We start from the raw sequence: 56,637 nt of genomic DNA, 5'->3' as shown, positions 1-56,637 counted from the left end.
CTCTGCTGATGCTGCAGTATCATTGCTTAGCGACACAATTGCTGTTTGTTGCTCAGTAAAATCGAGCTGCTCATTAGGATGCGGCGCCCCTTGATCAGCATTCACAGCGCTAGACAGGCCGTAAATAACCGCTGCAGAGGTCATAATCACCAACATAGAAATACTCACAATCCGACGCCAATGCCACTCATAGCTCACGCTGGGTTCGCTAACCTGTGGTTCACGTTTTACATTTGCTGTTATTACTATTTTTTGACTCATTTTGACCCTCAGCGGCTCCTAAACTAACTTAAGCGAGAAATTAACCATTGGCGCACAGCTTGTAACTCTTGTGTACAAACCTGATGCCCCATAGGGTATTCTTGCCAACTCACATCCATGTTATGCGTTGATAATACTTCAAACGCACTTCTACCCGCGCTATGCGGTACAACGTCATCTTGGCTCCCATGAGCCATAAATATATTTAGCTGTGTTTGCTTTGCTTCATCAGCCAATTTATGTGGCACACACATATAGGTTGATAGTGCCATAACGCCAGCAAGCTTTTGCTCTAAACGCGGGGCTAAATGTAGCGATATGACGCCACCTTGTGAAAATCCCGCTAAAATAATTTTGTTCGCCGGTATGCCGTTAGCAATTTCTTGCGTTATTAATTGCTCAACTTTTTCTGCAGACTTCCTAACCCCTTGCTCATCTGCACGTTTGTCTAAATCCATCGATTTAATGTCATACCATGAGCGCATCTGCATACCGCCGTTAATAGTAACAGCCTGCATAGGCGCATGCGGAAAGATAAAACGCACACCTAGTTCACTGGGTAAATCGAGCTGTGGCGCTACTGGGGCAAAACCATCACCTGAATCACCCAAACCATGTAGCCAAATAACCGTGGCTTTATGCGTTCCCTGAGCTGGGTATTGAACAAACTCTAAACTCATAGCGATGATTGCCACTTAATTTCTTGACCCGCTTGACGTGTTGACGCTTCATTGATGAAACTCCAAAACTCTGCGCCTGAGCGGTTATCAATCCATTGACCATCACGCATTTCAAAATGGTGACCGTTAAATTTTGTTGCCACCCACACTTGATGCAACGGTGCTTGCTTATTAATCACAATTTTACTGCGATCTGGAAAAATAATTTCTAAAATACCTTGAGCCGATTCATAATCTAAATCTGCTTCACAATCATCAACTTGTTCTTCAATTGTGAACATAAGAGCTTCTGCTAACTGGTGATATTCGTGATCAGTCATCGTTAATTTCCTTTGCAGGCAAGACGCCTAAATAATGGGTGCATGTTTGTACAGCTAGTGTAACAGGAATAAAATCATCCGCGAATAGCTGCATTTTTTAGATATTCTGTTACTCTGCGATTATAAAGCCAGCAACCGTATTAATCTAATGAAAGCGACATATACCTTACAATTAAAACAACTATTAATCAGCACCGTTTTGTTGTGTGCGTTAGCTGGCTGTGGTCAAAGCGGCCCGCTGTACTTACCAGAGCAGCCTACTGAACAAAATCAGCCAACAGACACCCCCAACAAGCAAACACCTATTGAGCAAAAACAGGAGCAGTAAATGGATTTTTTTAATTATAAAAACAACCAACTATTTGCTGAAGATGTCAGCGTAGCAACGATTGCACAGCACTATGGTACACCGTGTTATGTGTATTCAAGAGCGACGTTTGAACGCCATTATTTAGCGTTTGCCAATGCAGCTCAAGATCATAAAAGCCTAGTGTGCTACGCCGTTAAAGCAAATTCAAATATTGCAGTATTAAATATACTGGCGCGACTTGGTGCGGGTTTTGACATTGTTTCAAAAGGCGAGCTCGCGCGGGTCATCAAAGCGGGAGGCGCAGCCAATAAAGTGGTGTTTTCTGGGGTTGCTAAAACCGCTGACGAAATTGCTTATGCGTTAGAATTAGGTATTAAATGTTTTAACGTTGAATCAATCTCAGAGCTTGAGCGCATTTCAGAAGTAGCGTGTGAGCTTAATCTAGACGCGCCAATTTCTATTCGTGTTAATCCTGATATTGATGCTAAAACACACCCGTATATTTCTACTGGCCTAAAAGAAAACAAATTTGGCATTGGTATCGAAACCGCGTTAAGTGTGTACCAACATGCTGCGTCGTTACCTGGCTTAAATATAGTTGGGGTTGATTGTCACATTGGCTCACAGCTGACACAAACCAAACCGTTTTTAGAGGCGCTTGATAAACTACTGGCATTAATTGATGAGTTAAAAAATGCAGGTATTGAGTTAAGCCATTTAGATATTGGTGGAGGCCTTGGCGTAACCTACGACGACGAACAGCCTCCCCACCCGAGTGAGTATGCAGCACAAGTAACACAGCGCCTTACTAATTATCGCCACCTTGAACTGATTTTTGAACCAGGGCGAGCTATTGCCGCCAACGCTGGGATTTTAGTGACTCAGGTTGAGTTTATTAAGCAAAATCAAGACAAGTACTTTGCGATTGTTGATGCGGGTATGAATGACATGTTGCGCCCATCACTTTATCAAGCGTGGCAAAAAATTATTCCTGTCTCGGTGCGTGATGACGAAACACCTACCCACAACTATGATGTGGTTGGGCCGGTGTGTGAAACCGGTGACTTTTTAGGTAAAGACCGCCCTCTAGCACTCAAACAAGGTGACTTATTAGTGCAGCGAAGCGCTGGAGCATACGGCTTTACAATGAGTTCAAATTATAACTCACGCCCACGGGTTGCCGAAATAATGGTAGATGGTGAGCAACATCATCTTATTCGCGAACGCGAAACCATCGAGAGCCTGTACCAAGGTGAGAAAATTTTACCATAAACGTTTTTGTTACCTAGCTGCTCTGTGGCATGATTAGCGCAGAGCAAAACCGAATTAGAGCGCTATGTTAGTTAATTTTTCCAAAATGCACGGCTTAGGTAACGACTTTGTTGTGATTGATAATATTACACAAAACGTTTTTTTATCCCGTGATCAAATCAAAAAGCTGGCCGATCGCCATTTCGGCATTGGGTTTGACCAATTACTGATGGTTGAAGCCCCTTACTCACCCGATCTCGATTTTCACTATCGGATTTTTAATGCCGACGGCCACGAAGTAGAACAATGTGGTAACGGCGCCCGTTGCTTTGCCCGCTTTGTGCGCATGAAAGGCTTAACCAATAAACATAAAATTAGCGTTTCAACTAAATCTGGTAACCTCACCCTGTATATTGAAAAAGACGGCCAAGTAACGGTTAACATGGGACACCCTAATTTTGAGCCGAGTAAAATCCCGCTTAAAGCAACCAAACGTGAGCTGACTTATATTATTCGTGCAGAAGAACATACCGTTTTTAGTGGTGCTGTTTCTATGGGTAACCCGCATTGCGTCATGGAAGTAGACGACATTGAAACGGCACAAGTGAGTACCCTTGGCCCGTTGCTTGAAAATCATGAACGTTTTCCACAGCGCGCAAATATTGGCTTTATGCAGGTTATTTCTCAAGAACACATTAAACTCAGAGTGTGGGAACGTGGTGTAAGCGAAACACTTGCTTGTGGTACCGGTGCGTGTGCCGCTATGGTGATTGGCTTTATTCAAAACAAGCTCACCAGCACAGTGCAAGTTGATTTACCAGGCGGTAGCTTACAAGTTCGCTGGAGTGGCGAAGGCCACCCAGTGCGTATGACAGGCCCCGCTGAACATGTATTTGATGGGCAAGTTGCACTATGAGTGAATTAACTAAACAGCAAGTAATAGATTACTTACAACAGCACCCTGATTTTTTAATAAATCAACCTGCGCTATTAGCGCAACTTGAGTTACAACAGCAAGTTCAGGGTGCGACTTCGTTAGTACATATTCAGCAACGTCAACTACGTGAACATAATACTCAGTTAAAACATCAAATCGAGACGATGACCAAGTATGCCACGCAAAATGAACTCGTGTACCGCTTGTTCAGTCAATGCCATCGTCAGCTTTGGAGTAATTACGACTTTAATACTTTGGCAAGTAACTTACGCAACATTATTTGCATGAGCCCGACTATTAATGAGTGCAAACTCGTAAGATACGACAGCGCGTTTGAGGGCTTAGTAAAGCATAGATTGTCAGATAGTAATCATTATTTAGGGCGGGTAAATCAGCAAGAGCGCGACTTACTCTTTAACGAGGATACCCAATCGACCGCCCTGTATTTAATTGGCGAACCCACTAACCCCTACGCAATTTTGGCTTTTGGCAGCCACGATGAGAACCACTTTGAGCCCTCACAAGATAACTTATTTGTGTTAGATTTTGTACGCTCATTACAAATACGGTTACTGGAACTGGCATGAGCGACGACACGCCAAATATTAGCGACTTAAGCGATAGCTGGCGTACACCTATTACATTATTTAGTGACTACTTAAAATTTGAACGTCAGTATTCAGCGCACACCGTCAATCAATATGTTAGCCAATTAGGTTTTGCCGCCTTGTATTTTAATAAGCTATGCGACAATTGGTTTGCCGTACAAAGTGAGCACATTCGCCGTTACAGCATGGCGCTGCGTGCTAAGCAACTGAGCGGCAGAACAATCAGCTTAAAGCTAAGCTGCATTCGAAGTTTATATAAGTTTTTAAAAGCAAAAAATATTACTGAGCAACCGCATTACCATAACCCCGCGCAAGGGATAAAAGGCCCTAAATTTGCCAAGCCTTTACCTAAAAATCTTGATGTTGACCAAATGGCACGTTTACTCGAAATACCCGATGACGATCCACTTGCCATTCGAGATAAAGCCATGATGGAACTCATGTATTCATCAGGTCTGCGCATTAGCGAGTTAGTTGGTGCTAACATGCAGGATATAAACGCCCGTAATGGTGAAATACTGGTACGTGGTAAAGGTGCAAAAGAACGGCTAATACCGGTTGGCTCTAAGGCCCTTGAGGCATTAAAGAAATGGCTCGCGGTTCGGCCGCTATTTATGGGCGCAGACGAACACGCGGTATTTTTAAGTAGTAAAAAAAACCGTATCTCTGTGCGCCAAGTCCGTTTGCGAATGCAAGAATGGGGCATTAAACAAGGTATAAGCTCACAAGTGCATCCGCATAAATTACGCCACTCATTTGCGTCGCATATTTTAGAATCGTCTGGCGATTTACGAGCAGTACAGGAGCTATTAGGCCACAGTAGTTTATCTGCAACCCAAGTTTATACTCATTTAGATTTTCAGCACTTGGCTAAGGTGTACGACAACACCCATCCACGTGCTAAAAAACGAACCGATTAGGGTAATAACCATGATCCGATTTAATCGCGCAATTTCTCCTTTTTCTGTACTAAGCTTTGACTTAGACGACACCTTATACGACAACCGCCCAATCATAACCGCAGCCGTTCAGGCGCAAATTGATTATTTAAATGCGCTGCCAGGCTATAAAAAACAGGGGCCACAGTTTTGGCAACAATGCCGTGAGCGAGTTGTTCAACACCAACCTGAACTCATTGATAACGTCACTCAGTGGCGTAAACATACCCTACGCTTAGTTTTGTCTGAGCTTGGTTTTAAAGACGATGAAGTAGAGCATCATGCACACAGTGCTTATCAAGCATTTGCTGATGCGCGCAGTAATATTGAAGTGAGCGAAGACGTACTAACATTGCTCGATAAACTAAGCCAGCACTACAAATTAATTGCCATTACTAACGGTAATGTAGAGGTTGAGCGTTTTAATTTAAAAGATAAGTTTGAACTGGTGCTGCAAGCTGGCTTGCACGGTAAAGCTAAACCACATACGACCTTATTTGATCAAGCTGCAACACATTTGCGTATTAACAACAGTGAAATTTTACACATAGGTGACAGCCTTGATAGCGATGTGCAAGGTGCTAATAACGCTGGCTGCCAGTCTGTGTGGTTAAATAATCAAGTACAAGCCTATGCCTACAAAGGACTTGCTGATATTGAAATAACCAACATTCATGCTTTAACCCACTTAATTGGTAAATAAACTATGCTTGTTTTATTGGCTCAATTGAATATAAATCGATCATAAGATAGGTTAGGGGTAATTACTTAACAATATCTTATAATAACAAGGACAGCGTATGACGCTTACAAACTACTTAACAACGCTCGCGAATGAGCCTAAGAGCATTGGTTTTGCTGATACTATGGCCGTTATTGATGAGCATTATACTTTTACAGCGTGCAGTTTTAGTAACCATGGGTTATTGAGCTCTGCGAGTGAAAATAACGGTTCATGCAAAATTTTTGCGTTTGCAAAGCTCAATGGTCTTAGTAAGCAAAATACATTAGATTGTTTTGGGGCATTTTATCGCGAAGACGTACTAAACAACCCAGATGCAGACGATCACATGAATATTCGCACCTTTATGTTAGCGCCTGAAGCCACCCCATTTTTAGGTATTACCTTTGATGGTACGCCATTAACAGCAAAAAAATAACGCTCCAATCAGCGTTATTTAGCCACTATTAGCGGTTTTTCCATAAAGTAACGAGTGCCATTAAGTGGGTAATTATCAAGTTGATATTTAACTTGGTAACCCCGTTTTTCATAAAAAGGCTTGGCTTGAAAATCTAAGGTGTCAAGCTGAGCCTGAACGGCACCCATTTCAATTGCTGCATTTTCAAGTGATATTAATAACGAATCAGCCAAGCCATTGCCTCGTACCGATTCATCGCACCATAACCAGCTTATTAGCAACCAGTTACCAAACACATGACCGCTTATGCCTGCAACTAACTCACCTTGTTTATCGAGATATTTAAAGCCAAGAGGTTGACGCTGTGCGTCGAAGTGCTGAGCATTAAACTCAAGCATGTGCGCGCGCAGTGCTTGATTTAATTGCTCAGAATTATCGGGATGTAATAGGTACATTGGATGATTCCAAATAGACCTATATTAGCAAATACCTGATATTAAAACAGGTTGTTTTGCCCAAAGGGCACTTCGAGCATATTACTGGAAATTTTTTCCGGTTGACCACACATTTCATCATAAGCACTGGTGTGCCTTAGCATCATTTGTGCATAGGCGATATCTTCAAAGCGTTTTTGAATATGTAATGGGCTTAGTGCCTTCACAAATTCACCATTACTTTCTTGTACATAGTATTCAACATTATTAATGACAACAGACACTTGGTACAAGGCCATTTCCAGTGAATGAACAACCACTTTTTGTAATGGCTGATGCTTTTTTAGTTCTGAAAATTGAATACCCATAGTAACCTACCTACTGTTAAATTAACTGTCCAAGTAATCAATACGCAGCTTTGCTATAATCGCGATCAATATTTTTTAATTACACGGCATTATGGATACAAAAATTCGACTTGCTAAATACATTGCTCATGCCGGTATTTGCTCACGAAAACAAGCGTCGCGCTTGATTGATGAAGGCGTTGTCATCGTTAATAATCGCCCCGCTAATCATATTGATCATGTGGACGAAAACGACCGTGTTATCGTTAATGGCCACGCCATTAAAGGCCCAGCCGATTTAGTGTACTTTGCCTATCACAAACCGGTAGGGATTGACTGTAAACTCAATCATCACGACCCCAGCAGCCTTATCCATCACCTGCCTCAACTTACCCGTGTTTACCCTATTGGCCGCCTTGATAAAGATTCTCGTGGTTTAATTATCTTGACCAATGACGGAGACTTTTGTAATCAACTGATTCATCCAGACTTTCATCAACCCAAACGCTACTTAGTCACTGTGAATAAACCATTAGACGCGCATTTTTGTGAAAAAATGGCAGCAGGCGTCCCTGTTGATAAGCAAATAACACGACCTTGTGAAGTAGTTAAAATAGCGAGTAATCAATTTAGTATTGTTTTAAAACAAGGGCTCAACAGGCAAATACGTAAAATGGCGCATTACTGTGGCTACACAGTCATTGATTTATACCGCGTACAGATCAGTGAATTACTATTAGATAATTTAAACCTCCCAGAAAACCACTTTATAAAAATTAACAAAAACGATATTTTAAGCCAATAAGCTCACACTAATCCCCTTCCTTTAGCGTGATTAAAAAACAAAAAATAAACTTGCAAAAATAGATTACAGGTGTAGTCTTAAATAAAAGATTACACTTGTAGGCAATAAAATGATCGAATTATCAAAAGCAGAATTTGAAGTGCTGGATGCACTCTGGATTAACTACCCCGCCACAGCCAGCCAAATTATTGAGCGTTTAAGTGACGATAAACAGTGGCACGAAAAAACCATTAAAACCTTATTGGGTCGTTTAGTAAAAAAAGGCGCGCTTAGCTTTGAAAAAGACGGCCGCCAATATATTTACACCCCCTGTATAAAGCGTGCTGATTATACTTTAAAAGAGAGTAAGAACTTCATAGAGCGCTTTTTTAGTGGTCGTATTGCCCCTTTGGTAAGTGGCTTCGCTAAATCGGAGCAACTCTCTCAGCAAGATATAAACGAGCTTAAAAAAGTCATTGATGACTGGGAAAAGAATCAAAAGTAAGGAGTTAGCATGGCGATTCAAATAGGATTTAATTGGCTCGTTGAGCAGCAGCTATTATTAAGTCTGTTGTTTGCAGGGTTTGTTTTACTGGAGCGCTTTGGCTTAAAAACCCTTGGTTCACGCTTTGTGTATAAATTAGCTTGGTTAATACCTGTATCAGTTCTGTTGGCTAATTTACCTAGTGCAATTAAGCCACTGCAAAATAGCGGCATTAGTTACCATTTAATCACGCCTAATCAATCACTTACAAACAGCTTGAGTGTTAGTTGGGCGCTACTGTATGTCATTATTACCACGGTCTTATTAATTGCCGCTGTTGTTACCCATACCCGATTTGTTAAAGGCCTACAGCTCACTGAATTAGCGAACTTTAAGCAGGTAATAACCGGAGTAAAAACTTATACCAGTGCTCAGGTGGCTACGCCCATGGTCATTGGTGTTTTTAATAGCAAACTGGTATTGCCGCACAATTATAATACTCAGTTTGATAATACTACTCTGGCGCTTATTCTAGAGCACGAAAACGTGCATATAAAGCGCAAAGACAACCTTATAAATGTGCTGCTATTACTGGCTACAATTTTATTGTGGTTTAACCCTCTGGCTTGGATGGCTTACGCAAGCTGTAGACGTTTGCAGGAGCTAACTTGTGATGAACGGGTACTAAGCAATAAAACCACACAGCAACAAATTTTATACAGCAAAGCCTTAATAAACTGCGCTGCCAATGCGCCAGCGGGTCTGATGGCTTATTCACACTACGGAGATAAAAAAACCATGTTACAACGACTTACTAATATCAAACATAACGGCGCACATTCGCGCCTAGCAAAAGGAAGCGTGTTACTTATCGCTGCGAGCTTGCTCAGTGGCTTAGCTGTAGCAAAGCAACCTGAAGCATCAGCTAAAAAAGAAACATCTATTGCTCCCGTAATGCGAATCGAACCGCTTTACCCAAAACAAGCGGCGGAACAAGGCATTAGCGGTTCAGTGGTATTAAAATACGACATAACCCCAGCAGGCAAAACAGCTAACATTACTGTTGTAAAAGCTGAACCAGAAGCAGTCTTTAACAAAGAAGCAAAAAGAGCACTGATGCAATGGCAATATACACCTTCATCAATGGGACAACAAAACGTACTAATACAACTTGATTTTGCACTCAACAGTACAGTTACAAAAAGTGATTTAATAGAGCGAGTTAACATATCGCATTAATGGGAATAAGTGTTTAAGACTATAAAGCAAGCACCCTTTTAGGCTGCTTGCTTTGTGGTTTTTGCTTATTCTCGTTATAAACTGACTGCGATCATGCCAATAGCGGTGCCTATTCCCACCAGCCAAGTGATCGAGCGAATAATATCGAGGTTTAAATAATAAAAAGTACAAAATAAAATACGCGCTACAATATGCGTCATCGCTAAAGTTTCGGTTACGGCATTAACATTGTTTGTGCCTAATACAGCAGCCAAAGCAACGGCAAAAACCGCTAACGATTCAAAACAGTTTTGATGAGCAGCCAGCGCCCGTGCTCCGAGTCCTGTAAGTTGTGTTTGTTGTTGCCGCGGATGTTTATTATCGTAACCACCGAGCTTATTCATTTCTATAATAGCTGGGATTCTCGCAACATAAGGCATGATCACTGCAATTAAGGCGCAAACCAATAAAGTCGTCATTATAATTCTCAAGTTATTATTTATGACCCAAAATAACACAGCAAATAGAAAAAAGCCGCCAAATATAAATAACCTGAGCTCTGGCGGCTAGCAGTAACATCCCTCACACTATAGCCGATTTAAGCAGTGCGTCACTGTGGCAAATTGTCGCAGGTGATGAATATTCATTATGCCTTTTTGATGGTCGCTTTAATGCCAGAGTACTGCTAAATTAGCTCTCCACTTTTTTGTATGTTATTTAAGATGATTTGGATTTTACTCACTATTTTTGCCGCATTTATGCAGTCATGGCGTAATGCGCTGCAAAGCAAATTAAGCGCTCATGTCAGCGTTGCTGGCGTTACTCTAGCCCGCTTTATTGTCGCAAGCCCTATTGCAGGGCTGTATTTATATGCGCTTTATTATTACCAAGATGCGCCTCTCCCTTCATTTAATCCTTTATTTATTAGCTATATTATTGGAGCCAGCATAGTGCAAATTATTGCCACAGGGCTCATGGTGAAGTTGTTTAAAATGAACAATTTTGCAGTAGGCGCCGGCCTTGCTAAAAGCGAAGCGCTAATGGCGGCGATATTAGGGTTACTATTTTTTGGTTCGGCGCTTTCATTTTTAGGTTGGATTGGTGTATTTATTGGCGCACTCGCTGTATTGCTATTAAGCGGCATTGCGAATGTGAAACATTTTAGCTTAAAAACCGCCTTAACAGGGCTTGCTTGCGGTACTTCGTTTGCGTTGTCATCGTCATGGATCCGCGAAGCAAGTTTAAGCTCGGGTATAGCTTTTCCTTATGCACCCGCGTGGGTTTTGTTACTGATTATTAGCTTGCAAACACTGATGTTATGTATATACATTGCTTTAAAAGAGCGCCATACCTTTAAAATGATGTATCAATATAAGAAAATGACAAGTGCAGTGAGTGTATTTAGCTGCTTAGGTTCCGTCGGCTGGTTTAGTGCCATGAGCTTACAGCATGTCGCCTATGTAAAAACGCTCGGTCAAATAGAAGTATTTTTTACCATGTTAATCTCTATTTTATGGCTAAAGCAGCCGCTAAAGCGCCAAGACAGTGCGGGGCTAGTGCTGATTGCAGTGGCTGCCATATTGGTTATGCTGCCAAGTAGTTAAAAAAAGCGCAGGTATAAACCTGCGCTTGTTTTTTAATCTAACAATTAATGACTAATTTTTAAGGTGATGACACCACAAATAATCATTAATACACCAGCAATACGGCCAAAAGTGGCTGCATCACCATAAAATAATATGCCAACTAAAAACGTACCTGCTGCGCCAATCCCCGTCCATACCGCATAAGAAGTCCCCATAGAGATTTGCTTTTGCGCTAACCAAAGCATAAAGCCACTTGCGACCATAAACGCGATTGCAATTGCAATGCCTTGCCAACGGGTATCTGGGTTTTGTGAAATTTTTAGGCCTATTGGCCAACCAATTTCAAGTAACCCTGCAATTATTAAGTACATCCACGCCATTAAACATCTCTCTTTTTCAATATCACTTCATATAAATCACTGCGGCGGTCTTTTAAGTTACGCACGGTACCTTCACTGTGAAGTATTTTTAACTTGTCCATATCTAAGTCGCTAAATAATAGCATTTCGGTATTGGTGGTGGCCTCATTTAGTGTGGCATCGTGCGGAAATGAAAAGTCCGATGGGGTTAGTACCGCCGACTGCGAAAACTGCACATCTAAGCTTTCTACTTCAGGTAAGTTACCCACAGAGCCTGCAATAACCACATAACATTCGTTTTCAATGGCACGTGCTTGGGCACAATGGCGTACACGCAAGTAACTGTTTTTAGTGTCAGTCCAAAATGGCACAAATAAAATATCCAAACCTTGGGTTGCTAAAATACGTGACAACTCAGGAAATTCGACATCGTAACAAATTTGAATACCTACACGGCCTGCATCTGTATCGAATACAGCAATTTTATCACCGCCTTGGATCACCCAATCATTTTGTTCATGCGGGGTAATATGAATTTTACGTTGCTCGTCTATTTTACCGCTGCGATGGCATAAATAACTAACGTTATATATTTTATCGTCTTCGGCAAGCGGCATTGAGCCGGTAATAATGTTGGCGTTGTATTCTATCGCCATACGCGACATGGCGTTTTTAAAGGTCTCTGTGTATTCGGCTAAATACCGAATTGCCTCGGTTTGGTTACTTTGTTCGGTTAATCCCATCAGTGGCGCATTAAAAAACTCAGGGAATAAAATAAAATCGCTTTTGTAATCAGATACCGTATCAACAAAGTATTCAACTTGCTTAAGCATTTCTTCAACCGACTCAACACAGCGCATTTGCCATTGCACAGCTCCTACGCGCACGATTGATTTAGTTGACTCAATAACGGTGTCGGTTGGCTCATACATAATGTTATTCCACTCAAGTAATGTGGCATAACCGACCGACTCCTGATCTTCAGGTAAGTATTTTTTTAATAATCGTTTAACCTGAAAGTCATTGGCTAATTGAAAACTGAGTATAGGGTCATACAGCTCTTTTTGATCGACCTTAGCAATGTATTCCATCGGGGTCATTTCACTGCTGTGATTGTAATAACGCGGAATGCGGCCACCCGCTAAAATAGCGCGTAAGTTATATTGGCGACATAATTCTTTACGGGCATCATAAAGACGACGCCCTAAACGCATGCCTCGGTACTGCTCACTAATAGCAACATCTAAACCATATAGCGCGTCACCTGTGGTATCACTAAATACACGGTCATGGCCATCAGCAATATCTTCATAGGTGTGCGGGTTTGAAAAACGTGCATAATCCACTTGTACACTCAGCGCTAAACCCACCAGCACGCCATCATCAACAATACCAATTTGCCCTTCAGGGAACTGATCTATAAGTCTAAAAATTGTATGGCTTGGCCATGCGCCGCCTAAATCAGGGTACGCTTCGTCCATCAAGGTTTTAATTTGTGGGTATTGTTCTCGGGTTAAGTTACAAATTTCAAGATGGGTTTTTTCTGCCGACATACGCAACTCCTTGGGGCATGTAAGAATCAAAAAAGCTGAACACATGCTCAGCTTTATTAGGTTTATGCGTTTTTATTCGCGCTTTGCGCTACTTTAAACTGCGATAAAAAAGTGTGGTTACCCGCTCTTTAGGTAACCAATTAGCATATTCAAGGCCAAGTTCTGATAATGGATCGGCTTTGAGGACTTGCTCTAAACTGGCATCGTTTTGCATAGCATTAAGCATAACATCTTTCGCTTTTTGTACCAGCTTACGATACGTCATTAGCCCTGAACGGTCGCTTATCGGGCCATGCCCTGGAATAACGGTTGTTTTTTCATCAGTTTATTTGATCACATCATCAACCGCTGCTAAAACACCATCAACACTACCGCCACTATCTACATCAACAAAAGGTAAGCTTCCAAAGTTAAAATATATATCGCCCATGTGCACTATGTTGTCGTTACTAAAAAAGATAACCGAGTCGCCATCTGTGTGTGTATTTGAGTAGTGCACAACATGCGCATGCTCATTGTTAAAGTGCAGTTTTAAATCATGGCCAAAACTAATACGCGGTAAGTAATCAGAACCCTCACCATGCTTTTCTTTTAAGCGTTTGTGTACATTGTCGTGAGCAATCACATGTGCGCCCGCTTTGGCAAAGTTCTCGTTACCCCCAGTATGGTCGCCATGATGATGGGTATTAATTACAAACTCGGCACTGCCTGGCTTTAAGTCGCTAATGGTTTTTTTTATATCGTCGGAAAGCTTGGCAAACTGATCGTCAATAATATAAATGCCATCATCCCCCACGCTTGCGGCAATGTTACCGTCTTGACCAAATAACACGTAAACATGTTCACTTAATTGTGTAGCCGTAACAGGGTTTTCATCCGCAAATGCATAATTGCTTAACAGTAAACTGGTGATTAATGCCGGTAGTAATTTTTTCATTTTTGTTTTCCTATAATTGCTTTATCTGGGTTATAAAACGTTATTACTACTTATTTAGCTCACTTTGCATCCAAGGCTAGTCGTTCATTGGTGCAATTTCAATTTGATGCATTAATGCTTGCGGTAATAATGGCGTGTGCTTACCTTTTACATATTCATCAAAGCCAGCTCGATAAAACTCAGAAAGTGGGTGCCCTGATTGCCCACCCGGAATCGTTAAAATAGCATTCTTCAAGTGCCCAGGCTGAACAATAAAACGCTGTGATGCGCCAAAACTACGTTTTTGCACCGCTGGCATATAACTGTCACCAAATCCGGGGGCTGTTGGCATGTTAAGTAACTTACTCAGTATGGGCATTTGTTTAGCAAACGGGTGTTCTATCACTAATTGGTTCACTTTACCCCATTGCCAGTTTTGTATGTTATTACCAAACCTTGATGTTAACTGCGTGAGTGTTTGCTCAAAGGCACCCTGTAATTGCTGCTCCCAATTAGTAAACTGCGGATTAACCCAACTTGTTGGCTGAGCCTTTATTAACTGCCAAACAGCAGGCTCTAAATCACGTTTCACATATTTTAATGTGCCATCTCGCTGGTTGAGTGTTGTCTCAATACTGCTAAATAAAATATTAATCAGTTCATCACGATACGTCTTTACTAAGGTATACCCTATTGATTGCGGGCAAGCGCATTGCTGCCAGTTTTCGAGGGCATTTATATGATCTTTATAGCGCGCGGGCTGCTTTTTTAACTGCTCAAGCAATAAGGCATGCCAAGGCATTAAAAACCGTGCTTGGTTATCTAACTGCAACTGATAAAAATCACTTTCATTAAAGCGTTGTTTTTCAAATAACCTATCGCGAATTTGCGTTGCACGGGCTCCAAGCGCATAGCCGCCATTACCAAAACGGACGTTATCATCAGCAGATACCACTCGAGAATTACCTGTCCATAATCGCCCGTTTTCAGGATTTTTAATAAAAGGTCGATCGATTTCGTTTTGCTGCCAAAGCGCAGAGTAATCTTCTTCTTTTACGGCTAATTCACTGGGTACTTTTCGCGCAGGTATACCGCCCATGTGTTTCCAAGCTGCATTTCCTTGGTCATCGACCACCAGCAGGTTTTGCACAGGAATGCCTACGTCACTTGCAATATCAAGCGCATCATCAACAGTCTGTGCTTGCTCAAGCTGTAATAGCTGCATATTAACGGCGTATGGTTGATGTGCAGCCCAGCTCAATGCGTAAGGCTTTTCATTAATGTATTTTACCGGACCATATTCACTGAGCGTAAGAGAGTAACTTTCTACCTTGCCACTGGGTAATGCAATAGGCTCATCTACTTGCCACATTTTGCTATCGCTATTAAGCGCAATCCAATCGGCGGTATCTAAATACCCGTTGGTAAACCCCCATGCAACGTTGTTATTTGTGCCTACTACAATCGCTGGCGCTCCCGGAAGCGAGACACCTGTTACCTGCATGGGTTTATTATTTAATGAATAGTTTAATTGGGCTCGATACCAAATAACCGGCACAGCCATTGATAAATGCATATCATCAGAGAGCATCGCAGCCTGAGTGTTGGTTAAATTTGAGGTCACAGCCCAATTATTACTTCCCACTTCTAAATTAGTGGTAATGGGTTTAATCGCGGTGATTGGTTGCGATAAAAGTTCGGGGATTGGGTTATTCAAAAGAGCGAGCTGACTGCCATCCAATGCGGCTTGATATTGGCTAGGCTGAGTTAAAAAACTTACCATTTCAGCCCCGTATTGCTGCTCTATTTGAATTAAAGCTTGGTCACGCTCAAATGTAGATGACTGTAAATCAAGGTACATGCTAAAAATAACTAATAAACTGTCTTCACTTTGCCAAGGCTTTTGCTCAGCCCCTGTGAGTAAATATTCAAAACTTGGGTACCCTACTTGTGCAAGGCCTTCATTTACACCTTGGGCATAACTGCGTAGCAGCTGTTTGTCGGTCTTCGGGAGGGTTTTTAAAATAGCTTGGCTGCGTTTACGTAATTGGTGAAAACGCATTTTTTTATCAAGCCCAAGCGCTGCTTCACCAAATAGTTCGCTTAGCTCACCGGCCGCATTACGACGTAATAAATCCATTTGAAAAAAGCGGTCTTGCCCATGAGCATACCCTAAGCCATAGGCAGCGTCATGACGAGTAGTTGCAGTAATAACGGCTTGGCCAAGCGTATCACGAGCGACTTTAACGGGCTGTGTTACCGCATCGCTTCGGCCTTTACCATCAAGGGCTGGCAAACTTAAGGTCAAAACGCCGTAAACAATTGCAGTACTGGCGAGTGCTAAAACCACAACAACCAATAGCAACCGTTTGATTACTTTAAACATAAACATACCCTTTAACTATTTCAATAAACTATTATTAGCATATATTCATAATCGTTCTATTAAAAACGCTACGAAAAGCGGGTAAAGGGTGAAATAAACATCAAAATCCACGATAATACACAGTTCATGTATTGTGCAGACCTAGTTGAGATCAAAATGACTGAAAAAACATTTATTAAAGGTAAAGACCGCGATTTAGAATCGTCTATCTCTACCATGCAAAACAAGCTAAAAGCGCTAAATATTAATATTGAAGAAGCGCTGTGGCTTAACCCTGTAGCAAACTGTTATTCAGTTCATATAAAAGATAGCGACTGCGGTGTGATGTTTACTAATGGTAAAGGTGCCACTGATAAAGCCTCTATTGCCTCTGCGCTAGGTGAATATTTTGAGCGTTTAAGCTGTAACTACTTTTTTGCTGATTTTTACTTAGGCGAAGAGTTCGCCAATGATGACTTTACTCATTATCCAAACGAGAAATGGTTTAAAGTTGAAAACGATGAAATACCACAGGGTATTATGGATGAAAGCTTATGGGATTATTTTGACCCAGAGCGTGAATTAACCGCATCACACCTTTATGACTTTAACTCTGGCAATTTCGAACGTGGTATTTGTTCTGTACCGTACACTCGTCAGCGCGACAACCAAGACATTTATATTCCGGTGAATGTGATTGGTAATATTTTCGTTTCTAATGGCATGAGTGCCGGTAATACTAAATTTGAAGCCCGTGTTCAGGGGTTATCTGAAGTATTTGAGCGCGCTATTAAAAACCGCATTATTGCCGAAGGTATCAGCTTACCAATCGTGCCTGAAGAGGTGGTAAAACAATACCCTAAAATTCATGAAGCTTGTGAAGAGCTACGAAGCCATGGCTTCCATTTACGCATTGCGGATGCATCACTAGGCGGTAAATACCCAGTAATGAGTGTCACGCTTATAAACCCTGTTGATGGGTCAGTATTTGCTTCTTTTGGTGCTCACCCTTCATTTGAAGTAGCGCTAGAGCGTACCGTTACCGAATTACTACAAGGTCGTCGCCTAGATCAACTAGACGTATTCCAACCTGCTACATTTGATAACGACGAAGTCGCTACTCCTGAGAACATTGAACTGCACTTTATTGATTCAAGCGGTTTAATTTCACATGACTTTTTCCGCTCTGAAGCAGATTTTGAATTTGTACATTGGGACTTTAGTGGTTCAACTGAGCAAGAATACAACTTCTGTACTGATTTAATTCATAGCATGGGTCACGATATCTACATTATGGATTACACCCATTTAAACGTGTATGCATGTCGTATTTTAGTTCCTGGTATGTCAGACATTTATCCAGTAGATGAGTTAATTTGGCGCAACAATAATGAAGGCGCTAAATTCCGCGAAGACTTCTTATCGCTTGATCAGTACGATAGCGAACAATGGATGGAAATTTACGACAACCTCGAAGAAGCAGGCCATAGCGATATTATTCGCGCAGCTGAATTCATTGGCTTAGCAACCGACGCCGATACACCTTGGCACACACTACGCATTGGTGAGCTTAAAGCACATTTATGCTTAGCGGCGGGTAATGAAGAAGCTATTGACTGGGTTGATTGGATTTTGCATACCGGCCAAGTAAACGACGAAGCAATGCGTCACTTTCGTTGCTTAAAAGCAATCCTTGAAATTAAATATGATGACGAGCGCGAATATGCAAGTTATCAAGATGCATTAGGTTTAATGTTTGGTAGCGACAATGTCACGCTTGCTATTGAAATTGCTGAAGGTCGTAAATTATTTAACGGCTTAACGTTCCCAGGCTTATCGCTTGAGGGCTTTAAAAAGCATGCAGCACTTCTTGATGGTTACCGCAAATTACACGTTGCAAAGCAACAGCATTGGGCGCGCGAAGTTAGCGACTCATAACCACACCTAAACTACTAATTATAAAAATAAAATGGCGCATTTTTAACTGCGCCATTTTTATTTTCTCGATAAATTGACTATAGTTAGCCCATCTTGACTTACAACTTAATTACATTCTATGTCGCTGCAGCGCAAAAACAAATGCACCCGAATTAATAACGCTAAGCTGACTTTTTTATTATCGCTGGTGTTGATAATCACTATTAGCTTGGTGCTTGATCGCGTCAATTATAACCGTGAGAAAGATGCTTATCGCTTACGCGCATTGTCACAGGTAAGTACCTACAGAGCACAACTTGAAGCTGTATTAGTGTCTAATATTCAACTCATTCGTGGCTTAGCTATTGCTGTTGCCGCTGAGCCAAACTTAGATCAAACTCGCTTTGAACAAATTGCAGCCCCGCTTTTTGAAACCTCAAATGAGCTACGTAACATTGGCGCGGCGCCAGACATGGTAATAAAAATGACCCATCCGCTTAAAGGTAACGAAAAAGCGATAGGTCTTAATTTTTTGGAAAATAAAGCACAGCGCGAAGATGCCATTAAAGCAAGAGACACGAATACGATCGTGATGGCAGGTCCACTTCAGCTTGTCCAAGGCAGCGAAGCCTTGATTGCGCGCGTACCAGCATACTTGCCAGAAAATAACGCCTTTTGGGGATTGCTCTCAGTGGTACTCGATATAGAAAAAGTTTATGAAAACTCGGGGATTATTGAACTACAGCAAAATTATAATATAGCAATACAAGGACGTAATGGATTAGGTAAGCAAGGTGAGTTTTTTTTCGGTGACCCCTCTATTACTGTTCAAGACCCTCTAGAATTTACTTTAAACTTTCAAGGAGGTGTTTGGCAGCTTTATGTTATACCCAAGCAAGGCTGGCAACCAGTGAGTTCTTCGATCTGGCCTTTACGGTTCATTATTTTAACCGTGTTAGGCTTGCTCATTTCTGCCTTTTTGTTTTATCTAAAAATACTCAACCGTGAACAAGAAAGCGAAAGAATGCTTGAGGTGATGAGTAATTTAGCACAAGTCGGTGCATGGTCGTTTAACTTAGAAAAAAAACACGTGTTTTGGTCAGATATGACTAAAAAAATATTTGAATACCCATTAGATGAGCAACCAAAATGGTCAGAAAATTTAAACTATTTTAAAGAAGGTGAAAGTAGAGAAAAAATCGCTAAACTGGTTGAAAGAGCAATTAAGCATGGTGAAAGTTACGAAACTGAGCTTGAAGTGATCAATGCAAATGGTCAGTCTGTATGGGCACTTGTTCACGGTGAAGCTGAACATAAAAATGGCCGTTGTGTAAGAATATTTGGTTCATTACAAAATATTGATGCCCGTAAAAAAGTAGAATTAGAAAATCGTAAAATTGCTCGTTTTAACGAAACCTTGGCCTCCTTAACGGTGAGTGATGAAATATTAAATGGCAAACTAAGCCAATCTAAAGAATTAATCACGCAGTCTATTTGCCAAGCCCTTGAGGTAAACAGCGCCAGTATAAAATTGTTTAACCAACAAAGAACCCAGCTAATTCAATTTGCGAGTTTTAATCGTTCAGGTAGCGAAAATAATATTCCGTGGCTGCAAGAAACTATTCCTGACTTTTTTACCGCAATAGAACGAAAAGCGATATTTTGTGTTGATGATGCTCAACAACATCCCTACTTAGCCCCTATCAAAGAAAGCTACCTTCAACCGTTTTCAGTCAAGGCGATGCTGTGTGTTCTTATTCCTGCAAGCAATGGCTCTATTGGAATAGTTTGTGCTGAGCAAGATATAGTTAGAACATGGAGCCATAATGAAGAAAGCTTTTTAATTGCTGTAGGGGCTTTAATTGGCAGCCTTTACTCTAGCCAACAACGTATAGAAACAGAGGCACAACTAGTCAGGGCAAAAGAAGCCGCAGAACAAGCTGTGATTGCAAAAAGTGAGTTTTTAGCCAGTATGAGCCATGAAATTCGCACACCCATGAATGGGGTGTTGGGAATGCTTAATATTGTTAAAGCAACCCAATTAGATCAACAACAAAAGCATCATATTAAACTTGCGCAATCATCTGCAGAGTCATTGTTAGGAATTATTAATGATATTTTAGACTTTTCTAAAATAGAGGCTGGCAAGTTAGACATTGAAAATATTCAATTTAATTTACCTCGCTTTCTGGGTGAAGTGGTTGAGTCATTTGCATTAAAAGCCGAGCAAAATAACACCACGTTAATTTTGGATGCAACACATATCACCAGCAGTGAATTTATTAGCGATCCGAATAGATTACGTCAAATTTTAAGTAACTTAATTGGCAATGCCGTTAAATTCACCCAAAACGGTGAAATATTGATATCCGCTAAAATTGCCCATACACTTGACGCCACAGTTTTAGAATGTGCAATCGCTGACTCAGGTATAGGAATCAGCGCAGAGAAACAGCCCCATTTATTTGACTCATTTACTCAAGCAGACACATCAACCACACGCCAATATGGTGGCACAGGCCTGGGTCTTGCTATTGTAAAGCAGCTGTGTGAGCTCATGGGTGGCAAAGTGAGTGTGAGTAGTACACCAAATAAAGGCAGTACATTTTCCTTTTTTATAAAGATAACCCCTCAATTAGTTCAAGAGCACGAAGCATATCAAGCAATTAAAAATAAGCGTATTTGGGTTATTGATGATTGCTTACTCAATACCACTATTGCCAAAAAACAATTAACTCGCTGGGGGGCTAAGGTCAGCACGATCTGCGATTACCTGTCTATAAGTGCCTACATTAATAGCCATGAAGATACCCCACCAAACATTGTGCTCGTTGACAGTGCTTTATTTGAACCATTATACGAAGCTCAAGCACTCGCACTTAAGCAGTTTTTAACAAGAAGTAGCGGCCATTTAATTATTATGGCTCCCATGAGTTATACAAATAAAAACGCGACCTTACCATTAACCGAAGAAACCCTCGTATTTAAACCACTCACCCCTTTTGATTTACAAAATGCGCTGACTGCAAAAAGCACTATCGAGCAAACACACGTTGATACACAACTAAAGTTGCTTGCTGCCACTGAGGTTATGACAGATACACTCGCGGCGCATGTTTTATTAGTAGAAGATAATAAAATTAACCAAGTTGTTACCGCTGCTTTTTTAAAACAGTTGAACGTGACATTTGAGATTGCTGAAAATGGTGCTGAGGCAGTTGAAAAGTTGAATCAAAACCCAGCTAACACTTATCAATTAATATTAATGGATTGCCAAATGCCTACGATGGATGGCTACCAAGCAACTATTGCCATCAGAGAAGGCAAAGCAGGCAAGGTAAATAAAAACATAACAATAATAGCGCTTACCGCAAATGCAATGCAGGGTGATAAAGACAAATGTTTGGCCACTGGTATGGATGACTATTTAACTAAACCCCTCAATGCCACAACTCTTCATTCTAAGCTCCAGCAATGGCTTACAAGCAAATAACAGTGTAAGCTAAAAATAGAATTTATTAGGTGAGATAAGGTATGCAATTGCAATTATCAATGGAGCAACAACGCGTTATTGGTTGTTTATTAGAAAAACAAAGCACAACACCTGAGCACTACCCTTTATCGTTAAATGCATTAACAAATGCCTGTAATCAAAAATCGAATCGCGCGCCAGTTGTTAATTATACAGAAGAGCAAGTTCAAACAACCGTTGATGAATTAATCAGTCTGCGATTAGTCACTGTAAATGAAGGGCTGTCTGGGCGAGTTAATAAATACGATCATCGTTTTTGTAATACTGAGTTTAGTCACCTGCAATTTGATCAACAGCAAAGGGCGATTATTTGTTTATTATTATTGCGAGGCGCACAAACACCTGGCGAATTAAAAACACGCAGTAGCCGCCTTGCCGACTTTGCTCGTATTGATGATGTTGAAAAGTCACTTGAACAACTAATTCAAAGCAATCATGTTAAAAAGCTGCCGCGCGAATCAGGTAAACGGGATTGTCGATATATTCATTTATTTGCAGATCAATCATCTGTGAACGAGGCTTCACTTGAGGCACAAACACACACTGATGATATAAAAAACACTGAACTAAATGACTTACTTGCAGAAATTGATGAGCTAAAAGTCCAGCTTAAACAAATAAAAGCTCACTTAGGGCTTTAATTCATAAATATGAAATCACATAATAGTTGCTCTATGTAGAGCGTAAAAATTATTTAACTAAAGGAGCGGGCCATGCGCGCCGAGATTATGGCTGAAATGAAAGTTCAGCCTTCGATTGATGTAAACGCTGAAATTAAACGCCGAGTGGATTTTATTAAAGCACGTTTAAAAGCGGCATATTCAACCTCACTTGTACTAGGGATCAGTGGTGGTGTAGATTCATCGACCTGTGGCCGTTTGTGTCAACTTGCTATTGATGAGCTAAACCAAGAACACCCTGACACTCATTATCAATTTATTGCTGTACGCCTACCTTATGGCGTTCAAGCTGATGAAAGTGAAGCGCAAATGGCGGTTGATTTCATTAAGCCGAGCACCCGCATGACGGTAAACATTAAACCCGCAACCGATGCACTGCATGAGCAGACAATGGCAACTCTCGCGGGTACCGAACAAACACTCCCTTCGCAAGATAAAATCGATTTTATTAAAGGTAATGTCAAAGCACGTCAACGCATGATTGCGCAATATGAAATAGCCGGCTTTTGCCAAGGCTTAGTGGTCGGTACCGATCATAGTGCTGAAAATATTACTGGTTTTTACACTAAATTTGGTGATGGTGCATGCGATTTGGCTCCTTTATTTGGCCTATCAAAACGCCAAGTTCGCGCATTAGCAACCACATTGGGTGCGCCTGCGCTTTTAGTTGAGAAAGCACCAACAGCGGATTTAGAAAGTGATAGACCAGGACTAACAGACGAAGAAGCACTTGGCTTAAGTTATGAAGAAATTGATGACTTTTTAGAAGGTAAAGCAGTTTCAAGTCATGTAGAAGAAACGCTAATTGCAATTTACCAGCGCACGCAACATAAGCGCCAGCCTATTCCAACAATATACGATGCTTTTTAAATCAATATTATAAGCGTGATTTAACTGATCGAGCCGCTTGTATTTTACGTAAACATGACGTGAAAATAAGTGGCTTAAATTTTTAAAAGTTAACCTTAACGCTTGCCAACAGAGAGTTTTATATTTTATGACACCCCCTATTTTGATTACTGGTGCAGCACAACGTATAGGGCTTGCGCTGGCAAAGCACTTTATAGCCCAAGGGCAAGCGGTCATTATTACTTATCGGACCCGTCATGAGGCAGTTGATTCGTTGGAACAACAAGGGGTTACCTGTCTTTATGCTGACTTTAGTACTGATGAGGGCATTAATACTTTTATTACGTTGCTTAAATCACACACTGACTCACTAAGGGCAGTTATTCATAATGCATCAAGCTGGGACTGTGAAGCTAACAACCCTCACTTTGAGCAGCTGTTTGACAATATGATGCGCATTCATGCAAAAACACCGTACTTGGTAAACTTACATTGCGCAGATTTACTATTAAATTATCAGGCGTCGCATGCTAAACCCGCTGACATTATTCATTTGACTGATTATGTAGTGGAAACAGGCAGCCCAAAACATCTTGCTTATGCGGCCAGTAAAGCCGCACTGGATAACTTAACTAAATCATTTAGTGCTAAATATGCACCTAACATAAAAGTAAATTCAGTCGCACCATCATTAATTATTTTTAACCAACATGATGATGAGCAGTACCGCGCTAAAACTTTAAAAAAATCATTAATGGGTATCGAACCTGGATGCCAAGAAATTATCAATAGTATAGACCTACTACTGAACAGCCATTACATCACAGGGCGTGCTTTACCTGTTGATGGTGGTCGCCATCTTAAGTAAGTCCTAATAAAACTGAGAAACTTATGCATAACGAATTAAAAGAAAGCTATCAAAAAATTATAACTGCTGTAGGTGAAGACGCTGAACGTGAAGGGTTACTTGATACCCCAAAACGCGCTGCAAAAGCGATGGAGTACCTTACTCAAGGATATCGTCAAACGCTTAACGAAATCACTAACAATGCGGTATTCACCTCTGACGCTGACGACATGGTATTGATACAAGACATCGAGCTTTACTCTATGTGTGAACATCATTTACTCCCTTTTATTGGCCGCTGTCATATTGCTTATATTCCTGATGGCAAAGTATTAGGCTTATCTAAGTTTGCGCGTATTGTTGATATGTTTTCGCGTCGTTTTCAAATTCAAGAACAGCTTACCCATCAAATTGCAAAAGCGGTTGAGGAAGTAACCGGTGCAAAAGGTGTGGGGGTAATTGTTGAAGCAAAACACATGTGTATGATGATGCGTGGTGTAGAAAAGCAAAACTCAAGCATGCGTACCTCGGTAATGCTAGGAAACTTTAGAGCCGATCCGAAAACACGTAATGAGTTTTTACAGCTGATCAAAGGATAATGTATGGCAAACGCAATTATTAATGTAACTAATTTACGACTACGCACATTTATTGGTTTTAATCCTGATGAGCGTGAAAAAAAACAAGATGTGGTCATTAACCTTGAAATTCACTACCCTGCTGATCAAGCTTGTGAAACAGATGAAGTAGACCAAGCACTTAACTACAAAGTGATTACTAAAGAGGTGATTAGCTTAGTGGAGCAAGGACACTTTTTATTGTTAGAAAAACTAGTTGCTGAAATTCTTGCTGTTTGCCACTCACACCCAAGTGTTAATTATGCTAAGGCTCGAGTAGATAAACCTCATGCGTTGCGCTTTGCCGATTCGGTTTCTTTAACCCTCGACTGGCACAAATAATCCAACGGCAAGGGCTATTACCGCTAAATAACGTAACCCCTTGCCGAGCGTTACCAGCACTAAAAATGTAGTAAAGTGAACTTTAAACACGCCGCCAATAACGGTTAGTGGGTCGCCAACGATGGGCAGCCAAGCAAACAACAGGCTATAAACACCATATTTATTAAACTGCTGTTGTGCTTTTTTAAGCCCTTTTTCAGATACTGGAAACCATTTTTTATCTTTAAAACGCAATGCCTGCGTCCCTAACCAATAGTTAACACAACTGCCCAGTACATTACCCAAGGTTGCTGCAAACCAAATTAGCCATAAGTTAGTATTGCCTTGCATGATCATGCCACCCATCAATACTTCAGAGGAGCTAGGTAATAACGTGGCAGATATAAATGCTGTAAAAAATAATGTTATATAGAGCATCTTTCCCTTATGGCTAAAAACTAAACCCAGCAATTAAGCTGGGTTTGAACGACTTTTTAACTTAAAACCAATTCACCGAATAATAAAAACAGTTATTTTATCAAATTTAAGCTAAGGGGATAATTAAACTCTTTGCCATCGTTGGCTTTCACGCTTGCGATAACCACCATCACAAATGAAAAAATAGCCACCATAGGTAACAGTAGTAAACCAACCGCTGCAAAAATTAGTAAAAAACAAACAAAATAAGCTATTGCCATAGTGATTTGAAAATTAAGGGCTTTTTTTCCATGTATATCAACAATTGGCATTTCATCTTTTTTAATTAACCAGATAATAAGAGGGCCGAGTACCGACCCAAATGGCACAATAAACCCCGCTAATGCACTTAAATGACATAGCATTGCCCATGTGCGGTCATCTTTATTGACGACTTTAATCTCTTGATTTTGTTCCATTACACTCTCCCTTCTCGTCTTTATTTTGCGCTAAAATAATATTCACACTCATTAGCCACCTTAATGTAAATGCTTATTTATCCAATGCAAAGCATTTGTGTATATTTAAAAATAAAAAAAGCGCAGCAAATAGCTGCGCTTATTGATATTGCCAGACCAGTTACTTATTCACACCCGCTAAATCAAGCATAAAAGCATAATTTAATGCAGTATCTTCTAAGCGTTTGAAGCGACCTGATGCACCTCCGTGCCCTGCTTCCATATCGATTTTAAACAGTAGCTTGTTATCATCTGTTTTGTAATCTCGCAGCTTAGCCACCCACTTTGCAGGCTCAAAATATTGTACCTGTGAATCATGTAAGCCAGTAGTAACTAACATATTTGGGTAATCTTGCTTACTGACCTGATCATAAGGTGAATACGATAACATATACTCATAGTATTCTTTCTCGTTAGGGTTACCCCACTCACCGTATTCGTTGGTTGTAAGTGGAATACTTGCATCAAGCATCGTGGTCACTACATCAACAAATGGAACCGCAGCCACCATACCTTTATACAACTCAGGAGCTTGGTTTGCCACTGCACCCATTAATAAGCCACCCGCACTGCCACCTTGAGCAAATATTTTATCTTTTGCACCATACTTTTGCTCAACCAATGCCTTGGTAACATCTACAAAGTCGTTAAAGGTGTTCTTTTTAGTCAGTAGTTTACCGTCCTCATACCAAGGGCGACCTAACATTTGTGAACCGCGAATATGCGCAATGGCAAATACAAAACCCCGATCGAGCAAACTTAAGCGAGCGCTAGAAAAGGTAGGATCCATGGTCGCGCCATACGAGCCATAACCATATTGTAGCAGCGGATTAGTCCCCTCTTTTTTAAACATGTCTTTGCGATAGACTAGGCTTACCGGTACTTTAATACCATCTCGTGCAGTGACAAAAATTCGCTCTGATGCGTAATTATCTGCACTAAAATCACCGAGTACTTTTTGTTGTTTAAGTAATGTTTTATTGCCAGTAGCTAAATTAACATCATACGATGAAGCGGGTGTTGTCATACTGGTATAATACACACGTAATGTATCGCTATTTAAATCATTGTTACCGTAGGTGCTAATTGTATAAGCACTGTCGTTAAAACTAAGCGGTACCTCTTTACCCGTGGTTAAGTTACGAGCAATAATAGTCGACTGACCCATTTCACGTTGCTGATACACTAAGTAGTCGTTAAATAAGTCGATGCCTTCTAATTTTATATTATCGCGAGCGGGGATCACCGTTTGCCAATTAGCTTTATCGCCAGCTTTATCAATATCTACTTTCATTAACTGAAAGTTGACTGCGTTTAAATTAGTGACAATATAGTAAGTATTACCCAGCTTAGAAATTCCATACTCCAGATCCGCTTCACGTTCAATCAAGCGTTTTGGCATAGCCTTAACATCATCAGCACTTAAAACCGATACACCTGACGCAGTTGTACTGCTGTGCCAGATATAAATTTCTGAATCGTCTTTGCTTTTGCTAATACCCATGTAATAACTGGTATCTGTTTCTTCATAAACGAGTTCATCTTCAGCCTGTGGGGTACCGAGCGTATGACGATAAACTTGGTAACCTAGTAAAGTTTGTAAATCTTTTTTTATGTAATAAAGCGTTTTGTTGTCGTTTGCCCAAACAACACTGCCATTCGTACCTTTAAGCGTATCTTCGAGTAATTTATCAGTGCTTAAGTCTTTTATTTTTATATTATAAATACGACGACTTACGGTATCTTCACCATATGCCATTAAATTGCCGTTTGGACTTACATCTAAACCACTTACGGCATAATAATCATGTTCCTTAGCTAGCTCGTTTACATCTAAAATAACCTGCTGGTCAGTGCCTGCAAAATCACTACTACGTACATAAGTTGCGTATTCGTTATCACCGCGAGTTTGTGATGAATAATAATAGTCACCGTTTTTAACTGGCACTGAATCATCGTCTTTTTTAATTCGCCCTTTTAGCTCTTCAAATAACCTAGTTTGTAACGTTTTTGTATGCGCAAGCATTGCATCTGTATAAGCATTTTCAGCCTCAAGGTAACTAAGTACCTCAGGATCTTTTCGCTCATCATCACGCATCCAGTAATAATCATCGATACGAGTGTCGCCATGAATAGACATTTCATATGGTACTTTTTTAGCAACCGGCGGCATTACTGCGATTTGAGATACAGACTGTTCAGTAGGCGTGTTTTGTTTAACTTCAGGTGCTTTATTACAACCACCTAAAATAGCTAACGATATTACGGCAAGCGTAAACGAAGTGTGTTTCATTAATTTAAATCCCTGTTGTTTTTATTATATTAAATATACCTAATATTAAACACGACAGAAATTTAGTTTGTGAAGCTATGTAAAAAGGGAGCCGAGAAATTCTTTTTATATAGTTAAGACTTCAGTTATCCTAACAGTAACGAAGTAGCATTAAATAGTCTCTTCCTGCTGCTAATCAATAAGGACAATAATGAATAACGATGTAATTAACATTTTAACAATGGCTAAGGTCATTCAAACAGCGGTTGCACCCGTTTTTTTAATTACTGGTATTGCAGCAACGCTCGGGGTTTTATCTAATCGCTTGGCGCGAATTACAGACAGAGCCAGACAGTTAGAGCGAAAATTAAAAGTTAGCACCGATGAAGAATTTAACTTGTCTCTGACTACAGAGCTTAGAGCACTCCTTAAGCGTTCTCGCTGCATACACATTGCATTTAGTTTAAGTGTATTAAGTGCACTATTAGTTTGCGCCGTGGTTATGCTGTTATTTTTATCGCACATACAGTCGATTAATTTAGGTGTCACTATTGGCAGCTGTTTTGTTGGTGCAATGGCATTGCTAATATGTGCGTTTATGTCATTACTCGGTGAGGTGTTCTTGGCAACGCGCAGTATGCGTCGAGGGATGATTTTCGCAGATATAGATATAAACGAATAATAAAAAACCCCGAGTCAATCGTGCTACTCGGGGTTTTACTTATTTAAAACAGATTACTGTGCAGTGTAAATAGTTTCTAACACTTCTATTTTAGCTTCTTTAATCAAACCAGATTCTTTTAGCTGCTTTGATGCAACTAAAATATCTTGACCATCATTTACAGCTAAAACAGCAATTTTAGTGCCTGGGAATAAAGATACGACCTTCAAACCTGCAGCCGAAGCAACATCGCTTGCACTCATACCATCTTTTAAAAGAATAGTAATATTACCTGATAGTGACGTTAGGTTATTAGTAAAAATATTGCGAACTAATGTTCCTTTTGTGACCACATCAGACGATTTATCTACGCTTACTACTGTCATCTCACCTTTTTGCATAACGACATGCTCTTCTGAAGCAACACTCGAAGGCACTAAACGTAAGTTCTTTTCAATTTTGTAAGAACCAAAATCCGCTTTATCAAACTTTAATTTAGCTACTTGTTTCTTAGGAAGCTGAAGCTCTTTATCTGAGCTAGTGTTTGCTGTTGCCCCAAACGAAATACACGCAGCAGCACCCAATACGATTAATTGTTTAATTTTCATCTTTATAATCCTTACTCTTGACCTGCGTGACCAAATGCACGAAGAGATACACCTTCAAGTACACTTGCTGAGTTATTATTACTAATACCAGTAACACCTAGAGAATTATTTGAGCCTCGACTAAATGCAAAGCTGTCTGCGCTTGTATCTAACAAACGAACAGTCCAAGTACCTTTCGTAGACTCTCCGTAGAAAGCATTTGAAAGCATCACTGCGTCTTTAAGTACATAACCTACACTCCAGCTATTCGTGAAGCTATATGCAGGGTAAAACAAAGCTTGTTTAGATGAAAGTAATACACTTCGAGTACCCGCTGGCGAAGTAACCTCAATAGCTAAATCATTACCAGCAGATGTTTGAGTACCATCACCTAGGCCGAAGCCCATTTCAGGGTTGCTTACATCAAATTTAAATTGCATTGCCTCAATGTTTAATTCTTCTGTAACTACAATTTCTTGCGTTAAACCTGTAGCACTGTTATCAGGAATTTCTAATGCTAGTGCACTCTCAGAAACGGCTGAACCAACACCATTCCAATCCGTGATTACTTGCTCACCTAATGAAGCGTCATAAGACTTAGCCATTGCAACCGCTGCACCTGCATCTACACGCCCAAAGCCATATAAGTTATTAAAGCTATAACCAGCGGCATTTTTAACCCAACCATCATGTGCAACAAACTCACCATCTGCGGTAGTTAATTTTACAGGGGCATTTTCAGCGTCAATTAATGTACTTGTTGACGCTAATATATGACGCACATCACGCCAAGTTAGTTCAGGATTAGCCGAAAGAATAAGTGATACTACACCTGATGCATTTGGCGCAGCAGACGATGTACCGTTAAATGTAGATGTATAGTTACAACTTGCGTTATCTTCATTACCAGGATAGTTAAATGGGAACTGGCTTATGGCAAACTCTTCTCCATATCTCTGAGTAAAGCTTGCAACAGCACCACTATTAAAGCCTGAGTAACCGTTGATACATGTCATCTGATCCGTTGTTACCATTGCAGGTGCCCAACGACCATATTCACCAGCTGGCGCTGAAACCATTAAGTTAGCACCTGCTGTTGAGTAGCTAGTGTGCTTACCATTTGCATTTACAGCAGCAACACTTAGATAGTAAGGATGGCCTTGGCTTGGCTCAAACGCACCGTTATAACACGTTAAACCTAAGTCATTAGCTCCATTATCTTCACATAGTGAGCCTTCATCACCGCCATCAACAAAAGAGTTACCACTCGATTTCATATTAAGTGCACCCTTACCATCTCGCAGGTTTAGGTTTGGGTATGACTCAATAGCTTCATCTAATTCTGAATATGCAATAAATGTTGGGAAAGTTATGCCATAACTACGGTTAAACGCAGAAATATTTTCTGTTGTGCTAATGCCGCTTCCAGGGAAACCATGCACCATTAACTCAGTTTGTGGGATTTTAGCACCACCAAGATAATTCATACCAATTAAACCAGCATCAGGAGCAACGCCACGGCCACCTTTACCATTCCAACCTTTTGCAGCAATCAAACCAGCAACACTTGTACCATGATCACCACTGTTTGACATACTAGTAGGATCTGTACGGTCAGTCGCATCAGCATTTAGGTTTAAAGAGCGGTTTGGTAATACATTATCGATTAAATCTTCATGGCGGATTTCCATACCCGAATCGATCACAACTGCCGTTGCACCTGCCCCAGTAACACCTTGAGCATAAGCATCAACAACATTCATATCTTCACCAGCTACAAGCTCTGTCGCCTCTGATTGAGCAAAGCTAGCGTTGACATCGGCTTGTGCTTCTTCTTCTGTATCGCCAAATAAACTAACGTACAAATCAATTAAGCCTTGTTTCATCTCATCACTAAGCGAGTAAGCTTTCTGACCTGTATTGTTTAGGTGCCACTGCTGATTTGCAAGAGGATCTCCAATAATTCCTGAGATATTAATTTTCGCAGAGGCCGTTTTACCGTTTGCAGTTACTGTGTAATCAATAACCGCATCTTCACCAGAAACAGGCACATATGTAAACGAAGTACCCTCTACTGTTAACATACCATGGCTAAACTTAAAGACACCATCTTGCGCGGTAATTGCCTCGCCATTTTCAGTAAAACTAAAAGTAAGTGCGTCACCATCATTATCACTTGCTTTAAAGTCTGCAGTAACTGGAACCCATTGTTTTAAATCAGTAACGACAACATCACTCGCTTTTGGTGCTACATCAGTAACAACTGGAACTGTATTGTTATTATCATTATCGCTTCCACCACACCCTGATAGCGAAATTACTATCGCTGCAGACAACGCTGACAGCTTAAAAATATTATTTTTCATAAATGCTCTTCATTGGTTATTTTTATGACATCTGAATGTACACAATCAAACAACAAGCAGCAACACTGCATTTACAAACATTCACAATAAACCGTAAAATAATATCAGCCCGATTAAAATCCCGTTAATAATATCAAAGTAATAATCTATGCTTTCCCTTGAACTAAAGCCTGAGCTAAGATACAAAGATAATTAAAGAACCCTTAAAGGAGTAGAGTAAAGTGAAATTGAAGCAAGTATTTATCGGGGCGTTACTATCTACATGCGCATTTAGCGTATCTGCAAATTCTGCATTCAAAGAGCCGAGTGATGCGATTGAGTATCGCCAAGCTGCATTTTCTATGATTTCAGTTCAAATAGGCGATATGGGTGCCATGCTCAAGGGTAAAATTCCTTTTAATGCAGAGCAATTTAAGCAGCGTGCAAATAACGCAGCGGCATTGTCTAAAATGCCTTGGGAAGCTTTTTACGCAGGTACTGATAAGGGTGATACATCAGCACTTCCTGCGGTATGGTCTGAAAACGATACTTTTATGAAAAAAGCGACAGCATTTCAACAATATGCTGATGAACTTGCTGTAGCAGCTCAAACAGGTGACAAAGCGGTCATTGGTAAAGCATTTGGTGCATGGGCTAAAGGCTGTAAAGATTGCCATAAGCAATTCAAAGACTAATAAATTCTGTGTATTAAACAATAAAAATGGCGCTGTATTAGCGCCATTTTTTTAACTAAGCAGATAACTTAAAGGCTCACTTCCCCAAGTACTCATTAATAAAACCAGTAATAGTAAAAATAAAACCCATGCAATCCATGGTGACTTTGTCTCAGGCTCTAAGCTTTGTGTTGGCAGTGCTTTATTGCCTGTGATCATTGCTTTTACTAAAGGCTTGCCTTTAATTTTGTAAGCAATAATAGCCACAACATGCAAAATAATCGCATAAAATAAAATATCAAAATTGATATGGTGCAGCCAGTTGGCAAAATCAATCGTATCACTCGATACATACTGCGCTAACGGGCCATCAGCTAAAATGCCATCACTGCTCATTAAACCACTAACCAGTTGCGTAATAATCAGTATAAAAAATAATAACACCATATAACTACCTGGTGCAGAATGGCCCACATCATTTATTTTTTTGCCACTAAAAGAAGCAAGCACCGACTTAGGAGAATGCAGTAATGCCGATATTCTTGCCGTTTTACTGCCTATAAGACCCCATATAATCCGCGTTGAGATAAGCGCTAAAGTAAAAAAGCCAACCACAAAATGTAGCTCTATCATGCCTTCTTCTGCACTAAAATAAAGCGCAGCAATACTCAATACTAATAACCAATGAAAGCTTCTTAAAAAGCCATCCCACACTTTTACCTTGAACATTGCACCTTCCCTAAAAAACAGTATCATCTAAAACGCTAACTATTTTAGCATCTCAATATTAAGGTATCCTAATGAGTCTTTCCACCTATGCGCAGAGTAAAATACATGCAGTCCATTAAAAAACCGATACTAAAAGGCTTTTTAGATATGCTGCCATTATGTTTAGCCGTTATTCCTTGGGGGATTTTATGTGGCTCTTTGGCAATACAAAATGGCTTTACCCCTTTTGAGACTCAAGCTATGTCGCTATTGGTATTTGCTGGCTCGGCTCAACTAGTTGCTATCGAGTTAATGGCTGGTAATACCCCTCTATTAACCATTTTATTTACTACATTTATTATTAGCTCTCGTCATTTTTTATATGGCTTGGCGGTTCGTCACAAAGTGATTGAGCAACCCATGCGTTGGCGCCTTCCAGTCAGCTTTGTATTAACCGATGAACTATTTGCTTTTTCGCATCACCCTCGCGCCTACCAGACTAAAACGCGCCTAATTTACGCGCTCAGCGCAGGCTTTAGCTTTTACATTGCTTGGAATATTTGGACTCTGATCGGTATTGTAGCCGGTACTATGCTCCCTGATCTCACCAACTTAGGACTCGACTTTGCGATTGCTGCAACCTTTATTGCTTTGGTTATCCCAGGAGTTAAAAATTTAGCCACTCTTGTCACGGTCATTGTTGCAGGGATCTGTGCTACTTTATTAAAAAGCACAGGCTTTGAGCTGTGGTTAGTATGCTCAGCACTATTAGCAATGAGTGCAGGTTACGCTGTAACTAGAATAGTAAAAAATAAGGACGCTAAATCATGATGACGACTATTTTACTTATGGCATGTATTACCTTTTTTACCCGTTATTTATTCTTACACCGCGCGCTACCATTTAAAGTAGGGCCTAAAATGCAGCAGTTTTTGAGCTTCAGTGCACCTGCGGTTCTAACAGCGATTTGGGTGCCGATTGTATTTATAAATGATGGTGGCATTAATCTAAATTGGCAAAACCCTTATTTAAGCGCAGCGATTGTAGCCATTATAGTTGCTTACAAAACACATAATATTTACCTAACCACACTTGCTGGTATGGGGTTATTTTTGATTTTAAATTAACAGTAACGCCATAGCAGTGTTCACTATTTCGACTTTGTTAATCACCAAGCAAAGGTTAGACTATGCCAAATAAACAAATAATAGCTTAATAATATGCACCCATTTCATCAACTAAGTGCTACTAGCCTGCAAGGCCAACCTATCGATTTTAAAGAGTTTGTAGGTAAAGTTGTGTTAATAGTAAATACCGCAAGTGAGTGTGGATTCACCTATCAATACGAGTCATTGCAAGCATTACACGAAAAGTATGCCAGCCAAGGTTTAGTCATTATAGGTTTCCCGTGTAACCAATTTGGCCAGCAAGAACCCGGAGACGCGAATCAAATAGCGCAAGGTTGTTTAATCAATTACGGAGTTAGTTTTTTAATCGCAGAAAAAGTGAACGTTAATGGTCAGCATACACATTCGGTTTTTCGCTATTTAAAATCTGTATTGCCGGGGTTTTTGACACGAAAAATTAAGTGGAACTTCACAAAGTTTTTGATTAATGCAGATGGCTCACCGATTAAGCGCTACGCGCCCTTTACTAAACCTGAAAAACTAGAAAAAGTAATTGAAAAAGCATTGCTCGCAGCTAAAGTTTGAGGCTTAAAAATTATAAAGAGGCATAAAGCCTCTTTATTACCAACCCACAGAGCTTTAAATACTACCTAAGTAGCAGTTAAAAGCTAATATGTCGGCACTGATTTGTACTAGCGACAACCTAATCAATATAATCGTTTAAGTCATCTTCACCTAGGTTTTTACGCAAGCGTTTTTGCTCAAGGTAATCCTCTAACTTTCTTTTCACCTTTTGCTTTTTCTTGTCGTGTTGATTACGCCCGACCATTTCGTATTCGTCTTCAACAAAATCATCATCTAGCGCATCGTAACTAAATGTCTTACCCACAACCCACTCCATAAAGTGTTTGAGACCAATTACGGATTCTTGTATCGCGATAATTGGTGAAATTAAAATGTTCAACGCAAATTCATTGTACAAATTTACGTCAAAATAAAGCCACATCGCTATCCTAAATAGGCTCTGTGTCAGTATTGTGAATAAATAGCGCTAAATTTGAATTGTGGAAAGTGAGAGTTTTTTATCGTATCGATAAATTTTATTTATTAGCATTTGATTATTGGTTATTTTGACCAAATTTTAGCTTTTTCAATGACTTCACTTTCAACTTCAAAGCACCTTTAAAATCACAAATCACTGTTTTTAAAGATTAAAAACTATTGGCACCAAACTTGTTATAAGTTAATTATCATCAGCAAAAAACAGAGAATAAACATGAAAGAATTATTATTAGTTAGCGCAATTATGTGCGCCCCCGTCGCCATGGCTCATAATGATAACAGCTCTTCAATTTCATTTAGTAACGACGAATGTAAAGTTGAGTTTAAAAACGATGTACGTATAAAGCCAAGTGAATTAGAAATTTTTAAAGCCAACAATCAACGTATGACCTTTACCACTCAAGGTGAGTTGTCGATCAATGGCGAGCAAGTAGCATTAAATAGCGTTCAGCGCCAAGCACTGACCAACTACACAGATAATTTACGCGCGCAATTACCTGAAGTAGCCAACATTGCACTTGATGGCGTTAAAATTGCGGGCGTTGCATTAGAAGAAGTCGCCAATGCATTTAATATTGATGGCCTCGATAACATTGCAACCTTGATGGACGATATTCAACAAGAAGTAGAGGGTACCTTTTACCAACAAGGTACGTTTGTCATGGGCCAGCAAAGCTTCACTCAGTTTGGTGAAAACTTTGAACAGCAGTTTGAACAACAAATAGAAACTGCCGTTGAGTCGGCCGTAATGCAATCAATGGGCAGTATTTTAGTCGCATTAGGCTCTGAGCTAATGGGTTCAGGTGGCGACATGCAAGCCTTTGAAGAGCGCATGGAAAATATGGGCTCACAAATAGAAGAAAAAGTAGAGCTCCATGCAAAAAAACTTGAACAGCGTGCAAATACACTGTGTGGTGACTTTGTTGAAATCGCACAGCAAGAAACTCAACTTGCTGCGCAAGTGCCTGCATTAAAAGGCTATGAGTTATTTACTATAAAACAGCACTAACTGCTCAGCATTTTAATTAATCTCCCTTTGCGGCATTTGCTTTTAAGCTATGCCGCATTTTGCGTTTTTTACCCCACCAGTCCCATTTAACTCAAATAATAGACTGTTGAGCGGATCTGCTCTTGCCGTTCAGAGGCATTTTGTGGCTTCATAGTAAAATACAAACCAAAGTATAATCTTCACTTCGCTCTAGATCACTTAGAATGCCGTCCGAGCTGATGATTGTAAGCCCAAATTGCAACATATTAAAACCACCTCTTTTTAAGTTTTAAATTCTTGAGGCGGTGCGATCCCCAGTTAGACGCGTTTTAAAACGCAACTAACTCCAAAGTGCCTAGTAACCTAGGCACTTTTTTTATAATTTAAAAACCTCGCAACACTCTTTTTTATCGTTTATTTACTGCTCTTATCTGATAAATAATTAACTCCCTATAAATAACATGTTAAATCTTTGAACGAAGTAAAACCCAACCCGTTAATACAAAATAATTTAATCTGAATAAATATTCAAAAAACTCTTTTTATAAACAGTTTAAACTCAAAAAAACCGAAAAGACCCCATATAAAAGTGACATAACAATGAGCCCAGATGAATAATTATACAAAAAATAATAAACCAGTAGTTGAACGACAAATTAATAAAACGGTTTCGGATTAAAAAAACTAATACTTCACCAGCAATTTTTATCGCTTTATTTTTAACCAATCTACGGGCAAAATGCACACGTTTTCAACAGACACAACCTTGGAGCGAATACAATGAACCCAATTAATACATTAAACCAAACAGCCACAACTCACGTTGCAGTTAAACCAACTAATCGCAAAGCGAGAATGTTAGCTAAACTTAACCGTTACGGAAAAAAATTAGCACTTGGCGGTGCAATTCAATACAAATAATCACCCAACCATGATTTTTGTATTGTTGCAGCAAACATCCAACCACTAAATGAAGTTTCTTCTTTAGCTCCATCTGTTTGCTGCCAGCTCTCTCCTCATAGCTAAAAATCATCTTTAATTTTCATAATTTACAAAAAAAACCTCATTTACGCTCACTTTTTAAGCAAACGATCTTTTTGCTATTTACACAGGCAACTCACCTAAGTATTATCCTGCATCACGACGTGGAGAGATGGCAGAGTGGTCGAATGCACCGGTCTTGAAAACCGGCAGGGGTTTATAGCCCCTCTAGGGTTCAAATCCCTATCTCTCCACCACTTATTTATATTAATTGGTTTTTTCCGATTGATAACACGCTGAATAATGCGTCGGAGAGGTGTCCGAGTGGCCGAAGGAGCTCCCCTGCTAAGGGAGTATAGAGTTTGTAGCTCTATCGAGGGTTCGAATCCCTCCCTCTCCACCATTACTGATTACAAGCCACTTAATTGTGGTTTTTTTGTGCCTAAATTTTAACTCCGTTAAGAAATAGGGAGGGTGAGCACCCTCGACAGGGTTCGATAAAATGTCTGGAACATTTTAGGCCGCTGCAAGCGTCGCGCAGCGATTAATTACAGGGATGTAAGTAAGTCTATCCCTCCCTCTCCACCATTACTGATTACAAGCCACTTAATTGTGGTTTTTTTATGCCTAAATTTTAACTCCGTTAAGAAATAGGGAGGGTAAGCACTCTCGACAGGGTTCGATAAAATGTCTGAAACACTTTAGGCCGCTGCAAGCGTCGCGCAGCGATTAATTACAGGGATGTAAGTAAGTCTTTTCCTCCCTCTCCACCATTACTGGTTACAAGCCACTTAATTGTGGTTTTTTTGTGCCTAAATTTTAATAGCCTCTATTAATTTGCACTTTTTATAACGCAGTCGCGAGCGTATGCTAATAAATTAAACAAATTGTATGGCGTCACAACTTAGTGCATTATAAATGGTACTTTAAACCAGCTTAGGTTTAACCATGGCGAAGCTAATATTACTACTGTATTGTTTGGGTGCCTGTGCTGTTAGCATGGCAAATGAAGTGACGGTTTATAAATGCACCATTAAAGGAGTGCCTACTTTTAGTCAAACTCCTTGCGCTGAAGACGCTCAAGTGATCACGCTTAGAAACGTCAACATCATGCAAACAAATACGCCACAATCTGAGAACACACCAGTTGCCGATACTTCTGTTGACGATTATTTAGCGGTGCAACAAATAGAGCGTGATATTGTGCAGCTTGAGCTTAAGATTAAACAATACCAACAAGAATACGCACAGAAAAAACAGCAAATCGATTACATGACCCAAGATAAAGCAAATCGCTTAGGGGCCAGCTCAATTGCGAATGCCATTACCACTGAAACGGCGGCACTTAAGCAGCGATTTGACCCACAAATCAAGCAAGCACAACAACAAATAGAAGCACTCACTCAAAAAAAACAGCAGCTTAGTCAGCAACCTTAAGTATGTGCTTCACAACATCAATAAATGTTTGTATCTCTGACTTTGTATTATATATGTGAGGTGAAACACGGATGCCGAGTTTACGCACATCAACACTTATTTTTGCAGTCTCTAATGCTGTTAATACACTTTGCTGATGCTCAGAAAACTGCAAAATAGCGGTGCCACTACATTGCTCTTTAGCGCTAGGTGACATTAAAAAAGCGCCCAATTGCTGCTGAATTAACTCAAGTAACATCAAGTTGTGCGATCTCACTTGTTCAACGCCAAATTCAACAATATATTCAATACTATGAGCGGCAATAATATAAGGAAGTACCGAGGGCGTACCGCCCCAAAACCTTAGTGTTTTAGCGTTATATTGAAAATGCGCAATATCAAACTCGAATGGGTTTTGATGTGAAAACCAGCCAACATCTTTTGGTTCACATTGTGTTATTTGCTTTGGATTTACCCATAAATAAGCAGCTCCTGGCCCTCCGCATAGCCACTTCACACTTGAACCGATCATAAAGTCAGCATTTAACGCCGTTAGATCGACAGGGATAACCCCTGCCGATTGCGCCACATCAATTATTGAGAGTGTATTCGTGACTTTACTCAGCGCCACAATATCGTTTATGGGAGCTTGTACACCCGTATTAGAATAAACATGGCTAACAAATACCCCATCAATCTCTGAAGTTAAATATCGCTGCCATACCTGTCTATCACTCAAGTCTTCATGCTCAGGGATGTAGCGTATTTTTGCACATTCAGGCAGTGCTTTTTGCATTACAAACCCCATACTGGGAAAATCAGCCTGCGCCATTAATACTGTACACTGTGGTTTATTAAATACGGGGTGTGACATAACCAATTTGGTTAAACCACTGGATAAATTAACCTGAGGACAAAATTGCTCACTAGGCGCATTAAACAACTGCCCTAATGCCTCAGTAAATCTTTCAATGGCGGGTAACCACTGTTGCCATGGCTCTTTTACACTTTCTTGCCAAGGAGTAAAAAAATGTTCAGTGGCATTTTCTAAGCTCGTTTTTAATGGGCGGCCAACAGAGTGGCTTAATAAATAACAACCCTGTGGCATACAAAAATCATTTTTAGCCATATTAATTAATCCACTGTTTTAGCGTGTTTAAATCATCAAAGCGCGTATTTATGTCGTCACGCTTTGCCGCGGCACGCCTATCTCTTAACTTAGCTAATGAATCGAGCAGTACCGGTAAAGGTGGTCCACTGGCAGTTACTTTGCTTATATGCTGTTGTTGCATTTGCAGTGACGGTTGGGCAATAAACTTCTCAACCAACTGATTATGATGACCGATAGCGGTGTCACCATGTAATTTACACACTTGTATAAATAGTTTGCCGTGCTTTTGAAACCACTCTGTGTGTTTATATTGCTCGGCTTTTAAGAAGTCATCCATAAAGCTTTGCATACGCATGGCTTCTCGCAATATTTGTTGGTCCTCTGGCATCATATATAAAAATTTATCCACCAGCATTTGTGAGTAACTCGGCTCATTGGCACTGCAAAGCCCTAACAGCATATCAATAACATTAATGCCGGCAAAATCTCCCGCATTTGCACCACGGTAAACCTCTTTACCTACCCGGTAAGGCTTGTAGTATGGGCGTACACAATTAAAAAAACGCTCGGTATCAAGTTGAGTATACAAGGCATTATTCGACGCTATTACATCAATAAGTGCCGTTTTAACCACCTCAAGTAGTTCAGCCGTGACTGGGTGTGAAATACCTAATGGCAGTATTTTTAGTAAAGCATCACTCGCGCGCTTATACGCTAAAATACCTTGGGTGTTGTAATCTAAAAAAAGGGCTTCATCATCAAGATTTGTAAACCGTTTATAGGTGCCATTAATGGCTTTATTATGAGTGGTTAAATGTGCGGTGGCAAAACGAGGAGTTACTCCAATAGAAGCACCAATATGCATAGCAAGCGCCGATGCTTCAACTAATGGTGAGGTTGTTTCTCTGCTCGGCTCTGTGATCTCATGCCTGCGACAAGCAGCCATAAACAAACCAACATTACCAAGCAAATCGAATGCGCTATCAAATCCTTCGTCGGTATTGCCTTCGTCCAATAAATCGCTGATCAGCGCATTGCCTTGCTCCTTTAGTGCCAGCTTTAAGCTATCACCAATCCCCTCAACATTAGCCTTATCGGTTTGCTGCCAATAAAGCTGTTCTAATTGCGAGTTTAAGCTTACAAACTCTGATCTTATCCAACGGTCAAACTTAGCAGTAAAAGAACTCATAACTACACCCTGTTATTATTATGTTTTAATGCTAACAAAAACCCCTGAGGGTAAAACGCCAAAAAAAATAGTAAAAACACCTTTAGTTAGCAATAATCACTACCAACATTAAAATCACTAATAAGATCCCATAGTCATGTTAGATAAAAAAGATCAGCAGTTACTGGTTGCCTTACAATCGCATGCCCGCATGTCGGTTTCTGAATTAGCCAATACCATTAACCTATCAGACACCCCAACTCTTAGGCGTATCAAAAAGCTTGAGCAGGAACATGTAATTACGGGCTATCACGCTGCCATTAACCCTAAGTCGCTCAACCTTAATGTGCTGGTTTATGCTTTTGTGCGACTAAGTCAAAACTCGGTGAGTGCGGCACAGCAATTTGAGCAGCATGTAGAAAAGCTAGCCCATGTACTTGAGTGCTCTGTGATCTCAGGTAGCCACGATTATTTACTGAAAATTATTTCTCAGGATTTAGAAAGCTATGAGCAGTTTGTAAAGCACCAGCTGGGGAGCTTAAGCTGTATCGCCAATATAGAGTCAACGGTAGTACTCAAACAATCATTTAGTAAAAAGCAGCTACCACTTTAAAAAATAATACTATTTAGTGCCGATTCGCTATACTGAAATATCACTATAAAAATAATATTTAACAAGGATGCATGTGAAGATTTTTCGTTCAACATCCAGTTCTTTTGTTTTTTACATATCATTTGCGGTTGCGTATTTTGCAACTGGTAAGTTATTGACTAATTTTGCCTTTCAATCACAAGTCATCCCTATCTGGCTCCCTGCAGGTATTGCCCTAGTTGGCTGTTTTATCTGGTGGTGGCGTTTTATCCCGGCATTATTTATTGCCTCTGTCGCCTTTAATTTAAGTACCGGTGATAACCCAATCACTGAGCAGGTTTTAATTGGTAATACACTACAACAAGTACTGCTAATCGGTTTAGGCGCTATGCTACAAGGCATGATTGGCGCTGCTCTTTTAAAGTACTGGCTAGGCCATCCGTTGTATTTAAAACAACGCCAATCTATTATTTATTTTATTTTTGTCGTCGGTATTGTTGTTAGCCTCATATCGGCCAATATTGGCGTCTATGCTTTAAGTCAGTTTAACCCTGCTTACAGCATTGATAATCATTGGAACAATGTTACTTTTTGGTGGCTTGGTGACTCTCTTGGCGTACTGATCGCAACTCCCTTTTTATTGGCGTTATTACAACCAAAATTTAAACGACAATATGTCACCCCATTACCTACTATTGCAGTGTGCTCGGTGTTATTTATCTCTGTAGCTTTAACCACTAAGCTATACAACCAAGAGACGTATTCAAATGCGATACAAATAGCTAAGCGCGAAACATCTATTATTGAAAACAGTTTGCTGAGCAATTTAAACCTCAGCCAAATAACCGTACAAAGCCTTGCAAGCCAGATACAATCAACACCGACTTTAAGCAAGCAAGAGTTTGATAGCTACAGTGCTCAACTATTGGCTGAGCATTCATTTATTAAAGCATTTTCATGGAACCGCAAAATTAATCAGGCTCAGGTCAGTGACTTTAACAAACAGCTCAATGAAGTTTATACTGCATACAACTTTGATCCGAGCATTAAAGGGGCGCCATTATCAAACAACGATCCATTGGTGGTTATTACCTATATTGCTCCTTTTGTAGAAAACCAATCTGCCATAGGTTTTAATCTCAATTCTCGTAAAGATCGCCGTGAGACTTTACTCGACCCACGCATTAAAAATCGCCCTGTGGGCACTAAAATAATTCAGTTAGTTCAAGCAAAAGAACCTGAACCTGCGTATTTATTATTTGCTCCTGTGTATCAACAAAATAACGAAGTTGCCTCAATTAAAGGCTACGCAACAGGTGTATTTTTAGTAAAAAACATACTTGCTCAGTCGATTACCCAAGCACAAAATAAGATGTTTAATATCGATATTTATGAAGCTAATACTACCAATCCATTTTATTCAAACGCCGAAAATATACCGACCAAAAGCAATAAACTGACAACCATCACGATTAATTTTGCAGGGCAAACATGGCTGGTTGATTTAACCATTAAAGATGAATTTCTACCGCATCAAACTAATAACATGACACTCTTTTTGCTTATTTTACAGGTCATTGTCAGCTCACTCATTTTACTGATATTACTGCTGTTTAATAACCAACACCTCGCACTTTCACGCTTGGTAGCAGAGCGCACACGCTCGCTGGTTAAAGCTAAACAGCAATCTGATTTAGCAAATCAGGCTAAAAGCCGATTTTTAGCAAATATGAGCCATGAAATTCGCACCCCACTTAACGCTGTGATTGGCTTTTCAACTCTAGCTAAAAGTGAAGATAGCGCTGAAACCCTCACCGGTTATCTAAATAAAATTAATTTAGCGTCTAAATCATTGTTAAGTTTAATCAATGATGTACTCGATATCTCTAAAATTGAATCACAAAAGCTCACCTTAGAAGTCGCTCCTTTTGATTTGAATGCGCTTCTTGCTCGGATCAGTAGTATGTTCGAGCAAAGCGCTGAACAAAAAGGTATTAACTGGAAAGTTGATAACCAATTACCAACCGATATTTGGTTTGAAGGTGATGTTATGCGAATTGAGCAAATTTTATTAAACCTATGTAGTAACGCCATTAAGTTTACCTATGAAGGTGAAGTAAGTGTTAGCGCATACAGCAAAGAGATCACCGATAGACGTCGTCAAATTACCTTGACTATTAAGGATTCGGGCATCGGTATTGCGCCATCAGAGCAAAGTAAGTTATTTGATGCGTTCACCCAAGCCGATAGCTCAACATCACGTAAATTTGGTGGCACAGGGCTTGGTTTAGCAATCGCAAAAGAACTTAGCTTATTAATGTCTGGAGATATCAGCGTACAAAGCGAGCCAGGTAAGGGCTCTACTTTTACTCTGTCTGTCGAGTTAAATACATGTGCAGCGCAACAAGTAACGGCAAAGCACATACACCAGCATGTTGACTTAAGTAAACTAAAAATACTGGTTGCAGAAGATAACAGCGTCAATCAATTAGTCATAAAAGCAATGCTTAGCTCTTTAGGGATTACCCCAACACTGGTTGAAAATGGCGAATTAGCAGTAGAACAAGTTAAAATAAATGACTTCGATTTAGTATTAATGGATTGCCAAATGCCGATTATGGACGGTTACCAAGCCACCGCCTTGATACGTCAAATTAAAAGTACTGAGCAATTACCAATTATTGCCTTAACTGCTGATGTAATGCCTGAAGATAAAGCCAATGCCTTAGCAATTGGTTTTAACGAACATCTTGCAAAACCTCTTGAACTCGATAAGCTCACACAATGCTTATCTCAATATATCGAGCAGGATGAACCATAAGGTTTTATCCAAAATAGAAAACCGAATATGGCTGTCGAATTATTATCAAAATTAACAAGTAACACACAGACAACAGTAGTAGGCAAAGCATTATGAGCCACTTTTCACATCAATGGTTTAATAGCATCAACCAAATTGACGCAACACAATGGCATTATTTTTTTGGCGATGATCCTTTTACCCAACATGCTTTTTTATACGCACTTGAGCAAAGCCAATGTGTAAGTGCTAAAACAGGTTGGCAGCCTCACCACTTAGCCGTTTATGAAGGCGATAAACTAGTTGCCCTTGCCCCTGGCTACTTAAAAGCGCACTCCTACGGTGAATATGTATTTGACTGGGCATGGGCTGAAGCTTATGAAAAAAATGGCTTAGATTATTACCCTAAATGGCTGTGCTGTATTCCCTTTAGTCCGATTGAGGGGCAAAGAATACGTATTATGCATAGCAATCCAAAGTTAGTTTATGAGTATATAACAGAGCAACTTAATACCCACTGCGCAAAACAAGCCTGGTCAGGCTGGCATGTAAACTTTTGCGATAAAGCACAAACCTCACAGCTAAGTGATGCAGGTGCTATGCAAAGAACCGGCGTGCAATTTCAATGGTTTAATAATAGCTTTAAAGATTTTGACGATTTTTTAAAAACCTTTAATGCCCGTAAGCGCAAAGCAGTAAAAAAAGAACGCGCTAAAATAACACAGCAAAATATCACCATTGAATGGCTGCAAGGTGAGCAAATCACCACAACAGTGATGCAGCTTTTTTGTGAGTTTTATCAACGTACTTATTTAAAACGTTCAGGCCATTTAGGCTACTTAAACAGCGATTTTTTTAGCTTGCTACACGCCTTAATGGCTGAAAAATTGCTCATTATGCTAGCCAAAAAAGACCATAAAGTGATTGCCGCCACATTAAGTTTAATTGGTGACAATACCCTTTATGGGCGTTATTGGGGAGCAAGCGAAGAGATTGATTCTCTTCACTTTGAGCTGTGTTACTACCAAGGCATTGAATATGCGATTAAGCATAATATTCACTGTTTTAATGCCGGTGCTCAGGGTGAGCATAAAATAGCACGCGGCTTTCAACCCATCACTACTTATTCTGCTCATCATATTATTCACCCCGATTTTAATCATGCTATTGCAGATTACTTAAAACGCGAACGCCAACATATCGATATTTATAAACAACAATGCAGCACTTTATTGCCGTTTAAAAATGAGTAACTGATTATTTGCAGGCATCGCAGTATCGCTAAGTAACTTAAGCCCAGATTGCACTGCAAGTTGCTCAACCGCTTCGAAATCACGAATACCACTAAGCGGATCGCGACTTTGCAATAAACTGTTAAATTCATTATTACTGGGGCTGGTAAACTCCCCTTTATATTTGAAAGGGCCATATACACACACCACCCCTTGCTGGTTTAAGTGCTGATTTACTCCAGCAAAAAAACGCGTAATTAACTCCCAGCTCACTATATGAAAAGTGTTAGCAGTATATATCGCATCCACTTTATCCACTGGCCAAGGATTGTTTAGGTCAAGTAATAAAGGCGGATGCAAGTTTGCCAGTTGCACCTCATCATGCCATAACTTTATTCCTTGATGATTAACCTCTCGATCACTGGTATACCATTGTAAATGTGGCAATTTTTTGGCAAAGAAAACGCTATGCTGACCCGTCCCCGAGCCTATCTCAAGTACCGACCCTGCATTTTGCAATGCAGGCTGCAAAGCCTTAAGTATATGATTTTTATTATTTTCGCAGGCTTGTGAAAACGGTTTGGTCATACTGATGCACCTAAATTGCAAATGAATGCACAATAGTAAAACAAATTTCAGCTATTTTGTCGTGAGTAAATTAACCAAAATAATAAAATAACTTTAATTTCAATACGTTAAATTATATTTACCGAGCTGGTACGCTATATGCTTTTATTAAATTACTCACTTAATGAGTACTAAACGACAAAAGGATAACATTATGTATATTTCACCCTATACCGCCGTAGACGCTGTAATGGCAATTACCGATAAAAGCCTAGATAAAACGAGTCATGAAACAGATTGTAGAGCAACGGTTATCGACTTACTTTCTCATGTAAAACACACTCAAAAGGCACAAAAAAAACATGAAACAGACCAAATATTTATTCTTGGCTACAATTAAAATTCTGTTTAGCCTTATAACTGGCTGTTTATATAAATACATTATTTAAGTCGACTTAAAATCCGTTTAAGTCGACTTTTTAGTTTTAATCCCACTTGTTAACTTGCCTTGACGCCCCCTACTTTTTAACTATACCGTTGTAAATAGCAATAACAGCACCATATCTTTTTATATAGCGTAGTTTAATGTCATATATTCTCTTTTTTAGGAGTACTAATGAGTAACTTTAGAATAGAATCAGATAGCATGGGCACACTCGACGTACCCGCTAACGCACTTTATAAAGCACAAACCCAACGCGCCATTAATAACTTTACGATTAGCAACCTCACCATGCCACAGCAATTTATTATTGCTTTAGCGTATATAAAACAAGCCGCAGCATTAACCAATTTAAAGCTGGGCCATTTAGATAAAACAAAAGCAAATGCAATCGAGCATGCCTGCCAAGAAATTATTGATGGTCAGCATTATGAGCATTTCCCCGTTGATATTTTTCAAACGGGATCAGGTACCAGCTCAAATATGAATGCCAACGAAGTTATTGCAAGTTTGGCTTCAAAACATGCTAATCAACCTATTCACCCTAACGACGATGTGAATATGGGACAAAGCTCGAATGATGTTATTCCCACTGCAATCGCCTTAAGCAGTGCTATCAGTGTTGATAAAAAATTACTACCAGCACTAGCAAACTTAGCCGACGCCTTAGAGCAGAAAAAAGCAGACATCGGTCATATAGTTAAAACTGGGCGCACTCATTTAATGGATGCAATGCCAGTGACCTTTGAGCAAACACTCAGCGCATGGCAATCGCAGGTAAAGCACGCAGCCAGCGGTATTGAGCATGCACTAATACGTGTTTGTGAGCTGGCTCAGGGGGGGACAGCAGTAGGTACAGGTATTAATGCCGATCCACAATTTGCTACGCTATTTGCCAAACAGCTAAGTGAAAAAGTAGGGATTAACTTTATCCCCAGTGATAACTTTTTTTATAATATTGGCTCGCAAGATGCCATTGTGGCTTTATCAGGGCAGCTGAAAGTCTATGCCGTTGCGCAAATGAAAATAGCCAACGATCTACGTTGGATGAATTCAGGGCCGCTTGCGGGACTTGGTGAAATAGAGCTTGAAGCATTGCAGCCTGGTTCATCCATTATGCCTGGCAAAGTGAACCCGGTGATCCCAGAAGCCGCTGCAATGGCTAGTGCGCAAGTAATCGGTAACGACGCCACAATTACCGTAGCAGGCCAAACTGGCAACTTTGAGCTTAACGTAATGCTACCCGTGATTGCTTATAATATCCTGCAAAGTACAGAGATACTTGCTAACAGTGCGCAAGCACTAGCGGATAAAGCCATAACTAGCTTTAAAGTTAATCAAGCACAGATTGATAAAGCGCTGACTAAAAATCCTATTTTAGTTACTGCACTCAACCCCGTTATTGGCTATGAAAAAGCAGCAAAAATTGCCAAACAAGCTTACCAGCAAGCAAAGCCAATTATTGATATCGCCGAGCAAGAGACAGACCTATCTCGCTCAGAATTAGAGGCATTACTCAATCCAGCTAAATTAACCCAAGGTGGGTTAATGTAAAAACGCCATTAATGGCGCTTTAATATATTGATAGTAGAGTTTTTATTGCCGTAATGGATGCACCGTGTATGATAGTGATGAATAATTCATCACTATCAGGAACGATTATGCGTACTCCATTACTCGCTCTACTGCTACCGCTTTGCTTAACAGCTTGCTTAGAAACCACCTCAAATGAAACTGAGCAAACTAAAACCAATGCGGTAGAAAACACGTCTACGCCGATACCACAACAAAAACTACCACAAGAAAATAAGCAAAATAAAATAGCACAGCAACTACCGGTTGATGCTGCAAAAGAAGTGTCGCTTGATGATATTAAAACAGCAAAAAATAAATTAAATAACCTCATAGCAGATAAACAATGTTCAACTAGTTCACAGTGTAAAGTCAGTGCTGTTGGTAGCCGTGCCTGTGGTGGACCAAGTGATTACATTGTGTACTCTACACAAAGCGCACCCCAAGAGCAGGTTTCAGCCCTAAGCGATACTATCACTCAATTGGAAAGTACCTATAATGCGCAAAAAGGCATGATGAGTATTTGCCAACATTTAACTGCGCCAAGCACTCAGTGTGTTGAAAATAAATGTGTTAAACTTGAAGGCTCTGCGGTAAGTGTATTTTAAGGATTAGATTATGAGTTGTTTGTCATCCGTAATTAAGCTATCAGCTACCTGTGTTGTTATGACTATGCTGCTTAGCGGTTGCAGTAGTGCACTAACATCAAGCAAAGCTCAAAACGCGAGTGAATCTGTTTTAAATACTCAACTTAATGAGCTTACAAGTAATAAAAGCTGCACAGCCAGCTATCAATGTAAGGTGTTAGGTGTTGGCTCGCGTGTCTGTGGGGGGCCGAGTAAGTATGTTGTGTACTCAACATTAAATCACTCTCAAGAACAAGCAGAGCAATTAGCGCAAAAAATCACCGAGCAAGAACAACTAGATAATGCAATGCTTGAGTTCAAAGACTGTTCACCAGTGCTAGAAGTCCACTCTTTATGTATTGATAATCAATGTAAAACAGTTAACTACCAGTAGCAGTTCGTTTCGGTGTTAATCTAATAGTGGTATTAACACCGAAATAACCACCACCATGAAAATACACACACCTGCCTTAAAAATGTATTCCAGTGGCATTTTTTTCTGTACCCAGTAAGCATATATAAAACGCACGAAGTAGCTTGCCGCCGTGCCAAATAAAGCAAACATAAGTAAGTAGGCAATCAATAAGATGTTCACAGCGGCACTTTTTTAGAAAATAATAGCCCCAGTGTAAGTATTTTACATAAAGAAGGCAAAAGGGTTACTTAGTCTTTTTTGTATGCTCAATGAGTAACTCTGCTACCTGTTGCTTTACCGCTCTTTTATCATCTACTGCCACTTCAAACCGGCTAGCCAATTGCGCTATTTCGTCATCATTTAAATTAAACGATAGTCGTTGCCGTGTTTTTTTAGACTTTACATCAAGACCTAAAATTTTACGGATCATATCTGAGGGAGTGAGCTCTTGATCGATAGCTTGTTTTTTTATCGACTTTTGTACCTCACTACTCAAATCAAATGCCATTTGCGTGGCGCGCACAGCTTGCTCTTGGCGCAACCACTTGTCTTTAGCATCACTCACTGGGCATCTCCAGGAAACAAATCAACAATATCGCTAATTGGGCGAGTTAACGTCAGTGAGACTTCTGTTTCACCTCCCTCCCAAATCTCTATATTAACGCTATGTCCTTCATCAGGAGAGGCTAAGCAAATCATTTCGCATGGTTCACCACCTTCTTGCTCATAGCGAGGCAGCGTTTGGCCACGAAAGTCTTTATTATGAAAATAACATACATAAGGCGATTCACTTTGTTGATAGCTTTTCGCTAAAAATTGCATAAAACGCTCAGGGGTATTTTGTACCGTGATATGTGTTAATGACTCTTCATCAAAAATACGCGCAAATTCATCAAGACCAAAGATCTCTTCAACTTCATCACGCTGAATTTTTATAGAGAAGTTTGCCCACTGTTCACCATCATTTTGCTCTATTTGTAAAAACACCACTTGGCCAGTGTTAGTTTCAAGTACAAATTCAGTATCACTGCTGTGTTGGTACTGATACGTTTGCACATCAATAACGCGCAACGTTTGACCTTTAAGCCATGAAGGATAAGCAAACGAATCAATGACAGTAAACATGTCGCCTTTTTTAAGGTCACTCGCATGATTAAGCTGACGTTCTGGCTTTTTTTTAGATTTGAAAAAATTAAACATATAAGGTGCCTCTGTAAGCAAAAAAGGTAACGGAGCGAAACTCGGTTACCTTTTTGATATGGTTCTAAATGTTAGCTATTTTGCTTCGCTTTAATGCGCGCTAAAATATCAGCACTTTTTGGATTCGTATCACCAATACCTGCTTCAGCCATTTTAGCTTTTAAATCGTCGCCATTAACATCTGCTTCTAGAGACTTTGCAGCACCTAATTGATCAGTACGGTCTTGTTGGCGTTGCTTAATACGCTCAAGCGACTGACGCGCCGATGTCATTGATGAATTATTAGTATTAAGCGTGCTGTTTACAGCCATTGTCGCTTGCTGAACGCTTTCTGTGGTTTTAACCATAGTAAGCTGACGCTGATTTTCCTTAATTGATTTTTCAGCATCTTTTACTTGCTGCTTCAAAGTCACTATGTGATTACTAAAGCCCGCTAACACTTGCTCGTGCTCAGCTTTCTCAGCTTCAAAGTCACCAATTTTTTCTGCAATTTCTAATGCTAATGCTTCATTCCCTTTTTCAAGGGCTTGACCTGCATAAGCTTCATGCTCAGCAATTGATGCATCTACTGCGCTAATTTTACGCTTAGTTTGCATTTCTTTAGCCATCACTTCTGTTAGGCTTTTTTTAGCACGGTGTAACGCATTTTGTGCATCAGCAATTTCTTGCTCAAAAATACGAATACCATTAGCATCAACAATTGCTTCGCCTGCTTCACGTGCGCCGCCACGTACTGCTGTAAATAATTTTTTTAAAATACTCATAATCTTAACTCCACTAACTAGCTACTAATCGTTTAAATATAAGGTCACGGCTTCTAGTGCATCTATAGCGTTATCAGCTAATGTCACTAGTTCGTGGGTAACATCATCTAGAGATGAATTTACCGACAGTGCACCAAAAATCGCGTATTTATTATCGATCTTAGCAAATGCACTCAGTGGAATTGGCACGTTTAAACGCAGTAGTGTTTCGTTTAACTCGTTGCGTAATTCACTTTTTACTTCATCTTCGTCAAACAAGTAGCTAATACATAGTAATTGCTCTTGTGTTTGAGTAACAAAAATTGGAAGCTCGTCATTTCCATCAACAATGACTTGTAAAACATCTTGCTCACCTGGATTGGCAATCAAGAAAGACTCAAAGTTAGCACCCTCGGTTTCAAAAGACGCTAATTTTATTGAAAGTTCATTTAATTCCATGTCTCTGCCTTTTCGTCGTTTGACATATTATGTCTGAGTTAAGATTCGCACGGCCGACATATTATGTCAACCATGTTTTATTAATTTTTATACAATTCACTTTCTATTTGCCAAGCTGCTCGGTAGTAATCATACAAGCGACCAGAACCTAACCTATTGACTTCAATATCGTTCACTTGTTCAAAATAGTTATTAGGAAATGCAAAACTCGCTAATAAATATTTTTTACTAATCCACCGAGATGGCACTGGCATATCAGTTATATTGCTAATACGGGCACTAGGTGATTGCCCCATTTTAGTCGCAATAGTCCATCCCCATTGACCAAACGAAGGAATGTTTTGCTGATATTGCTCTACATAATCAAAACCTGCGGCTTTCACCGTTTTAGCAATACTTAAAAATGCCTTTTTCGCATGATAAGGCGATGTTGACTGTACCGCCATAGCACCATCAGGCGCTAATAATTGGCGTACATGATTATAAAAGTAATCGCTGTACATCTTATTAAGATCAGGGTGATTAGGGTCTGGCAAATCAATTAAAATAGTATCGAACTGCTTTGACTGATCCAGTAGCTTTTCGACTTCTAAAAATGCATCGCCCACAATAATATTTGCTCGCGGGTCATGCATCGATTCATTATTGAGTGCCACTAGTCGCTGTTTAATATCTTCAGGCGGCGTGTATTGGTTATCTTTATGACCAAATAAATTAAGTAGCTGTCCATCTAAATCAATTAAGGTCACTTCCTCAACCGGCCACTTTAATACATCTCGCATGGCTAACCCGTCGCCGCCGCCAATAATCAAAACACGGTCATGACGATTAGATGCCAGCATGGCAGGGTAAACGAGCATTGAGTGATATATTTGCTCATCTACACTAGAGAACTGCAAACGACCATTTAAATATAGATCAGTAATTGGCTGAGGCTGATTTTTACTTAAACGCTCTGTTAGCACCACATGTTGATACTTAGTCGCCTGAGAGTAAATAACTTTATCTTTGTATAGTACGTTACTTAGGTTATCCATCCAGCTACTACCAAACTGCAAAATAAAAGCGAATAACACCAGCAGTAATATATGGCAAACCAATAGCAACTTAGCAAAGCGTACATAGCTATGATAACGCCATAAAAAGGCAAGTCCGGCAATAATGTTAAATAGCGCTGTCCAAGCGGCGGCTTGCATTATTGGCATTGCGAGCATAATACTCACCCAAATTGCCGCGCCAATACCAGCGCCAATATAGTCAGCCCCATATATAGTGCCGGCGTTATTTTCTAAAAAACGTCCATAAACATGCTGGCGAATGCGCGCAATAAGCGGTATTTCCATACCAATAAATAGCCCTAATATTAAGCCAAATACATAAGGTAAAAAGCGAGACCACTCTTGCAGCTTTTGAAACACGTAACCATTAAGAATAACGTCAGGTGGAATATTAAAAATACTTGAGAATAAATGAGGGAGTGAATAACTCACGGCAATAATGCTGGCAATGGCTAATATACAGCCCATACCTATGAGCGCAATAATACTCTCTAGCCAAGCAAATGCGGTAAAGGCATCTTTAAACCAACGCGCTAAAAATGCACCCATCCCCATAGCTACAATCATAGTGCCTATCATGGCGTAAATTGCACTCTCAACTGAGCCGAGTACTCGGCCAGCATAATGAGAAAGTAAGTATTCATAAATAAGCCCGCACCCAGCGAGTACGGCCATAACAGTGATCAGTAAAATATCATGCCCAAGTAAATTAAATTTACTTGGGGAAGCTTGAGTTGATGACACGTGATTATGCACCCAGTAGTGTGGCCATAGTGATCCCGACAGCAAATGACACAGCTGCAGAAATAGCGGCAACACCCACATTCTTTTGACGATTCACTTCATCTGAAATATTACAGCCAGCAAGAATGATTTTAATCGTCAGTAAGTGCAGTAAAATGAAAGCAACCAAACAAACAACGGCGCTTAGCGCCCAGTAAAGTAAACTCGCATTAATATTATCGGCAGCATAAGGAGCAATGCCCGTTGCAGCAGTAATGGCTAATGCACTACCAATTAAAAAGCCTGCATAACGAACACCTACTGCTAAATTACCATCAATAATAGCCTGTTGTAGGCAGTCGCCACTTTTATTGGTGCGCTTAAATAACTGCACGCGATATTGGCTTACTAACAGCAATACCACACTACCAATGACAAACGCAGCAATAACAATAGGAATGCCATGCCAACCTTCAGTAGCAACCCACAATAGGGCTGAGCGGATAACCACTGCAACACTTACTACATGGCCAAAATCAATAATTGACGCAGTAACGTTACCTTTGACTATTTCGTTATGTAAGCTCACTTTACGCAGCGCCACTTTATCTTGAAAAAAGTGACCCAGCTTTATAAGCAGAATTGCTAATGCACCATAGCCAAGCATTAACAGAGCTTCTTTTTGTAACGTAGCAGCAAACGCACCACTACTCACGCCCGTTAACACAATCGCAAGTGCTACCAAACCAGCGGCGAAGCTTATTCCAAATGCAAAGTTATCGCGCTCGGTAATTTCATCATTGGCGTGTAAATTAGATACCCAACCTTTAATATACTTTAAGCTCACAAACAGTAAGATGATAATTGCAAAGTCCACAGACAGTGCTTGCAAAGACCACATAGTTATTCCATTAAATTCATACATATTATTCTAACTCCAACGTTATTCTTTACTTACCACGACTTACGCCGCGCGAGGTTCTGCTACTGCTGTTACGAACCGATCCTGAATTATTGCTATAACTACTCGCCCTTGAGTAACTGCTGCGACTTTTAGGCGGCGTATAACTGCTGCGACTCAAACCTGATGCACCTGTTTTTTTACTCGCATAAGGACTAGTGAACTGCTTGCCTTGGCGTTGGTAAGATTGTCGTGTACGTGTTTCTAATGCACTTTGGGTTTTTATTTGTTTAGGGCTTGAGTAACGAGTACGACCATAGTCATTGTAGTAACTATACTTACGGCGTTTACTCCAACTTCCGTATTCAACTCGGTCAAATACATCACCCAAAATACGGTACATGCCGTACCATTGCCAAAAGCTAATACCGCTACTATTCGTTTGCCAATTACCATAGTTAGGATTACCTACCATTTGGTTACCGACCCCTTCGCCTTCAGCTTTTTGGCTTATAGCACCAACTCGTGCCAAAGAACCATTCGACATATCCGCAAGCATATTAATAGGATCGGTTAAGGCATCAGAAAATAACGTTGGCTTGGCGGCTTCACGCAATAAATCAATATTGTATAAAGTGTCTTCGTAAGGAGGAATTAAGTAATTACCCTTAATATCATCAAGGCGTTGGGTTAAGCCACTATAAAGGGCTCCCTGGCGTGTGGCATCAAGGCTAACTACATCAACAACCTTACTGAGTTCAGGTTGCTGTTGTTTAAGGATACGACTGTATTCTTTAAGAATAATCGCATTACGTATACTACCATTATCAAGTGCTTTACCAAGCTGAGTAAGCTCGACATCGGCCTTTTTAATGGACTCTTGAATTGTTTGTTGTAGCTGTTCTTCTTTAGATTGACAACCAATCAGTGCTGTAAACAAACAAAACAGGCTGAGAAGTTTCCAAGCTTTTATATTCGACATTCATGTCACCTGATTTACTAAATTATCCTAGATAGTTTTACACAGGACAGTTATTAAACCAACAATGAAATTGCAGCAAGATGATAATTTAGGGACTAGTTTAAAGGTGCAAGGAGAATAACTGAGATCAGTAAAGGGAGAATGCTGATGGTAATACTTCAAAACTTATAACTGAGGGCTTAACACTGACTTGTATTTAGAGTAACTGTCCTACTTCTTAGCGACAGCGCAGTAGCATGTAGTGGCAGAACAGCGTGGAGAGTCATAATGAAGGTGGCTTTTGGCTATTATACCAATCCGCAATAATACTAAATCATTTTGCGAGGCTAAACGTGTCGCTATCTGTGTTAAAGAATTCTCATTTAGAACAACTAAATAGCGAATTTTTTGCCTAGCTATCAACCCGTTTTTCCTGCCTCAAAATAGACCGCTTAATTAAGCGAATTGGTATTATTTATTCCTTTTACCTGATGCCTTTTAACTTTCACCTACGTTTTTACTTTTTTTCAGAAGTAAAAAAGCCCGACTATTTCTAGTCGGGCTTTCTTTAATTTGGAGCCTGGTAGTGTCGTGGTGCCCACAGCGGTAGAGAGCCACATAGCAAATGTATAGAGTCGGCATTAGGCGCTTATTATTTTCCTTTTACCTGATGCCTTTTACCTCGAACCTGCATTTTCACTTTCCTACAGACGTAAAAAAGCCCGACTATTTCTAGTCGGGCTTTCTCAATTTGGAGCCTGGTAATGTCCTACTTTCACATAGCAAATGCTACACTATCATCGGCGCTGTTTCGTTTCACTACTGAGTTCGGCATGGGGTCAGGTGGGTCCAAAACGCTATTGTCACCAAGCAAATTTGGTGTAAGGTCGATTTAATCGAGCTTACTAAAATTTGGAATTTCTGATAATAAAAGTCTTCAAGTATCTACTTTAGTCTATTAACTTCTTGCTTAAACTGTCGCATAAAACGCGTTTGGCGTTGTATGGTTAAGCCTCACGGGTAATTAGTACAAGTTAGCTTAATGGCTCACACCACTT

At 40.0% G+C, this 56,637-nt stretch carries 60 protein-coding genes, 2 tRNA genes, 1 rRNA gene and 1 pseudogene (1 of these 64 only partly in view); 35 read left to right on the top strand and 29 right to left on the bottom strand.

Annotated elements, in window-relative coordinates:
* The 3 genes in view from AAEY57_RS05360 to cyaY are tightly spaced (at most 23 nt apart) and all read right to left on the bottom strand, a layout consistent with a single transcriptional unit that may run on beyond the window.
* Positions 1–261: the 5' end (the start) of a DUF2914 domain-containing protein gene (locus AAEY57_RS05360; protein ID WP_350606779.1), read on the bottom strand. The gene continues 645 nt to the left of window position 1, outside the view; only the first 261 of its 906 coding nucleotides appear in the window; the start codon lies at positions 259–261; its stop codon lies off the left edge, out of view.
* Between the two features lie 23 nt (positions 262–284).
* Positions 285–941, bottom strand: a complete 657-nt coding sequence (locus tag AAEY57_RS05355) for an alpha/beta hydrolase (protein ID WP_350606801.1) — start codon at positions 939–941, stop codon at positions 285–287.
* Positions 938–1,261 carry an iron donor protein CyaY gene (gene cyaY / locus AAEY57_RS05350; RefSeq protein WP_013463729.1) on the bottom strand — a complete coding sequence of 108 codons (324 nt, stop codon included), beginning with the start codon at positions 1,259–1,261 and terminating at the stop codon, positions 938–940. The genes AAEY57_RS05355 and cyaY overlap by 4 nt, the downstream gene beginning before the upstream one ends.
* Before the next feature lie 148 nt (positions 1,262–1,409).
* Here cyaY and lptM point away from each other — a divergent pair, with 148 nt between their 5' ends.
* The 7 genes from lptM (at position 1,410) to AAEY57_RS05315 (ending at position 6,465) form a co-directional block, all read left to right on the top strand.
* Positions 1,410–1,589: an LPS translocon maturation chaperone LptM gene (gene lptM, locus AAEY57_RS05345; RefSeq protein WP_013463728.1), complete on the top strand. Its 180-nt coding sequence runs from the start codon at positions 1,410–1,412 to the stop codon at positions 1,587–1,589.
* Complete coding sequence (gene lysA / locus AAEY57_RS05340; RefSeq protein ID WP_024601982.1) at positions 1,590–2,843, top strand: diaminopimelate decarboxylase; 1,254 nt, start codon at positions 1,590–1,592, stop codon at positions 2,841–2,843.
* Positions 2,844–2,907: 64 nt separating this feature from the next.
* On the top strand, positions 2,908–3,738 hold the full coding sequence (gene dapF / locus AAEY57_RS05335; protein ID WP_013463726.1) for a diaminopimelate epimerase: 831 nt from the start codon (positions 2,908–2,910) through the stop codon (positions 3,736–3,738).
* Entirely contained in the window at positions 3,735–4,346 is a 612-nt protein-coding gene (locus AAEY57_RS05330) for a DUF484 family protein (protein ID WP_064663178.1), read from the top strand. Before dapF ends, AAEY57_RS05330 begins: the two co-directional genes overlap by 4 nt.
* Positions 4,343–5,287: a tyrosine recombinase XerC gene (locus AAEY57_RS05325; protein WP_013463724.1), complete on the top strand. Its 945-nt coding sequence runs from the start codon at positions 4,343–4,345 to the stop codon at positions 5,285–5,287. The genes AAEY57_RS05330 and AAEY57_RS05325 overlap by 4 nt, the downstream gene beginning before the upstream one ends.
* Positions 5,288–5,297: 10 nt before the next feature.
* Positions 5,298–6,008: an HAD-IA family hydrolase gene (locus AAEY57_RS05320; RefSeq protein ID WP_350606774.1), complete on the top strand. Its 711-nt coding sequence runs from the start codon at positions 5,298–5,300 to the stop codon at positions 6,006–6,008.
* Between the two features lie 97 nt (positions 6,009–6,105).
* Positions 6,106–6,465, top strand: coding sequence for a HopJ type III effector protein (locus AAEY57_RS05315; RefSeq protein ID WP_033103666.1), 360 nt, complete (start codon positions 6,106–6,108; stop codon positions 6,463–6,465).
* Positions 6,466–6,479: 14 nt separating this feature from the next.
* On the opposite strand, the gene AAEY57_RS05310 is transcribed toward AAEY57_RS05315, so the two are convergent.
* Together AAEY57_RS05310 and AAEY57_RS05305 are read right to left on the bottom strand one after the other, a co-directional pair.
* Positions 6,480–6,899 (bottom strand): GNAT family N-acetyltransferase, encoded by a 420-nt coding sequence (locus AAEY57_RS05310; RefSeq protein ID WP_350606769.1) that lies wholly within the window; start codon positions 6,897–6,899, stop codon positions 6,480–6,482.
* A 41-nt stretch (positions 6,900–6,940) separates the two neighbouring features.
* Positions 6,941–7,246, bottom strand: a complete 306-nt coding sequence (locus tag AAEY57_RS05305) for a DUF6482 family protein (RefSeq protein ID WP_013463720.1) — start codon at positions 7,244–7,246, stop codon at positions 6,941–6,943.
* 91 nt (positions 7,247–7,337) lie between these two features.
* On the opposite strand from AAEY57_RS05305, the gene AAEY57_RS05300 reads away from it, so the two are divergent.
* The 3 genes from AAEY57_RS05300 (at position 7,338) to AAEY57_RS05290 (ending at position 9,732) form a co-directional block, all read left to right on the top strand.
* Positions 7,338–8,030 (top strand): pseudouridine synthase, encoded by a 693-nt coding sequence (locus AAEY57_RS05300; RefSeq protein WP_013463719.1) that lies wholly within the window; start codon positions 7,338–7,340, stop codon positions 8,028–8,030.
* Positions 8,031–8,139: 109 nt separating this feature from the next.
* Positions 8,140–8,514: a BlaI/MecI/CopY family transcriptional regulator gene (locus tag AAEY57_RS05295; RefSeq protein WP_013463718.1), complete on the top strand. Its 375-nt coding sequence runs from the start codon at positions 8,140–8,142 to the stop codon at positions 8,512–8,514.
* A 9-nt stretch (positions 8,515–8,523) separates the two neighbouring features.
* Positions 8,524–9,732, top strand: a complete 1,209-nt coding sequence (locus AAEY57_RS05290; RefSeq protein WP_350606765.1) for a M56 family metallopeptidase — start codon at positions 8,524–8,526, stop codon at positions 9,730–9,732.
* Between the two features lie 74 nt (positions 9,733–9,806).
* Here the strand turns inward: AAEY57_RS05290 and AAEY57_RS05285 are convergent, their stop codons facing one another.
* Complete coding sequence (locus tag AAEY57_RS05285; RefSeq protein WP_076919941.1) at positions 9,807–10,190, bottom strand: MAPEG family protein; 384 nt, start codon at positions 10,188–10,190, stop codon at positions 9,807–9,809.
* A 243-nt stretch (positions 10,191–10,433) separates the two neighbouring features.
* Between AAEY57_RS05285 and AAEY57_RS05280 the strand changes: the two genes are divergently transcribed.
* A complete protein-coding gene (locus AAEY57_RS05280) occupies positions 10,434–11,315 on the top strand; it encodes a DMT family transporter (RefSeq protein WP_013463714.1) in 882 nt (293 codons plus the stop codon).
* Between the two features lie 44 nt (positions 11,316–11,359).
* On the opposite strand, the gene AAEY57_RS05275 is transcribed toward AAEY57_RS05280, so the two are convergent.
* The 4 genes and pseudogenes from AAEY57_RS05275 to AAEY57_RS05260 all read right to left on the bottom strand — a co-directional run bounded on the left by AAEY57_RS05275 (position 11,360) and on the right by AAEY57_RS05260 (position 16,511).
* Positions 11,360–11,677, bottom strand: a complete 318-nt coding sequence (locus AAEY57_RS05275) for a DMT family transporter (protein ID WP_016900225.1) — start codon at positions 11,675–11,677, stop codon at positions 11,360–11,362.
* The gene (locus tag AAEY57_RS05270; RefSeq protein ID WP_350606760.1) at positions 11,677–13,209 is read right to left on the bottom strand and encodes a GNAT family N-acetyltransferase; all 1,533 of its coding nucleotides are present in this window, start codon (positions 13,207–13,209) and stop codon (positions 11,677–11,679) included. The genes AAEY57_RS05275 and AAEY57_RS05270 overlap by 1 nt, the downstream gene beginning before the upstream one ends.
* 88 nt (positions 13,210–13,297) lie before the next feature.
* Positions 13,298–14,146: pseudogene (locus tag AAEY57_RS05265) on the bottom strand (MBL fold metallo-hydrolase).
* A 76-nt stretch (positions 14,147–14,222) separates the two neighbouring features.
* Complete coding sequence (locus tag AAEY57_RS05260) at positions 14,223–16,511, bottom strand: penicillin acylase family protein (RefSeq protein WP_350606758.1); 2,289 nt, start codon at positions 16,509–16,511, stop codon at positions 14,223–14,225.
* A 156-nt stretch (positions 16,512–16,667) separates the two neighbouring features.
* Here AAEY57_RS05260 and ycaO point away from each other — a divergent pair, with 156 nt between their 5' ends.
* From ycaO to folX, 7 genes are all read left to right on the top strand, one after another.
* Entirely contained in the window at positions 16,668–18,428 is a 1,761-nt protein-coding gene (gene ycaO / locus AAEY57_RS05255) for a 30S ribosomal protein S12 methylthiotransferase accessory factor YcaO (RefSeq protein WP_013463710.1), read from the top strand.
* 118 nt (positions 18,429–18,546) lie between these two features.
* The gene (locus AAEY57_RS05250; protein ID WP_350606755.1) at positions 18,547–21,900 is read left to right on the top strand and encodes an ATP-binding protein; all 3,354 of its coding nucleotides are present in this window, start codon (positions 18,547–18,549) and stop codon (positions 21,898–21,900) included.
* 47 nt (positions 21,901–21,947) lie between these two features.
* The gene (locus AAEY57_RS05245; RefSeq protein ID WP_350606798.1) at positions 21,948–22,580 is read left to right on the top strand and encodes a YceH family protein; all 633 of its coding nucleotides are present in this window, start codon (positions 21,948–21,950) and stop codon (positions 22,578–22,580) included.
* A gap of 72 nt (positions 22,581–22,652) precedes the next feature.
* The gene (nadE, locus tag AAEY57_RS05240; RefSeq protein ID WP_013463707.1) at positions 22,653–23,489 is read left to right on the top strand and encodes an NAD(+) synthase; all 837 of its coding nucleotides are present in this window, start codon (positions 22,653–22,655) and stop codon (positions 23,487–23,489) included.
* Positions 23,490–23,616: 127 nt separating this feature from the next.
* Complete coding sequence (gene folM, locus AAEY57_RS05235) at positions 23,617–24,336, top strand: dihydromonapterin reductase (RefSeq protein WP_013463706.1); 720 nt, start codon at positions 23,617–23,619, stop codon at positions 24,334–24,336.
* A gap of 23 nt (positions 24,337–24,359) precedes the next feature.
* Positions 24,360–24,914, top strand: a complete 555-nt coding sequence (gene folE, locus AAEY57_RS05230) for a GTP cyclohydrolase I FolE (RefSeq protein WP_008108996.1) — start codon at positions 24,360–24,362, stop codon at positions 24,912–24,914.
* 3 nt (positions 24,915–24,917) lie between these two features.
* On the top strand, positions 24,918–25,274 hold the full coding sequence (folX, locus tag AAEY57_RS05225; protein WP_013463705.1) for a dihydroneopterin triphosphate 2'-epimerase: 357 nt from the start codon (positions 24,918–24,920) through the stop codon (positions 25,272–25,274).
* Here the strand turns inward: folX and AAEY57_RS05220 are convergent.
* From AAEY57_RS05220 to AAEY57_RS05210, 3 genes are all read right to left on the bottom strand, one after another.
* Positions 25,251–25,691 carry a YqaA family protein gene (locus AAEY57_RS05220; protein ID WP_016900229.1) on the bottom strand — a complete coding sequence of 147 codons (441 nt, stop codon included), beginning with the start codon at positions 25,689–25,691 and terminating at the stop codon, positions 25,251–25,253. The two genes, folX and AAEY57_RS05220, sit on opposite strands and share 24 nt — an antisense overlap.
* 92 nt (positions 25,692–25,783) lie before the next feature.
* Entirely contained in the window at positions 25,784–26,149 is a 366-nt protein-coding gene (locus AAEY57_RS05215; RefSeq protein WP_010392586.1) for a DUF4870 domain-containing protein, read from the bottom strand.
* A 160-nt stretch (positions 26,150–26,309) separates the two neighbouring features.
* Positions 26,310–28,481, bottom strand: coding sequence for a S9 family peptidase (locus AAEY57_RS05210; RefSeq protein ID WP_350606750.1), 2,172 nt, complete (start codon positions 28,479–28,481; stop codon positions 26,310–26,312).
* Positions 28,482–28,671: 190 nt separating this feature from the next.
* Between AAEY57_RS05210 and AAEY57_RS05205 the strand changes: the two genes are divergently transcribed.
* Complete coding sequence (locus AAEY57_RS05205) at positions 28,672–29,142, top strand: DUF2721 domain-containing protein (protein WP_013463702.1); 471 nt, start codon at positions 28,672–28,674, stop codon at positions 29,140–29,142.
* A gap of 53 nt (positions 29,143–29,195) precedes the next feature.
* Here AAEY57_RS05205 and AAEY57_RS05200 read toward each other — a convergent pair whose 3' ends face one another.
* Positions 29,196–29,729 (bottom strand): serine protease external chaperone, encoded by a 534-nt coding sequence (locus AAEY57_RS05200; protein ID WP_013463701.1) that lies wholly within the window; start codon positions 29,727–29,729, stop codon positions 29,196–29,198.
* Between the two features lie 11 nt (positions 29,730–29,740).
* The gene (locus AAEY57_RS05195; RefSeq protein ID WP_350606747.1) at positions 29,741–32,074 is read right to left on the bottom strand and encodes a S8 family serine peptidase; all 2,334 of its coding nucleotides are present in this window, start codon (positions 32,072–32,074) and stop codon (positions 29,741–29,743) included.
* Between the two features lie 221 nt (positions 32,075–32,295).
* On the opposite strand from AAEY57_RS05195, the gene AAEY57_RS05190 reads away from it, so the two are divergent.
* Positions 32,296–32,748 carry a c-type cytochrome gene (locus AAEY57_RS05190; RefSeq protein ID WP_262976356.1) on the top strand — a complete coding sequence of 151 codons (453 nt, stop codon included), beginning with the start codon at positions 32,296–32,298 and terminating at the stop codon, positions 32,746–32,748.
* A 51-nt stretch (positions 32,749–32,799) separates the two neighbouring features.
* Here the strand turns inward: AAEY57_RS05190 and AAEY57_RS05185 are convergent, their stop codons facing one another.
* Positions 32,800–33,456, bottom strand: coding sequence for a cytochrome b/b6 domain-containing protein (locus tag AAEY57_RS05185; protein WP_350606746.1), 657 nt, complete (start codon positions 33,454–33,456; stop codon positions 32,800–32,802).
* Between the two features lie 105 nt (positions 33,457–33,561).
* On the opposite strand from AAEY57_RS05185, the gene AAEY57_RS05180 reads away from it, so the two are divergent.
* The 3 genes from AAEY57_RS05180 to AAEY57_RS05170 all read left to right on the top strand — a co-directional run bounded on the left by AAEY57_RS05180 (position 33,562) and on the right by AAEY57_RS05170 (position 35,147).
* Entirely contained in the window at positions 33,562–34,266 is a 705-nt protein-coding gene (locus AAEY57_RS05180) for an AzlC family ABC transporter permease (protein WP_064663190.1), read from the top strand.
* A complete protein-coding gene (locus tag AAEY57_RS05175; protein WP_016900234.1) occupies positions 34,263–34,562 on the top strand; it encodes an AzlD domain-containing protein in 300 nt (99 codons plus the stop codon). Before AAEY57_RS05180 ends, AAEY57_RS05175 begins: the two co-directional genes overlap by 4 nt.
* Before the next feature lie 93 nt (positions 34,563–34,655).
* Positions 34,656–35,147 (top strand): glutathione peroxidase, encoded by a 492-nt coding sequence (locus AAEY57_RS05170; RefSeq protein ID WP_013463695.1) that lies wholly within the window; start codon positions 34,656–34,658, stop codon positions 35,145–35,147.
* A 118-nt stretch (positions 35,148–35,265) separates the two neighbouring features.
* On the opposite strand, the gene AAEY57_RS05165 is transcribed toward AAEY57_RS05170, so the two are convergent.
* Entirely contained in the window at positions 35,266–35,451 is a 186-nt protein-coding gene (locus AAEY57_RS05165; protein ID WP_008108975.1) for a PA3496 family putative envelope integrity protein, read from the bottom strand.
* A gap of 387 nt (positions 35,452–35,838) precedes the next feature.
* On the opposite strand from AAEY57_RS05165, the gene AAEY57_RS05160 reads away from it, so the two are divergent.
* The 5 genes from AAEY57_RS05160 (at position 35,839) to AAEY57_RS05140 (ending at position 39,030) form a co-directional block, all read left to right on the top strand.
* The gene (locus AAEY57_RS05160; protein ID WP_350606742.1) at positions 35,839–36,633 is read left to right on the top strand and encodes a YggN family protein; all 795 of its coding nucleotides are present in this window, start codon (positions 35,839–35,841) and stop codon (positions 36,631–36,633) included.
* A 759-nt stretch (positions 36,634–37,392) separates the two neighbouring features.
* Complete coding sequence (locus AAEY57_RS05155) at positions 37,393–37,533, top strand: hypothetical protein (protein WP_008113257.1); 141 nt, start codon at positions 37,393–37,395, stop codon at positions 37,531–37,533.
* A 226-nt stretch (positions 37,534–37,759) separates the two neighbouring features.
* A tRNA-Ser gene (locus AAEY57_RS05150) sits at positions 37,760–37,850 on the top strand.
* Between the two features lie 53 nt (positions 37,851–37,903).
* Positions 37,904–37,996, top strand: a tRNA-Ser gene (locus AAEY57_RS05145).
* 545 nt (positions 37,997–38,541) lie between these two features.
* Positions 38,542–39,030 carry an RNA-binding protein gene (locus tag AAEY57_RS05140; protein ID WP_028834882.1) on the top strand — a complete coding sequence of 163 codons (489 nt, stop codon included), beginning with the start codon at positions 38,542–38,544 and terminating at the stop codon, positions 39,028–39,030.
* On the opposite strand, the gene AAEY57_RS05135 is transcribed toward AAEY57_RS05140, so the two are convergent.
* Positions 39,014–40,138: an aminotransferase class V-fold PLP-dependent enzyme gene (locus tag AAEY57_RS05135; protein ID WP_013463691.1), complete on the bottom strand. Its 1,125-nt coding sequence runs from the start codon at positions 40,136–40,138 to the stop codon at positions 39,014–39,016. The two genes, AAEY57_RS05140 and AAEY57_RS05135, sit on opposite strands and share 17 nt — an antisense overlap.
* Before the next feature lies 1 nt (position 40,139).
* Positions 40,140–41,309, bottom strand: coding sequence for a PrnB family protein (locus tag AAEY57_RS05130; RefSeq protein WP_013463690.1), 1,170 nt, complete (start codon positions 41,307–41,309; stop codon positions 40,140–40,142).
* Positions 41,310–41,445: 136 nt separating this feature from the next.
* On the opposite strand from AAEY57_RS05130, the gene AAEY57_RS05125 reads away from it, so the two are divergent.
* The 3 genes from AAEY57_RS05125 (at position 41,446) to AAEY57_RS05115 (ending at position 45,933) form a co-directional block, all read left to right on the top strand.
* Positions 41,446–41,901: an Lrp/AsnC family transcriptional regulator gene (locus tag AAEY57_RS05125; RefSeq protein WP_013463689.1), complete on the top strand. Its 456-nt coding sequence runs from the start codon at positions 41,446–41,448 to the stop codon at positions 41,899–41,901.
* 73 nt (positions 41,902–41,974) lie between these two features.
* Complete coding sequence (locus AAEY57_RS05120; RefSeq protein WP_350606739.1) at positions 41,975–44,701, top strand: ATP-binding protein; 2,727 nt, start codon at positions 41,975–41,977, stop codon at positions 44,699–44,701.
* 92 nt (positions 44,702–44,793) lie between these two features.
* Positions 44,794–45,933 (top strand): GNAT family N-acetyltransferase, encoded by a 1,140-nt coding sequence (locus AAEY57_RS05115; protein ID WP_350606736.1) that lies wholly within the window; start codon positions 44,794–44,796, stop codon positions 45,931–45,933.
* Here AAEY57_RS05115 and AAEY57_RS05110 read toward each other — a convergent pair.
* Complete coding sequence (locus AAEY57_RS05110) at positions 45,910–46,500, bottom strand: DUF938 domain-containing protein (protein ID WP_013463686.1); 591 nt, start codon at positions 46,498–46,500, stop codon at positions 45,910–45,912. The two genes, AAEY57_RS05115 and AAEY57_RS05110, sit on opposite strands and share 24 nt — an antisense overlap.
* Before the next feature lie 193 nt (positions 46,501–46,693).
* Here AAEY57_RS05110 and AAEY57_RS05105 point away from each other — a divergent pair, with 193 nt between their 5' ends.
* The 4 genes from AAEY57_RS05105 to AAEY57_RS05090 all read left to right on the top strand — a co-directional run bounded on the left by AAEY57_RS05105 (position 46,694) and on the right by AAEY57_RS05090 (position 49,513).
* On the top strand, positions 46,694–46,879 hold the full coding sequence (locus AAEY57_RS05105; RefSeq protein ID WP_028834888.1) for a hypothetical protein: 186 nt from the start codon (positions 46,694–46,696) through the stop codon (positions 46,877–46,879).
* 216 nt (positions 46,880–47,095) lie between these two features.
* Positions 47,096–48,475: a class II fumarate hydratase gene (locus tag AAEY57_RS05100; protein WP_350606733.1), complete on the top strand. Its 1,380-nt coding sequence runs from the start codon at positions 47,096–47,098 to the stop codon at positions 48,473–48,475.
* A 107-nt stretch (positions 48,476–48,582) separates the two neighbouring features.
* Entirely contained in the window at positions 48,583–49,101 is a 519-nt protein-coding gene (locus AAEY57_RS05095) for a hypothetical protein (protein WP_171046546.1), read from the top strand.
* Positions 49,102–49,111: 10 nt separating this feature from the next.
* Entirely contained in the window at positions 49,112–49,513 is a 402-nt protein-coding gene (locus tag AAEY57_RS05090) for a hypothetical protein (protein ID WP_008113277.1), read from the top strand.
* 15 nt (positions 49,514–49,528) lie between these two features.
* Here the strand turns inward: AAEY57_RS05090 and AAEY57_RS05085 are convergent, their stop codons facing one another.
* The 9 genes from AAEY57_RS05085 to rrf all read right to left on the bottom strand — a co-directional run bounded on the left by AAEY57_RS05085 (position 49,529) and on the right by rrf (position 56,450).
* Positions 49,529–49,714 carry a hypothetical protein gene (locus tag AAEY57_RS05085; protein ID WP_008113278.1) on the bottom strand — a complete coding sequence of 62 codons (186 nt, stop codon included), beginning with the start codon at positions 49,712–49,714 and terminating at the stop codon, positions 49,529–49,531.
* A 64-nt stretch (positions 49,715–49,778) separates the two neighbouring features.
* Positions 49,779–50,099 (bottom strand): hypothetical protein, encoded by a 321-nt coding sequence (locus tag AAEY57_RS05080; RefSeq protein ID WP_008113280.1) that lies wholly within the window; start codon positions 50,097–50,099, stop codon positions 49,779–49,781.
* Entirely contained in the window at positions 50,096–50,734 is a 639-nt protein-coding gene (locus AAEY57_RS05075) for a hypothetical protein (RefSeq protein WP_013463680.1), read from the bottom strand. Before AAEY57_RS05075 ends, AAEY57_RS05080 begins: the two co-directional genes overlap by 4 nt.
* Positions 50,735–50,805: 71 nt before the next feature.
* Positions 50,806–51,498 carry a PspA/IM30 family protein gene (locus tag AAEY57_RS05070; RefSeq protein WP_008113282.1) on the bottom strand — a complete coding sequence of 231 codons (693 nt, stop codon included), beginning with the start codon at positions 51,496–51,498 and terminating at the stop codon, positions 50,806–50,808.
* Between the two features lie 24 nt (positions 51,499–51,522).
* The gene (locus AAEY57_RS05065) at positions 51,523–51,936 is read right to left on the bottom strand and encodes a YjfI family protein (protein ID WP_004335098.1); all 414 of its coding nucleotides are present in this window, start codon (positions 51,934–51,936) and stop codon (positions 51,523–51,525) included.
* An 80-nt stretch (positions 51,937–52,016) separates the two neighbouring features.
* On the bottom strand, positions 52,017–53,738 hold the full coding sequence (locus AAEY57_RS05060; protein WP_013463679.1) for a polyamine aminopropyltransferase: 1,722 nt from the start codon (positions 53,736–53,738) through the stop codon (positions 52,017–52,019).
* 4 nt (positions 53,739–53,742) lie between these two features.
* Positions 53,743–54,642 carry a DUF350 domain-containing protein gene (locus AAEY57_RS05055; RefSeq protein WP_013463678.1) on the bottom strand — a complete coding sequence of 300 codons (900 nt, stop codon included), beginning with the start codon at positions 54,640–54,642 and terminating at the stop codon, positions 53,743–53,745.
* Between the two features lie 25 nt (positions 54,643–54,667).
* Positions 54,668–55,600, bottom strand: coding sequence for a hypothetical protein (locus tag AAEY57_RS05050; RefSeq protein WP_010392530.1), 933 nt, complete (start codon positions 55,598–55,600; stop codon positions 54,668–54,670).
* A 735-nt stretch (positions 55,601–56,335) separates the two neighbouring features.
* Positions 56,336–56,450, bottom strand: a 5S ribosomal RNA gene (rrf, locus tag AAEY57_RS05045).
* Positions 56,451–56,637 lie beyond the last annotated feature (187 nt).

This window comes from Pseudoalteromonas sp. MER144-MNA-CIBAN-0113 (genome assembly GCF_040308965.1).
GTDB lineage: Bacteria > Pseudomonadota > Gammaproteobacteria > Enterobacterales > Alteromonadaceae > Pseudoalteromonas > Pseudoalteromonas tetraodonis.
The sequence above is the reverse complement of the archived record's forward strand: the minus strand, read 5'-3'. Positions and strand labels throughout refer to the sequence as shown.

What these genes read in the sequence shown, in the direction of transcription:
- AAEY57_RS05355 (WP_350606801.1), bottom strand. Translation starts at nt 941, where the DNA reads ATGAGTTTAGAGTTTGTTCAATACCCAGCTCAGGGAACGCATAAAGCC.
- cyaY (WP_013463729.1), bottom strand. Translation starts at nt 1,261, where the DNA reads ATGACTGATCACGAATATCACCAGTTAGCAGAAGCTCTTATGTTCACA.
- lptM (WP_013463728.1), top strand. Translation starts at nt 1,410, where the DNA reads ATGAAAGCGACATATACCTTACAATTAAAACAACTATTAATCAGCACC.
- lysA (WP_024601982.1), top strand. Translation starts at nt 1,590, where the DNA reads ATGGATTTTTTTAATTATAAAAACAACCAACTATTTGCTGAAGATGTC.
- dapF (WP_013463726.1), top strand. Translation starts at nt 2,908, where the DNA reads ATGTTAGTTAATTTTTCCAAAATGCACGGCTTAGGTAACGACTTTGTT.
- AAEY57_RS05330 (WP_064663178.1), top strand. Translation starts at nt 3,735, where the DNA reads ATGAGTGAATTAACTAAACAGCAAGTAATAGATTACTTACAACAGCAC.
- AAEY57_RS05325 (WP_013463724.1), top strand. Translation starts at nt 4,343, where the DNA reads ATGAGCGACGACACGCCAAATATTAGCGACTTAAGCGATAGCTGGCGT.
- AAEY57_RS05320 (WP_350606774.1), top strand. Translation starts at nt 5,298, where the DNA reads ATGATCCGATTTAATCGCGCAATTTCTCCTTTTTCTGTACTAAGCTTT.
- AAEY57_RS05315 (WP_033103666.1), top strand. Translation starts at nt 6,106, where the DNA reads ATGACGCTTACAAACTACTTAACAACGCTCGCGAATGAGCCTAAGAGC.
- AAEY57_RS05310 (WP_350606769.1), bottom strand. Translation starts at nt 6,899, where the DNA reads ATGTACCTATTACATCCCGATAATTCTGAGCAATTAAATCAAGCACTG.
- AAEY57_RS05305 (WP_013463720.1), bottom strand. Translation starts at nt 7,246, where the DNA reads ATGGGTATTCAATTTTCAGAACTAAAAAAGCATCAGCCATTACAAAAA.
- AAEY57_RS05300 (WP_013463719.1), top strand. Translation starts at nt 7,338, where the DNA reads ATGGATACAAAAATTCGACTTGCTAAATACATTGCTCATGCCGGTATT.
- AAEY57_RS05295 (WP_013463718.1), top strand. Translation starts at nt 8,140, where the DNA reads ATGATCGAATTATCAAAAGCAGAATTTGAAGTGCTGGATGCACTCTGG.
- AAEY57_RS05290 (WP_350606765.1), top strand. Translation starts at nt 8,524, where the DNA reads ATGGCGATTCAAATAGGATTTAATTGGCTCGTTGAGCAGCAGCTATTA.
- AAEY57_RS05285 (WP_076919941.1), bottom strand. Translation starts at nt 10,190, where the DNA reads ATGACGACTTTATTGGTTTGCGCCTTAATTGCAGTGATCATGCCTTAT.
- AAEY57_RS05280 (WP_013463714.1), top strand. Translation starts at nt 10,434, where the DNA reads ATGATTTGGATTTTACTCACTATTTTTGCCGCATTTATGCAGTCATGG.
- AAEY57_RS05275 (WP_016900225.1), bottom strand. Translation starts at nt 11,677, where the DNA reads ATGGCGTGGATGTACTTAATAATTGCAGGGTTACTTGAAATTGGTTGG.
- AAEY57_RS05270 (WP_350606760.1), bottom strand. Translation starts at nt 13,209, where the DNA reads ATGTCGGCAGAAAAAACCCATCTTGAAATTTGTAACTTAACCCGAGAA.
- AAEY57_RS05260 (WP_350606758.1), bottom strand. Translation starts at nt 16,511, where the DNA reads ATGTTTAAAGTAATCAAACGGTTGCTATTGGTTGTTGTGGTTTTAGCA.
- ycaO (WP_013463710.1), top strand. Translation starts at nt 16,668, where the DNA reads ATGACTGAAAAAACATTTATTAAAGGTAAAGACCGCGATTTAGAATCG.
- AAEY57_RS05250 (WP_350606755.1), top strand. Translation starts at nt 18,547, where the DNA reads ATGTCGCTGCAGCGCAAAAACAAATGCACCCGAATTAATAACGCTAAG.
- nadE (WP_013463707.1), top strand. Translation starts at nt 22,653, where the DNA reads ATGCGCGCCGAGATTATGGCTGAAATGAAAGTTCAGCCTTCGATTGAT.
- folM (WP_013463706.1), top strand. Translation starts at nt 23,617, where the DNA reads ATGACACCCCCTATTTTGATTACTGGTGCAGCACAACGTATAGGGCTT.
- folE (WP_008108996.1), top strand. Translation starts at nt 24,360, where the DNA reads ATGCATAACGAATTAAAAGAAAGCTATCAAAAAATTATAACTGCTGTA.
- folX (WP_013463705.1), top strand. Translation starts at nt 24,918, where the DNA reads ATGGCAAACGCAATTATTAATGTAACTAATTTACGACTACGCACATTT.
- AAEY57_RS05220 (WP_016900229.1), bottom strand. Translation starts at nt 25,691, where the DNA reads ATGCTCTATATAACATTATTTTTTACAGCATTTATATCTGCCACGTTA.
- AAEY57_RS05215 (WP_010392586.1), bottom strand. Translation starts at nt 26,149, where the DNA reads ATGGAACAAAATCAAGAGATTAAAGTCGTCAATAAAGATGACCGCACA.
- AAEY57_RS05210 (WP_350606750.1), bottom strand. Translation starts at nt 28,481, where the DNA reads ATGAAACACACTTCGTTTACGCTTGCCGTAATATCGTTAGCTATTTTA.
- AAEY57_RS05205 (WP_013463702.1), top strand. Translation starts at nt 28,672, where the DNA reads ATGAATAACGATGTAATTAACATTTTAACAATGGCTAAGGTCATTCAA.
- AAEY57_RS05200 (WP_013463701.1), bottom strand. Translation starts at nt 29,729, where the DNA reads ATGAAAATTAAACAATTAATCGTATTGGGTGCTGCTGCGTGTATTTCG.
- AAEY57_RS05195 (WP_350606747.1), bottom strand. Translation starts at nt 32,074, where the DNA reads ATGAAAAATAATATTTTTAAGCTGTCAGCGTTGTCTGCAGCGATAGTA.
- AAEY57_RS05185 (WP_350606746.1), bottom strand. Translation starts at nt 33,456, where the DNA reads ATGTTCAAGGTAAAAGTGTGGGATGGCTTTTTAAGAAGCTTTCATTGG.
- AAEY57_RS05180 (WP_064663190.1), top strand. Translation starts at nt 33,562, where the DNA reads ATGCAGTCCATTAAAAAACCGATACTAAAAGGCTTTTTAGATATGCTG.
- AAEY57_RS05175 (WP_016900234.1), top strand. Translation starts at nt 34,263, where the DNA reads ATGATGACGACTATTTTACTTATGGCATGTATTACCTTTTTTACCCGT.
- AAEY57_RS05170 (WP_013463695.1), top strand. Translation starts at nt 34,656, where the DNA reads ATGCACCCATTTCATCAACTAAGTGCTACTAGCCTGCAAGGCCAACCT.
- AAEY57_RS05160 (WP_350606742.1), top strand. Translation starts at nt 35,839, where the DNA reads ATGAAAGAATTATTATTAGTTAGCGCAATTATGTGCGCCCCCGTCGCC.
- AAEY57_RS05155 (WP_008113257.1), top strand. Translation starts at nt 37,393, where the DNA reads ATGAACCCAATTAATACATTAAACCAAACAGCCACAACTCACGTTGCA.
- AAEY57_RS05140 (WP_028834882.1), top strand. Translation starts at nt 38,542, where the DNA reads ATGGCGAAGCTAATATTACTACTGTATTGTTTGGGTGCCTGTGCTGTT.
- AAEY57_RS05135 (WP_013463691.1), bottom strand. Translation starts at nt 40,138, where the DNA reads ATGGCTAAAAATGATTTTTGTATGCCACAGGGTTGTTATTTATTAAGC.
- AAEY57_RS05130 (WP_013463690.1), bottom strand. Translation starts at nt 41,309, where the DNA reads ATGAGTTCTTTTACTGCTAAGTTTGACCGTTGGATAAGATCAGAGTTT.
- AAEY57_RS05125 (WP_013463689.1), top strand. Translation starts at nt 41,446, where the DNA reads ATGTTAGATAAAAAAGATCAGCAGTTACTGGTTGCCTTACAATCGCAT.
- AAEY57_RS05115 (WP_350606736.1), top strand. Translation starts at nt 44,794, where the DNA reads ATGAGCCACTTTTCACATCAATGGTTTAATAGCATCAACCAAATTGAC.
- AAEY57_RS05110 (WP_013463686.1), bottom strand. Translation starts at nt 46,500, where the DNA reads ATGACCAAACCGTTTTCACAAGCCTGCGAAAATAATAAAAATCATATA.
- AAEY57_RS05105 (WP_028834888.1), top strand. Translation starts at nt 46,694, where the DNA reads ATGTATATTTCACCCTATACCGCCGTAGACGCTGTAATGGCAATTACC.
- AAEY57_RS05100 (WP_350606733.1), top strand. Translation starts at nt 47,096, where the DNA reads ATGAGTAACTTTAGAATAGAATCAGATAGCATGGGCACACTCGACGTA.
- AAEY57_RS05095 (WP_171046546.1), top strand. Translation starts at nt 48,583, where the DNA reads ATGCGTACTCCATTACTCGCTCTACTGCTACCGCTTTGCTTAACAGCT.
- AAEY57_RS05090 (WP_008113277.1), top strand. Translation starts at nt 49,112, where the DNA reads ATGAGTTGTTTGTCATCCGTAATTAAGCTATCAGCTACCTGTGTTGTT.
- AAEY57_RS05075 (WP_013463680.1), bottom strand. Translation starts at nt 50,734, where the DNA reads ATGTTTAATTTTTTCAAATCTAAAAAAAAGCCAGAACGTCAGCTTAAT.
- AAEY57_RS05070 (WP_008113282.1), bottom strand. Translation starts at nt 51,498, where the DNA reads ATGAGTATTTTAAAAAAATTATTTACAGCAGTACGTGGCGGCGCACGT.
- AAEY57_RS05065 (WP_004335098.1), bottom strand. Translation starts at nt 51,936, where the DNA reads ATGGAATTAAATGAACTTTCAATAAAATTAGCGTCTTTTGAAACCGAG.
- AAEY57_RS05055 (WP_013463678.1), bottom strand. Translation starts at nt 54,642, where the DNA reads ATGTATGAATTTAATGGAATAACTATGTGGTCTTTGCAAGCACTGTCT.
- AAEY57_RS05050 (WP_010392530.1), bottom strand. Translation starts at nt 55,600, where the DNA reads ATGTCGAATATAAAAGCTTGGAAACTTCTCAGCCTGTTTTGTTTGTTT.